Source organism: Leifsonia sp. HAY1-4F (assembly GCF_056755275.1).
The window spans coordinates 1-56193 of record NZ_JBNDHX010000008.1; the positions used below are offsets into that span (position 1 = coordinate 1).

54 protein-coding genes and 1 tRNA gene (1 of these 55 only partly in view) are annotated in these 56193 nt (G+C 69.7%); 13 read left to right on the plus strand and 42 right to left on the minus strand.

The genetic code is table 11. The features are described from left to right. Window positions 1-116: 116 nt before the first annotated feature. The 4 genes from rhaS to ACPYOG_RS03025 are packed head-to-tail and all read right to left on the minus strand — an operon-like array spanning window position 117 to window position 4819. Window positions 117-1157 carry a rhamnose ABC transporter substrate-binding protein gene (gene rhaS, locus ACPYOG_RS03010; protein WP_481292778.1) on the minus strand — a complete coding sequence of 347 codons (1041 nt, stop codon included), beginning with the start codon at window positions 1155-1157 and terminating at the stop codon, window positions 117-119. A gap of 58 nt (window positions 1158-1215) precedes the next feature. Next, window positions 1216-2256, minus strand: a complete 1041-nt coding sequence (locus ACPYOG_RS03015) for an ABC transporter permease (RefSeq protein WP_481292779.1) — start codon at window positions 2254-2256, stop codon at window positions 1216-1218. Further along, window positions 2253-3290 carry an ABC transporter permease gene (locus tag ACPYOG_RS03020; RefSeq protein WP_481292780.1) on the minus strand — a complete coding sequence of 346 codons (1038 nt, stop codon included), beginning with the start codon at window positions 3288-3290 and terminating at the stop codon, window positions 2253-2255. Before ACPYOG_RS03020 ends, ACPYOG_RS03015 begins: the two co-directional genes overlap by 4 nt. Continuing rightward, complete coding sequence (locus ACPYOG_RS03025; protein ID WP_481292781.1) at window positions 3287-4819, minus strand: sugar ABC transporter ATP-binding protein; 1533 nt, start codon at window positions 4817-4819, stop codon at window positions 3287-3289. The genes ACPYOG_RS03020 and ACPYOG_RS03025 overlap by 4 nt, the downstream gene beginning before the upstream one ends. Window positions 4820-4981: 162 nt before the next feature. Here ACPYOG_RS03025 and ACPYOG_RS03030 point away from each other — a divergent pair, with 162 nt between their 5' ends. The 3 genes from ACPYOG_RS03030 (at window position 4982) to ACPYOG_RS03040 (ending at window position 6705) form a co-directional block, all read left to right on the plus strand. Further along, window positions 4982-6016, plus strand: coding sequence for a LacI family DNA-binding transcriptional regulator (locus ACPYOG_RS03030; RefSeq protein WP_481292782.1), 1035 nt, complete (start codon window positions 4982-4984; stop codon window positions 6014-6016). A 208-nt stretch (window positions 6017-6224) separates the two neighbouring features. Then, a complete protein-coding gene (locus ACPYOG_RS03035; protein ID WP_481292783.1) occupies window positions 6225-6542 on the plus strand; it encodes a hypothetical protein in 318 nt (105 codons plus the stop codon). A 16-nt stretch (window positions 6543-6558) separates the two neighbouring features. Continuing rightward, window positions 6559-6705 carry a hypothetical protein gene (locus ACPYOG_RS03040; RefSeq protein WP_481292784.1) on the plus strand — a complete coding sequence of 49 codons (147 nt, stop codon included), beginning with the start codon at window positions 6559-6561 and terminating at the stop codon, window positions 6703-6705. 25 nt (window positions 6706-6730) lie between these two features. Here ACPYOG_RS03040 and trxA read toward each other — a convergent pair whose 3' ends face one another. The 3 genes from trxA to ACPYOG_RS03055 all read right to left on the minus strand — a co-directional run bounded on the left by trxA (window position 6731) and on the right by ACPYOG_RS03055 (window position 9526). After that, on the minus strand, window positions 6731-7108 hold the full coding sequence (trxA, locus tag ACPYOG_RS03045; protein WP_481292785.1) for a thioredoxin: 378 nt from the start codon (window positions 7106-7108) through the stop codon (window positions 6731-6733). A 38-nt stretch (window positions 7109-7146) separates the two neighbouring features. Further along, entirely contained in the window at window positions 7147-8859 is a 1713-nt protein-coding gene (locus ACPYOG_RS03050; RefSeq protein ID WP_481292832.1) for an ABC1 kinase family protein, read from the minus strand. Window positions 8860-8965: 106 nt separating this feature from the next. Beyond that, window positions 8966-9526, minus strand: coding sequence for a PadR family transcriptional regulator (locus ACPYOG_RS03055; RefSeq protein ID WP_481292786.1), 561 nt, complete (start codon window positions 9524-9526; stop codon window positions 8966-8968). 455 nt (window positions 9527-9981) lie between these two features. Here ACPYOG_RS03055 and ACPYOG_RS03060 point away from each other — a divergent pair, with 455 nt between their 5' ends. The 4 genes from ACPYOG_RS03060 (at window position 9982) to ACPYOG_RS03075 (ending at window position 13400) form a co-directional block, all read left to right on the plus strand. After that, on the plus strand, window positions 9982-10236 hold the full coding sequence (locus ACPYOG_RS03060) for a DUF4242 domain-containing protein (protein ID WP_481292787.1): 255 nt from the start codon (window positions 9982-9984) through the stop codon (window positions 10234-10236). Next, window positions 10236-10997, plus strand: coding sequence for a hypothetical protein (locus tag ACPYOG_RS03065; RefSeq protein ID WP_481292788.1), 762 nt, complete (start codon window positions 10236-10238; stop codon window positions 10995-10997). Before ACPYOG_RS03060 ends, ACPYOG_RS03065 begins: the two co-directional genes overlap by 1 nt. 27 nt (window positions 10998-11024) lie before the next feature. Next, entirely contained in the window at window positions 11025-12620 is a 1596-nt protein-coding gene (locus ACPYOG_RS03070) for an HD domain-containing phosphohydrolase (RefSeq protein ID WP_481292789.1), read from the plus strand. A gap of 270 nt (window positions 12621-12890) precedes the next feature. Continuing rightward, complete coding sequence (locus ACPYOG_RS03075; protein WP_481292790.1) at window positions 12891-13400, plus strand: hypothetical protein; 510 nt, start codon at window positions 12891-12893, stop codon at window positions 13398-13400. An 896-nt stretch (window positions 13401-14296) separates the two neighbouring features. On the opposite strand, the gene ACPYOG_RS03080 is transcribed toward ACPYOG_RS03075, so the two are convergent. Further along, window positions 14297-15076 carry a hypothetical protein gene (locus ACPYOG_RS03080; protein WP_481292791.1) on the minus strand — a complete coding sequence of 260 codons (780 nt, stop codon included), beginning with the start codon at window positions 15074-15076 and terminating at the stop codon, window positions 14297-14299. 295 nt (window positions 15077-15371) lie between these two features. On the opposite strand from ACPYOG_RS03080, the gene ACPYOG_RS03085 reads away from it, so the two are divergent. Both ACPYOG_RS03085 and ACPYOG_RS03090 read left to right on the plus strand, forming a co-directional pair. Further along, a complete protein-coding gene (locus tag ACPYOG_RS03085; RefSeq protein WP_481292792.1) occupies window positions 15372-16334 on the plus strand; it encodes a hypothetical protein in 963 nt (320 codons plus the stop codon). Window positions 16335-16340: 6 nt separating this feature from the next. Next, on the plus strand, window positions 16341-16631 hold the full coding sequence (locus tag ACPYOG_RS03090) for a hypothetical protein (protein ID WP_481292793.1): 291 nt from the start codon (window positions 16341-16343) through the stop codon (window positions 16629-16631). A gap of 218 nt (window positions 16632-16849) precedes the next feature. Here ACPYOG_RS03090 and ACPYOG_RS03095 read toward each other — a convergent pair. The 10 genes from ACPYOG_RS03095 to ACPYOG_RS03140 all read right to left on the minus strand — a co-directional run bounded on the left by ACPYOG_RS03095 (window position 16850) and on the right by ACPYOG_RS03140 (window position 28026). Beyond that, window positions 16850-16923 (minus strand) — tRNA-Pro (locus tag ACPYOG_RS03095). A 280-nt stretch (window positions 16924-17203) separates the two neighbouring features. Then, complete coding sequence (locus ACPYOG_RS03100; protein ID WP_481292794.1) at window positions 17204-18811, minus strand: chitinase; 1608 nt, start codon at window positions 18809-18811, stop codon at window positions 17204-17206. Further along, window positions 18811-21168, minus strand: coding sequence for a glycosyltransferase family 2 protein (locus ACPYOG_RS03105; RefSeq protein ID WP_481292795.1), 2358 nt, complete (start codon window positions 21166-21168; stop codon window positions 18811-18813). Before ACPYOG_RS03105 ends, ACPYOG_RS03100 begins: the two co-directional genes overlap by 1 nt. Before the next feature lie 214 nt (window positions 21169-21382). Beyond that, complete coding sequence (gene der, locus ACPYOG_RS03110) at window positions 21383-22888, minus strand: ribosome biogenesis GTPase Der (RefSeq protein ID WP_481292796.1); 1506 nt, start codon at window positions 22886-22888, stop codon at window positions 21383-21385. Beyond that, window positions 22881-23552, minus strand: coding sequence for a (d)CMP kinase (gene cmk / locus ACPYOG_RS03115; RefSeq protein ID WP_481292797.1), 672 nt, complete (start codon window positions 23550-23552; stop codon window positions 22881-22883). Before cmk ends, der begins: the two co-directional genes overlap by 8 nt. Further along, the gene (locus ACPYOG_RS03120) at window positions 23549-24637 is read right to left on the minus strand and encodes a prephenate dehydrogenase (RefSeq protein WP_481292798.1); all 1089 of its coding nucleotides are present in this window, start codon (window positions 24635-24637) and stop codon (window positions 23549-23551) included. The genes cmk and ACPYOG_RS03120 overlap by 4 nt, the downstream gene beginning before the upstream one ends. A 269-nt stretch (window positions 24638-24906) precedes the next feature. Continuing rightward, a complete protein-coding gene (locus ACPYOG_RS03125) occupies window positions 24907-25662 on the minus strand; it encodes a pseudouridine synthase (protein ID WP_481292799.1) in 756 nt (251 codons plus the stop codon). Further along, a complete protein-coding gene (scpB, locus tag ACPYOG_RS03130; RefSeq protein WP_481292800.1) occupies window positions 25652-26329 on the minus strand; it encodes an SMC-Scp complex subunit ScpB in 678 nt (225 codons plus the stop codon). Before scpB ends, ACPYOG_RS03125 begins: the two co-directional genes overlap by 11 nt. Further along, window positions 26319-27182: a segregation and condensation protein A gene (locus tag ACPYOG_RS03135; protein ID WP_481292801.1), complete on the minus strand. Its 864-nt coding sequence runs from the start codon at window positions 27180-27182 to the stop codon at window positions 26319-26321. The genes scpB and ACPYOG_RS03135 overlap by 11 nt, the downstream gene beginning before the upstream one ends. Continuing rightward, window positions 27166-28026: a ParA family protein gene (locus ACPYOG_RS03140; RefSeq protein ID WP_192629522.1), complete on the minus strand. Its 861-nt coding sequence runs from the start codon at window positions 28024-28026 to the stop codon at window positions 27166-27168. The genes ACPYOG_RS03135 and ACPYOG_RS03140 overlap by 17 nt, the downstream gene beginning before the upstream one ends. A gap of 153 nt (window positions 28027-28179) precedes the next feature. On the opposite strand from ACPYOG_RS03140, the gene ACPYOG_RS03145 reads away from it, so the two are divergent. Beyond that, a complete protein-coding gene (locus ACPYOG_RS03145; RefSeq protein WP_481292833.1) occupies window positions 28180-28752 on the plus strand; it encodes a GNAT family N-acetyltransferase in 573 nt (190 codons plus the stop codon). A gap of 55 nt (window positions 28753-28807) precedes the next feature. On the opposite strand, the gene xerD is transcribed toward ACPYOG_RS03145, so the two are convergent. The 8 genes from xerD to tyrS form a co-directional block, all read right to left on the minus strand. Continuing rightward, window positions 28808-29725, minus strand: coding sequence for a site-specific tyrosine recombinase XerD (xerD, locus tag ACPYOG_RS03150; RefSeq protein ID WP_481292802.1), 918 nt, complete (start codon window positions 29723-29725; stop codon window positions 28808-28810). After that, entirely contained in the window at window positions 29722-30360 is a 639-nt protein-coding gene (locus ACPYOG_RS03155) for an NUDIX domain-containing protein (protein ID WP_481292803.1), read from the minus strand. Before ACPYOG_RS03155 ends, xerD begins: the two co-directional genes overlap by 4 nt. Beyond that, window positions 30360-32087 carry a CTP synthase gene (locus ACPYOG_RS03160; RefSeq protein WP_481292804.1) on the minus strand — a complete coding sequence of 576 codons (1728 nt, stop codon included), beginning with the start codon at window positions 32085-32087 and terminating at the stop codon, window positions 30360-30362. Before ACPYOG_RS03160 ends, ACPYOG_RS03155 begins: the two co-directional genes overlap by 1 nt. A gap of 37 nt (window positions 32088-32124) precedes the next feature. Further along, window positions 32125-33867: a DNA repair protein RecN gene (gene recN / locus ACPYOG_RS03165; protein WP_481292805.1), complete on the minus strand. Its 1743-nt coding sequence runs from the start codon at window positions 33865-33867 to the stop codon at window positions 32125-32127. After that, on the minus strand, window positions 33860-34777 hold the full coding sequence (locus ACPYOG_RS03170) for an NAD kinase (protein WP_481292834.1): 918 nt from the start codon (window positions 34775-34777) through the stop codon (window positions 33860-33862). Before ACPYOG_RS03170 ends, recN begins: the two co-directional genes overlap by 8 nt. Window positions 34778-34874: 97 nt before the next feature. Further along, on the minus strand, window positions 34875-35675 hold the full coding sequence (locus tag ACPYOG_RS03175) for a TlyA family RNA methyltransferase (RefSeq protein ID WP_481292806.1): 801 nt from the start codon (window positions 35673-35675) through the stop codon (window positions 34875-34877). After that, complete coding sequence (locus tag ACPYOG_RS03180; protein ID WP_481292807.1) at window positions 35662-35886, minus strand: hypothetical protein; 225 nt, start codon at window positions 35884-35886, stop codon at window positions 35662-35664. The genes ACPYOG_RS03175 and ACPYOG_RS03180 overlap by 14 nt, the downstream gene beginning before the upstream one ends. A gap of 74 nt (window positions 35887-35960) precedes the next feature. Beyond that, window positions 35961-37310 carry a tyrosine--tRNA ligase gene (gene tyrS, locus ACPYOG_RS03185; protein WP_481292835.1) on the minus strand — a complete coding sequence of 450 codons (1350 nt, stop codon included), beginning with the start codon at window positions 37308-37310 and terminating at the stop codon, window positions 35961-35963. A gap of 206 nt (window positions 37311-37516) precedes the next feature. On the opposite strand from tyrS, the gene ACPYOG_RS03190 reads away from it, so the two are divergent. Then, window positions 37517-38140: a DNA-binding protein gene (locus ACPYOG_RS03190; protein WP_481292808.1), complete on the plus strand. Its 624-nt coding sequence runs from the start codon at window positions 37517-37519 to the stop codon at window positions 38138-38140. Window positions 38141-38156: 16 nt separating this feature from the next. Then, window positions 38157-38759: a hypothetical protein gene (locus tag ACPYOG_RS03195; protein WP_481292809.1), complete on the plus strand. Its 603-nt coding sequence runs from the start codon at window positions 38157-38159 to the stop codon at window positions 38757-38759. 79 nt (window positions 38760-38838) lie between these two features. Here the strand turns inward: ACPYOG_RS03195 and ACPYOG_RS03200 are convergent, their stop codons facing one another. From ACPYOG_RS03200 to infC, 14 genes are all read right to left on the minus strand, one after another. Then, a complete protein-coding gene (locus ACPYOG_RS03200) occupies window positions 38839-39468 on the minus strand; it encodes a DNA-3-methyladenine glycosylase (protein ID WP_481292810.1) in 630 nt (209 codons plus the stop codon). 1 nt (window position 39469) lies between these two features. Beyond that, window positions 39470-39592 (minus strand): hypothetical protein, encoded by a 123-nt coding sequence (locus ACPYOG_RS03205; protein WP_481292811.1) that lies wholly within the window; start codon window positions 39590-39592, stop codon window positions 39470-39472. Further along, complete coding sequence (argH, locus tag ACPYOG_RS03210; RefSeq protein WP_481292812.1) at window positions 39592-41043, minus strand: argininosuccinate lyase; 1452 nt, start codon at window positions 41041-41043, stop codon at window positions 39592-39594. The genes ACPYOG_RS03205 and argH overlap by 1 nt, the downstream gene beginning before the upstream one ends. Next, complete coding sequence (gene argF, locus ACPYOG_RS03215) at window positions 41040-41978, minus strand: ornithine carbamoyltransferase (RefSeq protein WP_481292813.1); 939 nt, start codon at window positions 41976-41978, stop codon at window positions 41040-41042. The genes argH and argF overlap by 4 nt, the downstream gene beginning before the upstream one ends. An 88-nt stretch (window positions 41979-42066) precedes the next feature. Then, entirely contained in the window at window positions 42067-43212 is a 1146-nt protein-coding gene (locus ACPYOG_RS03220; RefSeq protein ID WP_481292836.1) for an acetylornithine transaminase, read from the minus strand. 98 nt (window positions 43213-43310) lie between these two features. Beyond that, on the minus strand, window positions 43311-44243 hold the full coding sequence (gene argB, locus ACPYOG_RS03225) for an acetylglutamate kinase (protein ID WP_481292837.1): 933 nt from the start codon (window positions 44241-44243) through the stop codon (window positions 43311-43313). Between the two features lie 32 nt (window positions 44244-44275). After that, window positions 44276-45430: a bifunctional glutamate N-acetyltransferase/amino-acid acetyltransferase ArgJ gene (gene argJ / locus ACPYOG_RS03230; RefSeq protein WP_481292814.1), complete on the minus strand. Its 1155-nt coding sequence runs from the start codon at window positions 45428-45430 to the stop codon at window positions 44276-44278. 46 nt (window positions 45431-45476) lie between these two features. After that, window positions 45477-46604, minus strand: coding sequence for an N-acetyl-gamma-glutamyl-phosphate reductase (locus ACPYOG_RS03235; RefSeq protein ID WP_481292815.1), 1128 nt, complete (start codon window positions 46602-46604; stop codon window positions 45477-45479). Window positions 46605-47162: 558 nt separating this feature from the next. Continuing rightward, window positions 47163-49706 carry a phenylalanine--tRNA ligase subunit beta gene (gene pheT / locus ACPYOG_RS03240; RefSeq protein ID WP_481292816.1) on the minus strand — a complete coding sequence of 848 codons (2544 nt, stop codon included), beginning with the start codon at window positions 49704-49706 and terminating at the stop codon, window positions 47163-47165. Then, window positions 49706-50746 carry a phenylalanine--tRNA ligase subunit alpha gene (gene pheS / locus ACPYOG_RS03245; protein ID WP_481292817.1) on the minus strand — a complete coding sequence of 347 codons (1041 nt, stop codon included), beginning with the start codon at window positions 50744-50746 and terminating at the stop codon, window positions 49706-49708. The genes pheT and pheS overlap by 1 nt, the downstream gene beginning before the upstream one ends. Before the next feature lie 85 nt (window positions 50747-50831). Beyond that, a complete protein-coding gene (locus tag ACPYOG_RS03250; RefSeq protein ID WP_481292818.1) occupies window positions 50832-51632 on the minus strand; it encodes a TrmH family RNA methyltransferase in 801 nt (266 codons plus the stop codon). Between the two features lie 153 nt (window positions 51633-51785). Then, window positions 51786-52178 carry a 50S ribosomal protein L20 gene (rplT, locus tag ACPYOG_RS03255; RefSeq protein WP_285113798.1) on the minus strand — a complete coding sequence of 131 codons (393 nt, stop codon included), beginning with the start codon at window positions 52176-52178 and terminating at the stop codon, window positions 51786-51788. 48 nt (window positions 52179-52226) lie between these two features. Next, the gene (gene rpmI / locus ACPYOG_RS03260) at window positions 52227-52421 is read right to left on the minus strand and encodes a 50S ribosomal protein L35 (RefSeq protein ID WP_481292819.1); all 195 of its coding nucleotides are present in this window, start codon (window positions 52419-52421) and stop codon (window positions 52227-52229) included. Further along, window positions 52421-53077 (minus strand): translation initiation factor IF-3, encoded by a 657-nt coding sequence (gene infC, locus ACPYOG_RS03265; protein WP_481292838.1) that lies wholly within the window; start codon window positions 53075-53077, stop codon window positions 52421-52423. Before infC ends, rpmI begins: the two co-directional genes overlap by 1 nt. Before the next feature lie 285 nt (window positions 53078-53362). Here infC and ACPYOG_RS03270 point away from each other — a divergent pair, with 285 nt between their 5' ends. Continuing rightward, a complete protein-coding gene (locus ACPYOG_RS03270; protein ID WP_481292820.1) occupies window positions 53363-53737 on the plus strand; it encodes a DUF1844 domain-containing protein in 375 nt (124 codons plus the stop codon). A 28-nt stretch (window positions 53738-53765) separates the two neighbouring features. Here the strand turns inward: ACPYOG_RS03270 and ACPYOG_RS03275 are convergent, their stop codons facing one another. Next, the gene (locus tag ACPYOG_RS03275) at window positions 53766-55193 is read right to left on the minus strand and encodes an amidase (RefSeq protein WP_481292821.1); all 1428 of its coding nucleotides are present in this window, start codon (window positions 55191-55193) and stop codon (window positions 53766-53768) included. Between the two features lie 9 nt (window positions 55194-55202). Continuing rightward, window positions 55203-56193, minus strand: partial view of an alpha/beta hydrolase family protein gene (locus tag ACPYOG_RS03280; protein WP_481292822.1) — the 3' portion only. Its footprint extends 185 nt past the window's final position; 991 of the gene's 1176 nt are visible here — the last part of the coding sequence; its start codon lies off the right edge, out of view; the stop codon is at window positions 55203-55205.

Genomic DNA, 56193 nt, shown 5'->3' on the forward strand with positions numbered 1-56193 from the left:
CCCCCCCCCCTCCCAAAAAGAACACCCCCCACCAGATTAGCGAGTGTCTCGTGGGCTCGGAGATGTGTATAAGAGACAGGGCCTGAGCCGGCCGGGCGACGAGGGTCAGGACGGGATCAGAAGTGGAACTTGTCGATGTTGTCCTTGTTGAACACGAACGGGTCACCGAGGAGGACGGTCCCCTTGTCGCCGACCGTGAACGAGCCGAGCTTGCCCGCCTTGAAGGTGTCGCCCTTCTTGCCGGTGATGTCACCGTCGATCAAGGCCTTCGCGGCGAAGGCCGCGAGGTAGCCGAGGTCTTCCGGGTTCCACAGCGCGAACTCGTCGACGGTGCCGTCCTTGACGTAGGCGCGCATCTGGTTCGGAGTGCCGAGGCCGGTGAGCTTGACCTTGCCCTTGGCGTCCGATGTCGAAAGGTAGCGTGCCGCAGCCGCGATGCCGACCGTGGTGGGCGAGATGATGCCCTTCAGGTTCGGGTGGGTCTGGAGCAGGGCCGCAGTCTTGTCGAACGACGTCTGGTCGTCGTCGTTGCCGTAGACGGTGTCGACGAGTTTGACATTCGGGTGGTCCTTCGCGAGGTCCTTCTTCATCAGGTCGATCCAGGCGTTCTGGTTCGTCGCGTTGGCGGCGGCCGAGAGGATGGCGACCTCGCCGCTGTCACCGATCTCCTTCGAGATCGTGTCGACCTGAACCTTGGCGATGCCCTCCGCCGTCGCCTGGTTCACGAAGACGTCACGGTACTTCGCGTCCGTGTCGGAGTCGAAGGTGACGATCTTCACGCCGGCCGACTTGGCCTGGGTGAGGGCGCTGCCGAGGGCCGTCGGGTCGTTGGCCGAGAGCACGATCGCACCGACCTGCTGCTGCGTCAGGGTGTTGATGTAGCTGACCTGCGCGTCCGCGGTGGCGGTCGAAGGTCCGACCTGGTTGTAGGTGCCCTTGAACGACTTGATAGCCGTCTCGCCGCCCTTGTCGGAGGTGTCGAAGTACGGGTTGCCGAGGTTCTTGGGCAGGAAGGTGATCTTGTAGTTCTTGGAGCCGGATCCGGATCCGGAGCCGTTGGAGCCGCTCGAGCAGCCGGTGACGGCGAGGGCGACGGCGACGACGCCGGCGCCGAGGGCGAACAGGCGCTTGGTGCGGCGCGAGGTGGAGGGCAACATCGTTGTTCCTTTCGGGGTGGGTGAAGCAGGTGGTGCAGGTGGTGCGGGTGGAACGTGCCTACGGCTGACTTCGCCGTCGGCGGGCTCGGGAGCCGCGCGCCCAAGCGAGGATGCGCGGCGAGAGGACCGAGACGATGAGGAGGACACCGGTGATGATGTTGATGGCGTCGGAGCTGACATTCGCCAGCCGGAGCGCGCTCTGCAGCACTCCGATCAGCAGCACGCCGGCGATGACGCCGTGCATCGCACCTTTGCCGCCGAAGATGGAGACGCCGCCGAGGAGCACCGCAGCGATCACCGAAAGCTCCAGCCCGACGGCGTTGTCGCCGCGGGCGCTCCCGTAGCGGAGCGTCCAGTAGATCCCGGCGAGGGCCGAGATCAGACCGGTGAGCAGGAACGCGATGAACTTGGTGCGTGCGACGTTCACCCCGGAGAAGGCGGCCGTGTCGGAGCTGAGCCCGAGCGCGAACAGCCCGCGGCCGTACGGGGTGGCGTGAAGCAGCACCGCGAAGACGATGACGAGCACCACCACCAGCACCATGATGACCGGGATGCCCGAGGTTCCGAAGCGCTGCTGCGCGAGATTCTGCCAGAAGAACGGGAAGTCGGTGATCGCCGTCGTGCCGAGCAGGCCGACCGCGATGCCGCGGAACAGCGCGAGCGTTCCGATCGTGACCGCGAGCGATGGGAGTCCGACCACGGTGACGAGGAACCCGTTCACCGCGCCGCAGACCAGCCCGACCACCAGGCAGACGACCATCGCGAACTCGAACGGCATCCCGGCTTTCGTCAGCACACCGAGCAGGACGCTGCTGAGTCCGAGGGTGCTCGCCACCGAGAGGTCGATCTCGCCGGTGACGATGACGAAGGTCATCGGCAGCGCGATCATCAGGATGGGGGTCACATCCAGCAGCAGGAAGCCGAGCGTGACCGGGGTGCCGAAGTTCTGCACGGTCCCGGAGGCCACGATGGCGACGACGATCAGCGCGCCGATCACGGCGAACTCGCGGGTCAGCAGCCAGCGCTGCCAGAGCGGGCGGCTGTAGTCGGGGTACCTCCGCGCGGGCGCGGAGGTGGTGGGCACCTGGGTGTCGGTCACGCGGCGACCTCCCTTTCGGCGACGAGGCGGCGGGACAGCCGCAGAGAGAGGACACGGTCGAGGACGATGGCGCCGATGATGAGCACGCCGACCACCGCTTGCTGCCAGAAGTCCTGGATTCCGAGGATGGGCAGCGCCCGGTTGATGGTGAGCAGCAGCACCGCGCCGAGGACCGCGCCGTACACCGAACCGCTGCCGCCGAAGATGGCGACGCCGCCGATGACGGCCGCTCCCACGGCCTGCAGCTCGAGGCCCGTTCCGGTCTGCGAGCTGACCGTGCCGTAGCGGGCGACGAACAGCACTCCGGCGAGGCCCGCGGTCGCGCCGGAGAGGACGAACGCGGTGAGGATGCGGCGCGTGACCTTGAGCCCGTACAGCTCGGCGGCCGCGGGGTCGGAGCCGATCGCGTACAGCTCGCGGCCGCCGCGGCGGTTCCGGAGGAACCAGCCCGCGATCAGCATGACGAGCACCGCCAGGATGGTGAGGTACGGGATGGAGAGGAAGGACCCCGTCCCGAGCCCGAGGAAGGCGTCGGGCATGTCGCTCGCGTTGATGCGGTTGCTGCCCGCCCACAGAACGTCGATGCCGCGATAGGCGTACAGCGTGCCGAGGGTGATGACCAGCGCCGGCACTTTGCCGAACGCAACGAGCGCGCCGTTCACCAGACCGAGCACTGCGCCGGCGAGGGCGCCGATCACGAAGACGGCGATGATCGGGATGCCCGGGATGTCGGCGAAGAGACGCCCGGTCAGGTACGCGGTCAGTCCCACCACCGAGCCGACCGACAGGTCGACGTTGCGGGTGATGATGACGATGGCCTGGCCGATGGCGACGAGAGCGAGGATGGAGGGCGTCAGAAGCAGGTCGCGCCAGCCGTCGCCGCTGAACAGGAACGTCGGGTTGATGGCCGTGGTCACGGCGATCACGACGAGGATCGCGAGCAGGATGCCGGTCTCGCGAGCCCGGACGAAGGTGCGGGCGATCCGGACGCCCGCGTTGGGCACCTTCGCGGGCGTGAGGGTGGGTGTCGTCATCGCGCGGACTCCTCGAGGGCGTGGGTGGCCGCGAACATGACGTTCTCGGCGTCGGCGACGGAGCGGTCGAGGTCGGCCGTGATCCGGCCCTCGCGGACGACGAGCACGCGGTCGGCCATCCCGAGCACCTCCGGCAGTTCGGACGAGATCATCAGGATCGCCATGCCGCGCCCGGCGAGCTCCGACAGCAGCCGGTGGACCTCCGCTTTGGTGCCCACATCGATGCCGCGGGTGGGCTCGTCGATGATGAGCACGCGCGGTTCGGTGGCCAGCCACTTGCCCAGCACGACCTTCTGCTGGTTGCCGCCGGAGAGCGTCCCGACGAGTGTGTCGAGGGCGTTGGTCTTGAGCTGGAGGCGGCTAGCCCACACGCGGGCGGCGGAGTTCTCGGAGGCGCTGCGGATGAAGCCCGCCTTGGTCAGCTTGTTGCGGATGGCCAGGGTGCTGTTGCGCGCGACGGTCTCCTCCAGCACCAGCCCCTGCTTGCGACGGTCTTCGGGGACGAGCGCGAGGCCCGCCGCCATGGCCGCGGTCGGCCGGCGCTTGGGCACCGGCCGCCCCTCCACCCGGACGCTGCCCGTCTCGTAGCCGTCGACGCCGAACACCGCTCGCGCGATCTCACTGCGGCCGGCGCCCACGAGGCCGGCCAGCGCCACGATCTCGCCGGAGCGCACCGTGAAGCTGACGTCGTGGAAGACCCCGGTGGAGGTCAGGTGCTCGACGACGAGCCGCGGCTCGCCGATCGTCGCCGCCTGCTTGGGGAACAGCTCTGTCACATCCCGGCCCACCATGCGGCGCACGATCTCGTCCTCGGTCACGTCGACCGTGCTGTCGGTGGAGACGTAGGCACCGTCGCGCATGACCGTGATCGTGTCGCAGAGCGAGAACACCTCGTCGAAGCGGTGCGAGATGAAGACGATGCCGCGACCCTCGTCGCGGAGGCTGCGGGCCACGACGAACAACCGCTCGACCTCGACGCCGGAGAGGGCGGCGGTCGGCTCGTCCATGATCAGGAGGCGCGCATCCAGTGAGATGGCCTTGGCGATCTCGATCAGCTGCTGATCGGCGATGGAAAGGCCCTCGGCGAGGCGGTCCGGGTCGATGTGGACGCCGAGCCGCCGGAAGATCTCACGGACCTCGGTGCGCATGGCCTTGCGGTCGACACGCCCGAGGCGGTCGGTGGGCTGGCGGCCCATGAAGACGTTCTCGGTGACGGACAGGTCGGGGAAGAGAGTGGGCTCCTGGTAGATGACCGCGATGCCCGCGTTCTTCGCCTCCGCCGTGGTGCTGAAGTCGACCGCTTCACCGCGGAATCGCATCTCGCCGGCGTCCCGCTGGTAGAGCCCCGCGACGATCTTCACGAGAGTGGACTTGCCCGCACCGTTCTCACCGACGAGGGCGTGGATGGACGCCTGCTCGACCCGGAGGTCGGCGCGGCTGAGGGCGATGACCTGGCCGAACGCCTTGGCCACGCCCCGGAGTTCGAGGACCGGTGGCCCGCCGGGAGCGGGAGTTGCTGATGACGTCATTGTCGTGAATGATCTCCACGTCGGGTGTGAACCGTTTCATTTTGAAACGTTGAAATGACCTTGCCAGACCGCACCGCGCCACGTCAAGTCCCTGTCGGAATCTGTGCAGAACCGTAATGAAACGTGGATAATATGCAGCACTGCCTCGAATGAAGGAGCGCCATGCCGTCCGCCAGTGTCAAGGATGTCGCCGCCCTCGCCGGCGTCTCGGTCGGGACGGTCTCCAACGTCCTGAACCGTCCCGAGCGGGTCTCCGACGCCGTGGTGCAGCGCGTGCAGACCGCGATCGCCGAACTGGGCTTCGTGCGCAACAACGCCGCCCGCCAGCTCCGGATGGGTCAGGGCAGCGGGATCGGCATGGTGGTCCTCGACGTGGGCAACCCGTTCTTCGCCTCGCTCATCCGAGGGGCAGAAGACCGGGCGGCGCGCGACGGGCTCTCGGTACTGGTCGGCAACTCGGACGAGAACGAGCAGCGCGAGGCCGGCTACCTGACCATGTTCGAGCAGGAGCGCATCCGCGGCGTGCTGATCTCGCCCGTCGGCGATGCGACCCCGAGCCTGCACCGCCTGCGGGACCGCGGCATCCCCTCCGTGCTGGTCGACCGCACCAGCCTCGACCGTTCGTTCAGCTCGGTCGCCGTGGACGACGTCGCCGGTGGACGCCTCGCCGCGGCCCACCTGATCGAGCAGGGGTGCCGCCGTATCGCCTTCGCCGGCGGACCCTTCGCCATCGAGCAGGTCGCCCACCGCTACCGCGGGGCGACAGAGGAGGTCGCGTCCTCTCTCCCCGGCAGCACGGTCGAGAAGCTGGAGACGGAGAACCTCACGCTCGAGGGAGGTCAGCGCGTCGGTGCGCCCCTCGCCGCACGCCCGGCCGGCGATCGCCCGGACGCCGTCTTCGCCGCCAACGACCTGGTCGCCATCGGGTTGCTGCAGAGCCTCTTGCAGGCGGGCATCCGGGTGCCGGAGGATGTCGCCCTCATCGGCTACGACGACATCGCGTTCGCGTCGGCGGCCGTGGTACCCCTCTCCTCGATCCGCCAGCCCAGCCTCGAGATCGGCTCGACCGCGATGGACCTGCTGCTGCAGCTCACGGCGAAGCCGGACGCGCAGCCGGTCCACGTCGAGTTCCAGCCGGCACTCGTCGCGCGAGCGAGCAGCGCGGCACTGTCCTCGGCGCACACCGCCCGCCGCTGACGCCTCCCTCTCGCCCGCCTCCGCCGCGTCTGCCGCCTCTGCCGCCTCCCCGTCCCGGAGGGGCCTCGGATCGAAGGAGACTCGAACAGCTCCCGGCCGAATCTCCTTCAGTACTGCCATTCGAAGGAGATTCGAGCCCCGATCTCCTTCGGTACCCGGCACCGCGCATCCGTTAGCATCGGGGTGAACGCGACGAAGGGGGACGTCTGTGAACGAGTCGAAGCTGCGACCGAAGGTCGTGCTGTGGTGGGGAATCGGGCTGACACTGGCGGGGATGCTGCTGACTACGTCCATGCCGTTCCTCGGCCACGCGATGACAGGTTCGTACAACACGGCGAGCGGCGTCGACCAGGGCCTGCTGACCGGGTTGTCGTATATCGGTCAACTGATCGCCCAGACCGTCCCGCCGCTCGGCGTCGCTCTGATCGGGGCGTCGGTCGTCATGGCGTACCTCGGCAGGCTGCTCACGCCGGCGCGCGAGCGCGTCGCCGTCGCGGACGCGGTCGGCGTTGCGGACGAGGACTGAGGACTGAGGACTGACCGTGGACAGCTTGACCAGCCTCGCCCTCACCGTCACCATCGCTGCGGTCGCGCTGTACGCCCTGTACTGGGTGGTCCGACGCGCCGTGGCTGCGGGCATCCGCGACGCCCGCAGCGGGAACGAGAAAGGCGCGGCACCCGTCGATTGACGGTGCCGCGCCCTCGACGCGCGAATCAGGCCTGCTGCTGCGCGGCCGCCTTCAGCTCGTCGTACTGCTTCCGCACCTCGGTCATGTCGAGCTCGCGGATCTGCTCGATGAGGTTCTCGACCGCCTCGCCCGGCAGCGCGCCGGCCTGCGAGAACAGCGGGATGCCGTCGCGGTACGCGATGAGGGTCGGGATGGACTGGATGCCGTAGGACGCGGCCAGCTCCTGCTGCGCCTCGGTGTCGATCTTGCCGAACGTGATGTCGGAGTGCTGCTCGGACGCCTTCTCGAACACGGGCGCGAACATGTGACAGGGACCGCACCAGTCGGCCCAGAAGTCGAGCAGCACGATGCCGTCGGCGACGGTCTGGTCGTGGTTGGTCGACGTGATCTCAGTGGTTGCCATGGTGGGTGAAACGCCCATCCATCAGGCGGTATTCCGCCTCAGCCGCCCCGCCGGCCTGTGAAGACGGTGAACGCCAACGGAACCACGGACCCGATCATGAGCACCGATCCGAGCACCGGGTCGCCGCCGTGCACGATGGCCCCGGCGACGATCGTGCCGCCGAAGACGATCGCCGCGACCAGGCGCCGCACCGTCCGTTCGAGGCGCGCGACCCGCTGCTCCAGCCGGGGCGTGCTGACCGCGATCGAGCCGTCCTCCACCCGGGTGACCAGCGCATCCAGACGCTTGGGCAGCCTCCAGGCGACGCCGGCGATCTCGAGCGCCTGCTGCGCGAGGTCCTGCACCACGTTGCCGCGCTCCTCCCGAAGCAGCTGCGCCGCGTACGGCTCGACCGAGTCCCAGAGGTTGAAGTCGGGGTCGAGCGCACTGCAGACGCCGGAGGTGAGCGCCATCGCCCGGACGATGAGCAGGAAGTTCTCGGGAAGCTGGAACGGGAGCGAGCGCACCACATCGCCGAACTCGTCCGCGAACTCGAGGAACTCCCGCGGATCCACCTCCCGCAGCTGAGCGAACCCCATCCCGCCGAAGCGAGCGAACAGGTGCACCATCGCGCGTTCGAGCTCGGCGGTGTCGGCGGTCGGCAGCAGTACGCCCACCTCGCGGATCGCATCCACGAGCGCTTTGCCGTCGCGGGATGCTGCCGCGATCAGCAGCCGGCGCAGCCCGCTCCGGATGCCGGGAGGGACCTCGCCCATCATCCCGAAGTCCACGAAGGTGAGGCGCCAGGGCCGGCCGCCTGCAGCATTCGGTGTCGGTGTCGGTGTCACGAAGATGTTGCCCGGATGCGGGTCCGCGTGGAAGAACCCGTTCGTGAACAGCTGGTCGAACATCACCTCGGCGAAGGCCGGCGCGACCTCCGCAGGGTCGATGCCCGCCGCGCGGAGCGAAGCGGTGTCGGTGATCTTGATCGCCGTCACGTCCTCCAGGGTGAGGACGCGGCGCGTGGTCCGCTCCCAGACGACCGCCGGGACGCCCACGCGGGCATCCCCGTCGAACTCCTCGGCGAACCGTTCCGAGTTGGCGCCCTCGTGCAGGTAGTCGATCTCCTGCAGGCTGGTGCGCGCGAACTCCTCCACCAGGGCCGGCGGATCCGCCCGGTCGGCGACGAGCCGGATGCGGCTGAGCCAGCGCGCGACCCGGCGAAGGGCGGCGAGGTCCACATCCACGATCGCGTCGATGCCCGGACGCTGCACCTTGATGACCACCCCGTCCAGTCCCGTCTCGGACCGGGTCGCCGGCGTGAGCCGCGCCCGGTGCGCCTGCCCGAGGGATGCCGCGGCGACCGGGATCTCGTCGATGGATGCGAACGCCAGCTCCAGCGGGACACCCAGCTCGGCCTCGGCGAGAGCACGGATCGCCGGGAAGGGAACGGCGGGCACCTCGTCCTGCAGTCCCTCCAGCTCGCTCGTGATCTCCGGCGGGAGCACATCCAGCCGGGAGGACATGAACTGGCCGACCTTGATCATCAGGCCGCCGAGCTCGACCGCGAGCACGTGGAACCGCTGGGCGAACTTCCGCATGCGCCGCGGGCGGGTCCGCTCGGCGAGGCGGCGGAGGCCGATACGCGGAAGCACCAGCTCGTACCACCAGGTCACCGTGAGGTTCCACCCCGCGAACCGCAGGATACGGCGGTAGCGGGCGCGCGTCGCTGGCGTCGCCGCGCGAGGGCCGGGCGCGCGTGGCGGAGCCAGAGGCGTGACCGGCGAGGCGGAGTCGGCCGCGCGCGTCACCGGCTCTGCGGCGGTCGTACCGGGAGTGTCGGACGCCGGGGCCGGCGCCTGCTCGGTCGTCACCCGTTCAGCCCTGGGCGAGGATCGCGTACAGCCGCCGGCGTGCCTCTTCGAGGATGGCAGCCGCCTCCGCGATCTGTTCCGGAGTCCCCGTGCGGTGCACCTGCGCGGCAGCCTGCGCGAGCTCGATGCCTGCCTTGGGCAACGCGCCGTGGCCCGCGCCTGCGCCCGGCGCACGCCGCTCGCCGGTCTCGTCGCCCAGCCACGGCACGGCGCCCTCGGCCGCGGCGACCTCGCGTCCAGCCTCGGTCAGCGCGTACGTCTTGCGCCCGTTGGACTCCTCCGCCGTGATGAGCCCCTCGTCGGAGAGCAGCTGCAGGGTCGGGTACACCGATCCGGCGCTGGGCTTCCAGCTGCCGCCGCTGCGCTCCTCGATCTCGCGGATGATCTGGTAGCCGTGCATCGGCTTCTCGGCGAGCAGGGCGAGCACGGCGGCGCGAACGTCGCCGCGTCCCATCCGCGTCCCCACCTTCTTCTCGAACGTGGACCGCAACTGCTCGAACGCCTGCCACATGGCCTCCGGGTCCATGCGGCCACCGAACCCGCCGGCGGAGAATGACGATGACATTGGGTGCCTCCTTGTGTGGTCAGCGATAGCTAACGATATATCGCTGAGGTGTGGTTGGCAAGCACGTGGCCGAGCGGCTCGCGCCGCAATTCGCCAGGCGCGCGCGTGCTCGTGCCGCAGTTCGTAACGTGTGCACCTGCTCGTGCGGCAGTACGTAACGTGTGCGCCTGCTCGCGCCGCAGCACACGTTCCCAAACGGCGCACACACGCGTTCGCGCCGCTCAAGGTCACGTCGGCGGACGCTCCCGCCGACGCCGCGTTCCGACGTCGGCAGCTAGCCGGTGAATCACGTGTCCAACCGCTCCTGACACCCTGCAGCTCGCCCGCCGACCTCGCGTTGCGCTCCCCTCGGCGCCTGCGTCGTCGGCATTCATCCTGAACTTGAGGCAGATGCCCCATGACCCCTTCTCGCGCCAGCGTCAGTCTGGAGGCAGGAATTCGATCTTGGAGGAATCATGACGCTCTACATGGATGTGCACGAAAGCCTTCCCGAGGGCACGACGGCAGCCGACGTGGCCGGCGCGCACGCACAGGATCTGCTGGTCCAGACGAAATACGGCGTCGACTACCGCGCCTACTGGGTGGACGAGACGAACGGCAAGGCGTGGTGCCTGGTGGAGGCGCCGGACCCCGAGTCCGCGGCCGCCGTTCACCGGGAGGCCCACGGACTCGTCGCCGACCGGCTGTTCCCGGTCGTCCAGGGACGATGATGTCCACCGGAGAGACGCCCCGCGCCGTTGCCGAGCTCTCCGAAGCGAGACCATGGCTCCCGACGGGTGACGACGAGCGGATCAGCGGCTACGGGGTGATGGGCCTCTCCTTCGCCTCCGGCGACTACCTCGCGCTTCGCGCGAACACGGCCGCGAGCTTCGGCGCGGGCTATCGCGCGGTGTGGCACCGCGGCCCGGAGGGCGACTGGAGGGTGTACTCGACATCCGATCCAGCGCACAGTTGCGAGCGATTTATCGGCGCGGCGTGCAGCCATCCCTCGATCCGCTCCGACATCGCGCTGGAGTGGCTCGACGACCAGACGCTGCACGTTCGAGTCGGCGACATCCTGGACTGGACGGTGGCCGTCGGGCAGACCGTGGTCAGCCGGATGATGACCGCGATGGGACGCGCGATGCCGCTCCGGATGTGGGCTGCGCCGGTCGTCCTGGCGCTCATGGGACGGATGGCTGGCCCGATGCTCGGCGTGGGCACGGTACGGCTCGCCGGCCAGATGCCCAACCGACAGCGCTTCCGCGCGGCACCGCTGCGCATCTGGACGATCGAGGACAGCCGGGCCACGCTCGCCGGCCGGGATCTCGGAGCCCCGCAGCCCTTGCCGTCGCAGGCACGCATCGGCGGCTTCTGGCTGCCGCAGCTCGGCATCTTCGTGTACGGGTTCTCCCGCTACGACGCCTTCGATCCCTCGCGGCACATCTCAGCGGCCGAGCGCCAGCGCGAATTGCTCGAAGCGGAAGCATGAGTGCCCGTCCGGGTGCAGAATGAGTTTGTGTCACCTCCCGCGGGCGCGACGCACCGCACCGAGCTGCTCGCCGCGCTGTCGATCGCGCTCGACCTCGGGCTCGGCCAGCCGGCGGAGCACGTTCTGCGCTCGGCGATCATCGCGACCCGCCTCGCCGACCGCATCGGACTGACCCGCGAGCAACGCGACACCACCTTCCACACCACGCTCGTGATGTGGATCGGGTGCCACGCCGACTCGACCGAGTACACCCGCTGGTTCGGCGATGACATCGCCGTCAAGCGGGAGGCGTACCTCGTGGACTGGGCGGGCCTGCCATACATGCGGTTCCTGATGGGCAATGTCGCGTACGGTGCTCCCCTGCCGCAGCGGATCAGGCTGATCGGTCGGCTCATGCGCAGCCCGACTGCGCAGCTGGGTGCACTCGTGCACTCGCACTGCGCCTCGGCTTCATTGCTGGCCGCCGAGATCGGCCTGTCGAACCACGTCCAGACCGTACTGGGCGCCACGTTCGAGCGCTTCGACGGCACCGGCGGCCCGCAGGGCCTGGCGGGCGACCAATTGCCGATCGAGATGCGGGTCGCGCAACTGGCCGACCTCGTGGAGGTGCACGACCGCACCTACGGTCCCGGCGGCGCGGAGCATCTGGTGCGATCGCGACGCGGAGGGCAGTTCGACCCGTTGGTCGCCGACGCGTTTCTCTCGGATCCTGCATCACTGTTGGCCCCACCCGACCACGGCAGCTACTGGGACGCCGCCCTCGCGGAGGCCCCCGACCGGGATCACCCGCTCACCCCCGCGGAGCTCGACCGCATGCTCATCGCGCTCGGCGATTTCGCGGACCTCAAGTTCCCGTACACACTCGGCCATTCACGCGCAGTCGCCGAGCTCGCGGCGCACGCCGCATCGCACCTCGGACTCGACAGCGCCGACGTCGCCGCGGTCCGCCGCGCGGGCCATGTGCACGACATCGGGCGAATCGGGATCTCGAATCGGGTCTGGGAGTCCACCTCCCAGCTTTCGGCGGAGCAGTGGGAACGCGTCCGCCTGCACCCGTACCTCACTGCGCGCATCCTCGAACGAGTCAGCGGCCTGGGCGACGTCGCGCGGATCGCGGCGAACCATCACGAACGGCCCGACGGAGAAGGTTATCCGCGCGCGCTCGGACTATCGGCGCTGCCCGTACTCGACCGAGTCCTGGCCGCTGCCGTGGCGTACGAATCGGCGCTGGAGCCACGCCCTTACCGGGCTGCCCAGACACCCGACCAGGCCGCCCAGCGGTTGAGGAGGCGGGCCGCCGCCGGTGGGCTGGACGACGCCGCAGTCGCTGCCGTGCTCACAGCAGCGGGACATGCCACCCCCAGGCGCGCCGCTCGCGAGGACCGACTCACGTCACGGGAGGTCGAGGTGCTCGTCCTGGTCGCACAGGGCCAATCGAACCGGCAGATCGCCGGGCTGTTCACGCTCTCGGAGAAGACGGTGCGCAACCACGTGGAGCGCATCTACGGCAAGCTCGGCGTGAGCAACCGGATCGGCGCCAGCCTGTACGCGCTGGAACACGGGATCGTGCCGGCACACTCCCCGCATGCCGCACCGCCGAGCGCGACGGCCTCCGTCGAGTAGTGCGGCTCCACCGATGGCTCAGACGACCGCGAGGGCGGTGGGCTCGGTAGGCGCCGGGTCGCTTTCGTAAGGCGTGCGCCTGCTCGCGCGGCAGTTCGTAACGTGTGCACCTGCTCGCGCCGCAGCACACGTTCCAAAACGGCGCACACGCGGTTCGCGCCGGGCGAAGCTGCGACAGCGGGCGGATGAGTCTGCCTCCAATCGGTCCCCCCTTCCCCGTCGGCGACTTCTCGTCCAGGATCGATCCTGACGTCGGGCGAAGGGGGCCGCATGAAACTGACGACCGCCGACCACCGCAAAGGCCGCGTCGTCCGGCGACGACTGGCCTTTCCCGCGGTCGCCACCGTTCTCCTTCTCGCCGGCTGTGCTCCCGTAGTATGCGCGGGCGCGGCTATCGCGCTCCCCTATGTCAGGATCGACGGTCAGGGGTGGCTGGCGACACATCCCGGCGGAAGCATCGAGGCGTGCTACGCCGCACAGTGCGCCCACGGAGGAGCGGCCGGATCGTTCGATATCTCCCTAATGGGCCGGCGCCCCGACACCAGCGCGCACACGCTCATCGTCACCCTGACCACACCGGGCTCGACCGCGACCAGCACAGCGCGCTTCGGCCTGGAACACACCTCAGGCCAGAATGGCAGCCCCTGCCCGATGCCCGACCGATGGAGCCGTAAGGTGCTCGTCCGGGCGGATGGCGAACTCCAGGTGGGCGGACCCGACGACGGCCACCTCATCATGCCGACGCTCCCGCCGACGCCGAGTTCCGACGTCGGACGCTGAATTCGCGATTGGGACTCCCTACACGCGGCGCGGCGCTGGTTGCTGGATGGCTGTGCGCATGTGAACACAATTCGTGCAACGCCGCGTCACGTTCGCGTGACATTTGAGTCTGAGTAAGTGAAGGGCTTTCTACCCTTCCGATGTGTGGACTGCGACAGTTCCGGCTTGCCGGGTGACTGACATTGTGTCCACTTCGTTCGGTGATGAACGAAAGGGAGGCCTCAGTGAAGAAGTCTCGTGTTTTGATGTCAGCTGCAATGCTGGCAGGGGCCTGCATTATCGGTGCGAGCCTGACCGGTTTCGCCGCATCCGCATCCGCCTATGGGATCGGGGGAGCTGTGGTGCTGACCGCAAAGGGTGCCGTTGCATGGTTGGGCCTTGGGACGTCGGTTTACGGCCTGAAGTCCTGCACGGGGTAAGGCATGGGACCAACGCAAGGATTTGCCAAAGCGAGAAGTCTGCGAGTTGCGGAGACTGTTGTGGCTGTGGCCATGGGTACTCTCCTGGTGCTCCGTATCATCCTGTCGGTGACAGGCACTCTCCCCGGGTTCCTCAATAGCCCATTGGATGCGGCCGTTTACGCACTGTTTTCCCTCTTGTGCATTCTGATGGGCGTGGATCAGGCAAAACGGCGTCAACCAAAGCATGCGACAGCATGCTTTGTCGGTGCCGCAGCCTGGTTAGCGTTTGCCGCCCTGATCCTGAGGTGACGCAGCACCCAGGTGCCGCGCGTCACAGCCCACTGAACTCGGGCTTCGCTGCGGCAGCGGTCTTCGTGGTGGTGGTGTTCGTCACGGGTGCCCCTACAGGAGTCCGCCGCGGGGGCGCTTCATTTGGGGTTCGAGCGACCTTTCAGTCGAATCTGAAGCGGTGCTGTCGATGTCCGTTTCGGCAAGTCACGGCATGTTGCGCTCCACGGCTTGCAACACGGCCTCAACCTCTGACTGGATGTCGACGAACAGCTCGGGCAGCGGCCGATGCCGAGCCAGGGGGCCGCCGATCACCGCGAGCTTCACTTCGCCCTCGAACTCAACCTCCACATCGACTTCTGAAGCGAAGATGACTGACCCGTTAGGGATCAGCGAATCAGGCGTAAGGCTTGGGTATTGAATTGGCACCCGACGATCAGGGTCGCCGGCTACCACGAACCCCCGGGGGTTGAGGATGTGGTAGGTCACCACTCCGAGGCTTGCGTGCTTGTCCCGGTTCTGCAACTCGTGAAGGATGGTGAGCGCAGCTTCGGCTGGGTCCGTTCCGTCGATCTGGCAGACGATGAACGGCTGCGCGAGCTCGACCACCTTGAAGACGGCACGGGGTAACTGCTTCTTGAGATTCGCCCAACGCTGAGCGTGCGATTTGAGCCTCTTGGTGAGGTGCGCGGGTGCGGTGAAGTCCTCGTAGTAAACCGGGAAGAGGTTCGAGTTGTCCGGGTGCTCGACGTTCGCCGCAATGATGTGGTCAAGGGCGGACCGCAAGTTGAACAGGAAGTCACCGATGATCGCAGGAAGCTGGTTATCGGTTGGTACGTCGTGGTGAACCCTGAAGCTCCAGCGGCTATCGTCGAAGCTCTTCTCGATGCGGATGGCCGGATGGCTTAGCATCCCCGCGATGAGTGCTTCGGCTTCTGCGCGATGATGTTGCGCTCGCTCGAACTTGATCCACCAGGATTCAGTCATGGCTGATTGTTTCAGGAGCGACCGACAGAAGCGCGGCTTGCACGCATCGGGGGGCCTGAGTTTTGCGGGGGTACCGGCTCACTGCCGGGCAGGGTGATCTGCGGTGGCTGACCTTGCGACCTTGATTCCCAACCCACCTGAGTTCCCTCTACAAACCCGCGTCATGTCCTGGCAGGTGCTGCGTCTCTATCGGTAAGAGGGCAACCGCCCTCGAGTAGTGGACTGCGATCGTTCCGGCGTGCCGGGTGACGGACATCTGTCCATTTCGTTCGATGCTGAACGAAAGGAGACCTCGATGAAGAAGTCTCGTGTTTTCATGTCGACCGCAGCAATGACGGGAGTCTGCCTCGTCGGTGCCAGCCTGACCGGATTTGCCGCGCTGGACGCGGCGGAGGTCAACGCAGTAGATGCGGTTGCCGCAATCCAAGGCGTAGTACCGGGCTCGCTTTCCGGCCTGGCGATAGTGAGTAGCGACAGTGACACCGCCGCGGCGGCGACCCTTCCGGGCGGCACCGTAGATGTCCCTGTTGACCCAGCTGACGGTCTGCGGCTCGGGGGTTCTCTGCGGATCGGCTTGCCGTTCGCTGAGCAGGCGTCCGACGCCGCGGATTCGCAGCTTCCGGGCGTTGTGGCGTTCGATAACAACAACGGCTCGACCACGGTCCCACTCATCAAGGCCGATGGCACCCTCCAGCTCAACACAGTGATCGAGAACGCGCAGGCGCCCAAGCGCTATGACTACCCGATTGATGTTCCGGACGGCGCATCTCTCGTGCAGACTCCGGACGGCACTGTGGCAATCGTGACAGCGGACGGGTCTCCGCTACGCGTATTCGGAGACGCCTGGGCGAAGGATGCGAACGGTATCCCTGTTCCCACGCGGTATGAGGTCCACGGGAACACGCTCACACAGGTGGTCGAATTCAACGAGCACACCGCGTTCCCGGTTGTCGCTGACCCGTCCACGAGCGCCTATTCCTACAACTGCGTGCTCACCAATGGGAGCAGCTACTTCCTGAAGCCGGGCACCTTCCTTCGGACCTGCCGGGGTTCCCGCCTCCAGATGTACTACAACGGGCGAGTGGCCTACACGTACTATCTGACACTCAACGGCCAGCCGGGTAACCCTGCACGAGCTAGCCTAGATTGCATCGTTGCGATTGCAGGCACGGGTGCCGGACTTGTCACCACCAGCTCAGGTCTTGGTGTCTGGGCAACCGCCGCCTCCATCTACGGCCTGAAGTCCTGCATCGCTTAGGAAGCTATGACTACTGACACGCGACCTCGCAAGAGGTCCGCCCTGTACATCGCAATGACAGTTCTCATCGGAGTTGTCATTGCGAGCATCGCGGTCCAGATCGTTCTCGGGCTCACCGATCACAGTGACCTGGCACGCGTGGTGAACCCCGTCACGTTCGCCGTGTTGTCTGGGTTCTTCGTGGTCTTCGGTGTGTATTCCGGGAGGAAGCGCAAGCCGACCCAGAGCATGGGGAGCTACATCGCCGCTGCATGCTGGGCCCTCTACACGGTTCTTCTGATAGCTGGCGTCATGTAGGGATCTTGCGAGTCCTCAACCGACAAGTGGGTCGCTTCTCCACGCCCGTCGCCAGGCTGCGCCCCACCCGCTCCCCGAAACACCGGCCCTCGCTGCGCTCGGGTCGGCGCCGGGGCCCCGCGCGGGCGGGGACCCCAATAGACAGCAGCGAGCCGTGAAAAAGCCGGAGGGCACGGGGTCGCTTTGCGACCTTCGTGCCCTCCGGCTTTTTCACGGCGTCGGGCTGACAGGATTTGAACCTGCGACCCCTTGACCCCCAGTCAAGTGCGCTACCAAACTGCGCCACAGCCCGCTGTCGCTTCGTCGGGCCGCAGGGCACCGGGCGAGGCAACTCGTCCATCTTAGCGTGTCGGGGCGGGGGGCCGCGCACGCGGACGGAGGCGGGAGCTTGCGTGTCGGCGGGGCGGAGCGTGCACCGCCCGACGGCGCATGGCGCCCCGCCGACACTGCGCCGCGCACGCCGCAGAGCGGCGCGCACGCGCGCCCGGACGCACCGCCCCGCAGCGGGAGTCCAGGTGTGGTCGGCGACGGGATGCGATGGGGGGAGTCAACATCCCGCCGCCGAGCTGTGATCAGCGGGCGGTGCCGCCGATGATCTGGTCGATCTCGTCCTGGGTCAACGGGGTCCAGGGGGACGAGTCGGGGTTCGCGCTGGCCGCCTCCGGGCTGTCGCCCTGCGTCCACCACTTCGCTTCAAAGGGTACGCCGTCGAAGAGCACCCGCTGACCCTTGTCGTAGTCCGCAGTGCCCGCCCAGTTGGGGTAGGTTCCTGCGGGCAGGGTCGGCTGCGGGATGGGCGTCTCGCCCGGGAGCACCGGGCCGACGAGCTCCCACGGGGTCTCCCACGAGTTCAGGACGGGGTTGTCGGGCACGTCGCCCTTCGTCCACCACTTGGCGACGTAGACGTTGTGGTGCCAGACGACCTTCGTGCCCTTGAGGTAGGAGTTCTTCGTCGCCCACACCGGGTACGGGGAGTGGGCGGGGTCGTCGGCGGCCGCGGTGGTGGTCGGCTCGGCCGTCGTGACGGCGCCCTCCCCCAGACCGATGTGACCGTCGAAGCCCTTGGACAGGATGCCGGCGAACGTCTTCTTGCCCTGTGCGACGCCGCTGCAGGCGACCGAGACGACCGACACATCCACGTAGTTCGTGCCGCAGGTGGTGTCGCGGTTGGCGGACCACATGGACATGCGGCCGAGCCCGTTCGAGACGGCCCAGGCGTTGAACGCGGTGGCGTCCGCGATCGTGAAGACCTCGTCCCCCACGTCGTTCTGCCCGATCATCGGAGTCGCACCCAGCTTGGCCCACAGGTTCGGGTCGCTCTGGTGCAGCTTGGCCCGGTCGTACAGGACGCCGAGCTGGCGCTGCGCGGCGGAGACGGCCGTCTCCGAGTTCTTCGCCAGGGACGCCTTCGCATCCTTGGAGTTGCCGAAGTCCATCGTCATGACGTTGACGCCGGCCACATCCACCTTGGCCGCGAGCATGGCGGCGATGGCGTCCGTCGCGTCCGAGGTCATGCCCGTCGGCGCGACCGGGAGGGTCAGCCAGACGGCGAGGGCCTTGCCCTCGGACCTGCGCTCCTGCTGCAGGGCGGCGATGGCGGTGGCCCGGCGCACGGTGGCGTCGTGGTCGGCGAGACCGCTGCCCTCCAGGTCGAGGTCGATGGTGCCGATCTTGTAGCGGTCGACGACCGAGGCGTACGCCTTCTTCAGGGCCGAGGGATCGGTGCAGTCGACCGCGAGCTCATCGTTCCGCTGGCCGCCGAACGAGACCGCGACGGTCCCGCCCTGCTGCTGCAGGCGCGCGATCCGGCGGTCGAGGTCGAGGGATCCGCGCGCCTGGTCGAGCGTGTACGCCGCGCCCCAGCTCGGTGTGCACGACTTCTCCGGCGAGGACACGATGAACGACAGCACCGCATCCTTCGTGGAGGTGGTCCCCATGTTCTCGAACGCGAACCGGGGGGTGGCCGTGACATCCACATAGGACGCGAACCACGGCTTCGCGTCGACGGCCGCGCGGGCGGACCACCACTGCAGGCCGACGGCGCCCACCGAGACGACGACGATGCCGACCAGTGCTGCGGCGATCACCCGCCACGGGGAGAGCCGGCGCCCGCCGGTCGATTCGGGTGCCTGGGCGCGGTCGAGGTCGGGAACGGCCTGCTTCTTGGATGCGCGGGACATCAGGCGACCTGCCTCTCGGCGCTGAGGGACTCGGAGTCCTCGCCGACCGGCTCGGCGCCGACGGACTCGGCGACGGCCGGTTCTCCCGTCAGAGCGCCGACGCCCGCCAGGTGGGGCACCTCGCCGCCGGAGTGCCCGTAGTACAGCACGGAGCGCCAGTCGAGCGCGGCCGTCTGCGGCTGCGCCTGCTCGGCCGCCCGCTTACGGGACTTGTCCACGTAGAGCGGCTTGGTCACGCCGAGCCAGATGTCGACGATCGTGTTGCCGATGCCGATGTAGGAGACGATCGCCCACACGGCGAGCGTCGCGTTGAACGCGGCGAACGCGGCGTTGCCCCAGTTGTGTGCGTTCCAGTCGCGCCAGAGCGTGAACAGCGAGAACGCGACGATCGCGAGCGGCGCCACGACGTAGAGCAGCGGCGAAGCCGTGCGGTTCCTCACCTTGGGCGTGCGGGCGAACGGGATCTTCTTGCCGGTGAGCGACTGCTGGATGGACTTCAGGACTCCGGCCAGGTTCACCGGGAGCAGGATGAGGTTGAAGCCGTAGATCCGCAGGATGTCGGTGGCCTTGTACCCGGTGTAGCGGAGGTCCGCGGCCTGGCTGATGAAGTACGGCAGCGCGGCGAGGAGGACCATCGGGCTGAGCAGCCGGCCGTCGTACGGGTACGCCAGCAGGAAGATCAGGCCGAAGCTCGCCCAGCTGATCGACGCCATGTAGTTGATGCGCAGCAGCAGCTCGATGCGGGACACGGTCTCACCTCGGCGCTTCCGCTCCTTCACCTGACGCCAGAGCTTCGGCAGGATGAGCAGTCCGCCGTTCGCCCAGCGGCGCCGCTGCACGATGAGCGAGCCGAAGTCCGGCGGGGTGGCCGAGTAGCTGAGGCGCTCCGGGTAGTTGGCGAGCGTCCAGCCGTGGGTGCCGAGATCGATGCTCGACTCGGTGTCCTCGATGACGGTGCGGTCCTGGATGTACCGGCGCACCTCGAAGCCGCCGACGAACTCGGTCTCGACGATGTCCTCGAGCGCGCGCTTGCGGATCACCGCGTTCGCGCCCACCCAGAACGTCGCGCCGTAGTAGCTCTTGCCCTGGTGCAGGATGTGCTGGATGTCGGTCGTCGCGCCGGCGAGGCGCTCGATGCGGGTGCCGGCGCCGCGGAAGGACGAGTACGGCGTCTGGGTGACCGCGACGCGCGCGTTGTCCGGCTGCTGCAGGAAGTAGGTGAGCCGGAGGCAGTACTCGCGCAGCAGGATGGAGTCGGCATCCAAGGTCAGCAGGAAGTCGCTGTCCGGGATCACGATGTCGCCTGCGCGGCGCTGGCCGCCGGGGACCGGGTTCAGGACCGGGCCGTCCGGCGTCTCCTCGACGCGGAACGTTCCGCCCATGAGGCCGATGTAGGCGTTCAGGTTCATCGCCTTGTTGGCCTCGTGCGAGAGGGATGCCCACTTCTTGCGCTCGAAGACGGTGAGCTCGGCGTCGAAGGTCCAGGCGAGCCGGCGGTACAGCTGGGCCACACGCTTCGTGGTCAGGGAGGCGCCGGAGGCGTAGGCGGCGGCGACGGCCTCGCCGGTCAGCGCCAGGTCGTCGCCGAGGGCGCGCAGCACCTGGTCGGCGAAGAAGACGTCGACGTGGTCCTCGACGGCGTGCGCCTCGGCCTGGCCGTAGAGCCACTCGGCGGCCCAGCGGTACTGGTTGGCGAGCTCGATCGCGGACTCGTCCGTGGCGTACACGCCGGAGTCGCCGAGCTCGTAGCGCATGAGCGCGTCCGAGAACCGGAACCGCGGCTCGGCCAGCATGGCGCTGACGTCGTCGGCGAGGTTCCGCGTGGCCTCGAGCCGTTCGATGACGGCCGGATCGGTCGGATTCGGGCTGTCGTCGAGCAGCAGCACCACGCGCTTGGAGGGAAACTCCTGGAGGGCCGCGGAGAGCAGCGTCATCCGCACGACCTCCGGCTCCTCGGCGTACGAGGGCACGAGCACGGTGATGGAGGGCTGGTTCTCGGCGAAGTGCCGGTCGAGCTCGGCGCGCGGCACGCGGACGTGCTTCTGGAAGCGCTGGAGCGCTCCCTGCCGGGCCACCAGGTACATCAGGGCCGAGAACGTGAGGAAGGTGACGACGACCGTGTAGCCGATTGCCTCCATCGTGAAGCGGAAGTTCTGGCTTCCGCTGTCGATGAACTGGCGGATGATCGTGGTGACCACGTAGATCGCCCAGAAGAGCACGGTCAGCACGATGGCGACGCGGCTCCAGGTGATCTTGCGATCCGACGGCCTCGGGTGGACCGTCGGGAGCGGTTCAGTGCGCTTCTCGGAGCCGAGCTGGCGCTTTCGGGCAGGGGTGTATGCAGCTGTAGAACTCATGATCGGGTACGGTCCTCGGGTGACGGGAGCCCGTGCCCTCGGGCGGACACGGTCGGGTAGCTCCCAGTTGTCCACCATAGTGAGGACAGACAGGGGTACAAATACCCCCGTTATGGTCGCCCCCTCTTTGGGGGCTCCGGTGACGTGAACATCGCGCGAACCGCCCGCGTGTCGCTCTTGACACGGACGGTGCGGACGGTTCACGCAGCGACGGCTAGCGCTTGCGCTTCTCGCGCACGCGCATGTTCAGCACGATCGGCGACCCGTCGAAGCCGTAGACCTCGCGGAGGCGGCGGATGATGTACCGCCGGTAGCCGGGATCGAGGAAGCCTGTTGTGAATACCACGAATGTCGGCGGCCGGCTCGTCGCCTGCGTGCCGAACAGGATGCGCGGCTGCTTCCCGCCGCGGACCGGGTGCGGGTGGGCCGCGGTCAGCTCGGCGAGGAAGGCGTTGAACTTGCCGGTCGGGATGCGGGTGTCCCACGACTCGAGAGCCAGCTCCAGTGCCGGGACCAGCTTCTCCAGGTGCCGGCCCGTGCGAGCCGAGATGTTGACGCGCGGCGCCCACGACACGTGCGCGAGGTCCTGCTCGATCTCGCGCTCCAGGTAGCGACGGCGCTCGTCGTCGAGGAGGTCCCACTTGTTGAACGCGAGCACGAGCGCACGGCCCGACTCGAGGACGAGGTCGATGATGCGGACGTCCTGCTCGCTGATCGGCTCGCTCACGTCGAGGACGACGACCGCGACCTCCGCCTTCTCCAGCGCCGTGGAGGTGCGGAGCGAGGCGTAGAAATCAGCGCCCTGTTGCAGGTGCACCCGGCGGCGGATGCCCGCGGTGTCGACGAACCGCCACACCTTGCCGCCGAGCTCGACCTGCTCGTCGACGGGGTCGCGGGTGGTGCCGGCGAGGTCGTTGACGACCACGCGCTCCTCCCCCGCCGTCTTGTTGAGCAGCGAGGACTTGCCGACGTTCGGCCGGCCGATGATGGCCACGCGACGCGGGCCGCCGACCCCGCGCTTGGCGAAGGCGGACTCCTCCGGCAGGACCTTCAGGATCTCGTCCAGCAGGTCCGCCACTCCACGGCCGTGCAGGGCGGAGACGGGATGCGGCTCGCCCAGCCCGAGGGACCACAGTTCGGCGGCGTACGGCTCCTGGCGCGTGTCGTCGACCTTGTTGGCGGCCAGGAAGACGGGCTTGTCGGACTTCCGCAGCAGCGGGACGACACGCTCGTCGGTCGAAGTCGGGCCGACCGTCGCATCCACGACGAAGAGGACGGCGTCGGCCAGGTCGATCGCGACCTCGGCCTGCGCCGCGACGGACGCGTCGATGCCGCGGGCATCGGGCTCCCATCCGCCGGTGTCGACCAGGGTGAACTTTCGGCCGTTCCACTCCGCCTGGTACGAGACGCGATCGCGCGTCACGCCAGGGGTGTCCTCCACGACGGCCTCACGGCGACCGAGGATACGGTTCACGAGCGCCGACTTGCCGACGTTCGGGCGGCCCACGATGGCGAGCACCGGCAGCGCGGGCAGGTAGGTGATGCCTTCGACATCCTCGCCGGCGATCTCGAGGAGATCGAGGTCGCTCTCCTCGAGCTCGTACTCCTCGAGGCCGCTGCGGAGCGCGTTCGCCCGCTGGACCGCGAGGTCCTCGTCGAGCTCGGAGAGCCGGACGACGAGGTCGTCCTCGCCGGAGGGCTCGTTTTCGATGTCAGACATGGGCTGCTTTCTGTACGACCTGGATGACCGCGTCGACGGTCTGGTCGAAATCGAGGTCGGTGGAATCGACGGTGGTCACACCGTCTGCGGCATTCATGAAGTCGACGACTCGGGAGTCTGCCGCGTCGCGCCTCCGCAGGGCCTCGCCGACGTGGGCGGCGGAGTGATCTGCCAGCTCCGCGGAACGTCTGGCCATTCTAACGGCTTCGTCGGCGGTCAGCAGGATGCGCACCGGCGCATCGGGGCAGACCACCGTGGTGATGTCGCGGCCCTCCACCACGATGCCGTCCCGATCGGAGTGCCGGATGATGTCGCGGAACAGCCCGGTAAGGAAGGCGCGCACCTCCGGCACGCGCGCGATCGCACTGACGGCCGTGGTCACTTCGGGCGTGCGGATCGTCTCGGTCACATCGGCGTCGCCGACGAAGACGTGGTAGGTGTCCGGGTCGGTGCCGATGCGATAGTCGAAGTCCGGCAGCGAGTCGATCACCGCTCCGGCGTCGGTGGGATCGACCCGGCGGGCGATCACGTACCAGCTGAGGGCGCGGTAGGCGGCGCCGGTGTCGAGGTACGCCCAGCCGAGGCGGCGGGCGGTCGCCTTGCTGACGCTCGACTTGCCGCTTCCGGCCGGTCCGTCGACGGCGACCACGGTCGTCCCGGTCATCCGGTGATCCTCCATCCACGTTCGGTCAGGTCGTCCACGGTCCGGTGCAGCACTTCGGGCAGGACCGCGATGTCGGCGAGGCCGAACGCCGCGCCCGGCGAGTGCTCCAGGCGCAGGTCCTCCAGGTTCACGCCGAGCTCTCCGAGCTCGTCCAGCAGCCGGGCGAGTTCGCCCGGACGGTCTTCGACCATCACCACGAAGCGCGAATATTTCCGGTCCTGGCCGTGCTTGCCCGGGAGCCGGGACACACCGGCGTTCCCGCCGGCGAGCTCCTCGGCGACCGTCCGCCGGGCGCCTGCGGCATCGATATCGCCGAGCGCGACGAGCACCCGGTCGAGGTCGTCGCGGTAGGCATGCAGGATCTCGACGATGGCGGGCGCGTTGGCGCCCAGGATCTGGACCCAGAGTTCCGGCTCGCTCGCGGCGATCCGCGTGACATCGCGGACGCCCTGGCCGGCCAGCGCGAGGGCGGTGTCGGGCGAGTCGGTCAGCCGCTTGGCCATGAGGGACGACACGATCTGCGGGGCGTGCGAGACGAGAGCCACCGCCGCGTCGTGCTGGGCCGCATCCATCTCGACCGGGACGGCGCCGAGGTCGAGGATGAGCGACTCGACCAGGCTGACCGCCGAACGCGGGTTCTCCGGCCGGGCCGTCACCACCCACGGACGCCCGATGAAGAGGTCGGCTCGCGCCGAGGACGGGCCGCCGCGCTCGCGGCCGGCGAGCGGATGCCCGCCGACGTACCGGGCGAGGTCCACGCCGGACTCCTCGAGCTCCGAGAGGGGCGCGACCTTCACGCTCGCGACATCCGTCACCACCGCACCGGGATGCGCGGCGAGCTCTTCGGCCACCACCCGGCCCGTCAGGTCGGGCGGAACGGCGACGACGATCAGCGCGGGCTCCGCTCCCCCGTCGTCCAGCCGCCCGGCGCCGTAGTCCGCCGCCAGCCGCAGGTGGGCGGGCGAGGCGTCGGCGAGCAGCACGTCGACGCCTCGGGCGCGCAGCCCGAGTCCGACGGAGGCGCCGAGCAGCCCCGCGCCGACGACGCGGACAGGGCCGGAGAGGCGGGCGGGAATGTCGTTCACCCGTCCACTTTAGTCAGCGCCACCGACGGCTTCCGCACGGGCGCAGGGAACGGAGGATGCTTCGGCCCGAACCGGCGCAGACATCCTCCGTTTCCGGCCAGGGGTCGGTGCCGCGGCAGCCGTCTCCTCCGTTTCCGACTCCGACGTCGATCCTGCGGAAAGGGAGGAGATCCCGTGCCACCCCGCACCGGATGCGGGAAACGGAGGCGAGCAGGGCGGAGGGGCGACGAAACGCCTCCGTTTCCGACCGAGCGCGGAGGAGAGGAGGATCAGCGGTCCTCGCGCGAGATGGTCAGCAGCTGCCCGAGCTCGGCCTTCGTCAGGTCGCGCATATGCCCGGACTTCAGCGTCCCGAGGTGCAGCGGCCCGAACTGCCGGCGCACCAGCTCGATGACGGGATGCCCGACCTCGGCGAGCATCCGCCGGACGATCCGGTTGCGCCCGGAGTGCAGCGTGATCTCGACGAGCGAGTCGTCGCCGCGCGGATTCGACTGCAGCAGCTTGGCCTTGTCCGCGGCGATCGGGCCGTCATCCAGCTCGACGCCCTTGGTCAGGCGCCCGATCGTCTGCGGCGTGACGACTCCGCGCACGCGCGCGATGTAGGTCTTCGTCACGCCGAACGAGGGATGCGCGAGCACGTGCGCGAGCTCCCCGTCGTTGGTGAGGATCAGCAGCCCGGACGTCTCCGCATCCAGCCGGCCGACGTTGAACAGCCGCTCGGGATAGTCCGCGGTGAAGCGCGACAGGTCCGGCCGTCCCTGCTCGTCGCGCATCGAGCTCACCACTCCGACGGGCTTGTTCAGCATCACGTAGCGGCGCGACGTGTCCAGCTGGACGGCTGTTCCGTCGACGGCGACCTTGTCGGTCAACGGGTCGACCCGGGTCCCGAGCTCGCGGACGACCGCCCCGTTGACCGTGACGCGGCCCGCGACGATGAGGTCCTCCGACACCCGCCGCGATGCCACACCGGCAGCCGCCATGACCTTCTGGAGGCGCTCGCCCTCCGAACCCGACTCAGCGGACATCGCCCTCGAACCCTTCTGCGCCGTCCGCCAGCAGCGGCGAGATCTTCGGCAGCTCGTCCACGGAGTTGATGCCCAGCTGACTGAGCAGCAGTTCCGTCGTGCCGTAGTTGATGGCCCCGGTCTCGCTGTCGGTGAACAGCTCGGTGATGAGTCCGCGGCCGAGCAGCGTGCGCACCACCGAATCCACGTTGACCGCGCGGATGGAGGCGATCGCGCCGCGGCTGATCGGCTGCTTGTACGCGATCACAGCGAGCGTCTCGAGCGCCGCCTGCGACAGCTTCGTCGGATTCTGCTGCAGCACGTAGCCGGAGACGACCGGGTCGAACTCCTCGCGGACATAGATCCGCCATCCGCCGCCGACCTCCCGCAGCTCGAAGCCGCGGCGAACGCCGCCGTCCTCGCCGTCGAAGTCGGCCACGAGCGTGGCGACCGCCGCGCGCACGCGCTTCACGGGCGCGCCGACCGCCGTCGCCAGGGTGATCAGGCTCATCGGCTCGTCGGCCACCATGAGGATCGCCTCGAGCGCACGCTCGATCTGCGCGTCCTCGACGGGGGCCGGCACCTCGGTGGTGTCGGTCGCCTCGGCGCCTTCGACGAAGTCGCGCGCGTCGGGCGCGTCCTCCACTTCGGCCACGTCGGGCGCTTCGGCCGTGTTCTCAACCGTCATAGTCGGCTCCCAGATTCGACAGATTCTCTTCGGACCAGTGCTCCGCCGTCCACCGCAACGTCAACTCGCCGAGCGGCTCCAGCTGCTCGAACGCCAGCGCGGCACGGCGATACAGCTCGAGCACCGCGAGGAACCGCGCCACCACGACGCCCTTCTGCTCGGCGCCGGCCACCAGCTGGCGGAAGCTCATCGGCTCACCGTGCCGCAGCATCCCCACGACGACGGCCGCTTGCTCCCGGATGCTCACCAGCGGGGCGTGCAGGTGGTCGAGACCGACGACGGGAACCTCCCGCGGCGTCATCGCCAGCGTGGCGAGAGCGGCGAAGTCGTCGAGGCTGAGCGTCCAGACGAGTTCCGGAGTGCGCTGGCGGTACTTGTCCTCCAGCCGCACCAGGCGGGCATGCCGGCGGCCCTCCGCCTCCAGCCGGTCGGCGAACCAGCCGGACGCCTCCTTGAAGGCCCGGTACTGCAGCAGCCGGGCGAACAGCAGATCGCGGGCCTCGAGCAGGGCCACGTCCTCCGCATCCACCAGCTCGCCCTGGGGCAGGAGGCCGGCGACTTTGAGGTCGAGCAGCGTCGCCGCGACGAGGAGGAACTCGCTCGCCTCGTCGAGGCTCTCGTCCGTGTCGAGGCGCCGGAGGTAGGCGATGAACTCGTCGGTGACGCGGCTCAGCGAGATCTCGGTGATGTCGAGCTCGTGCTTGGCGATCAGCGACAGGAGGAGGTCGAACGGGCCCTCGAAGTCGCCCAGCGAGACACGGAAGCCCGGCGCCTGGTCGGCCTCGACGGCCTCGACGGGCTCGACCGACTCGGTACTGCGCTCCGGCTCCGTGAGGTCAGGCGACGGCGCCACGGAACACCAGTTCCCGCGCCAGCTGGCGGTACGCCTCCGCGGCCTGGTGCTCCGGCGCGAACTGCGTGATGGGAGCGGCGGCGACGGAGGCGTCCGGGAATTTCACCGTCCGCGAGATCACCGTCTCGAGCACGCGGTCGCCGAACGCGTCGACGACCCGCTCCAGCACCTCGCGGGAGTGCAGGGTACGCGAGTCGTACATGGTGGCGAGGATGCCATCCAGTTCGATCGCCGGGTTCAGCCGTTCGCGCACCTTGTCGATCGTCTCGATCAGCAGGGCGACCCCGCGCAGCGCGAAGTACTCGCACTCCAGCGGGATGAGGACGCCGTGGCTGGCGGTCAGCGCGTTGACGGTCAGAATGCCGAGCGACGGCTGGCAGTCGATCAGGATCACGTCGTAGTCCGCGGCCACCTTGCGGAGCACGCCGGCCAGGATCTGCTCGCGCGCGACCTCGTTCACGAGGTGCACCTCGGCCGCGGACAGGTCGATGTTGGCGGGGATGATGTCCAGACCCGGGACGGACGTCGTCTGGATGGCGCCCGCCACATCCGCGTTGCGGTTGAGGAGCAGGTCGTAGATGGTCGTCGCGTCGTGCGTGTGCGCCCCGAGGCCCGCGGACAGCGCGCCCTGCGGGTCGAAGTCGACGGCCAGCACGCGGCGGCCGTAGTCGGCGAGAGTCGCCCCGAGGTTGATGCTCGTCGTCGTCTTGCCGACGCCGCCCTTCTGGTTGCAGAGGGCGATGATCTTCGCGGGGCCGTGCTGCTTCAGCGGGGCCGGCGCGGGGAACGCGCGCAGCGGACGACCGGTGGGCCCGAGCTTGACGGCGATGGATGCGTCATCCATGCCAGGCAGCTGGGTCTCGACCTCGTCGTTGCGCGTCACCTGGGTGTTCCTCGTCCCTCTCGTGGCCGGTCTTCCATGGGGAAGTCTAACCGGGCCGTGCCCCGCTTGCGGGGCGTGAGCACGGCGGTTCGGTACGCTGGCGACGTGCAGCCGATGCCGTCCACCCTCGAGACCCCGCGCCTGCGGCTGAGGCCGCGCGACGGACGCGACGCCGCGTGGAACCTCGCCCTGCTCGCCGAGCATCCCCCGGAGTCCGCGCCGCGGGCTCACGACGACGAGCCGGTGGAGCTCGACGACGAGCAGGTACGACTGGACGACGAGCAGCTGCGTCTCGACGAGCAGCGCAGACGCTTCGACGAGGTGGGCTTCGGCCTGTACACGATCGAGCTGGCCGAGACGGGCGAGGCGGCCGGCTACTGCGGCCTGATCGTCGGCCGGGCCAGCGCCGCCCAGCCCGAGCTGGCCTACGAACTGCTGCGGGCGCAGGTGGGCAACGGCTACGCCACCGAGGCGGCAGGAGTCGTGGCGGAAGCGGCCTTCGAGGCCGGCTTCCCGGTCGTCTGGGCGACGGTCGAGACCTGGAACGCGCCGTCGTTCGGCGTGCTGGCCAAACTCGGCTTCACGACGACGCGCCGCGTCTCCGGCGACGGGCGGAAGGTGTTGGTGTGGATGCGCCGTCGCGCACCGCGGCGCCGCCACCGCGAGGCTCCCGCCGCAGCGGGTTGACGCGACACACCCTCCGGCACACAGACGCGACAGCGTGTCCTCTCACGTGGATGCGTCAGCCCGCCCGCGGGTGCGCCGAGGTGTACACATCCCGCAGCGTGTCCGCCGTCACGAGCGTGTAGATCTGCGTCGTGGCCACCGAGGAGTGTCCCAGGAGCTCCTGCACGACCCGGACATCCGCTCCCCCGGCCAGCAGGTGCGTGGCGAAGGAGTGGCGCAGCGTATGCGGCGAGATCTCGATGCCGAGCTTCGCCCGTTCCGCTGCCGCACGGATGATCAGCCACACGTTCTGCCGGGACAGCCGCGCGCCGCGCATCCCGAGGAACAGCGCGGGAGTCGATCGCCCGCGCGACGACAGCACCGGCCGGGCGCGCACCAGGTACGCCGACACGGCCTCCCGCGCATAGCTGCCCAGCGGGACCAGCCGCTGCTTGCTGCCCTTGCCGGTGAGCCGGACCACCTCCACGTCGATCACGTCGTCGACGTTCAGTCCGACCGCCTCGCTGACCCGGGCTCCCGTCGCGTACATCAGCTCCAGCAGTGCCTTGTCTCGCAGCGCCGCCACCTCGTCGCCGTCGGTCGCGGCCAGCAGCGCGGCCACCTGGTCGATTGTGATGGCCTTCGGGAGGCGGCTGGGCAGCTTGGGCGGGCGCAGGTCGCGTGCGGCATCCACCTCCACGCGGCCCTCCTCGAGCAGGAAGCGGTGGAACCCGCGCACGGTGGACAGCATGCGGGCGAGGGAGGCTGCGGTCAGCGGCGACTGCTCACGCGTCCCGAGATGCACCGCGAAAGCCGAGAGGGTGACCGGCGTCACCGAGCGGAGGTCGCCGATCCCCTGCTCCGCCAGCCAGGCACTGTAGACGATCAGATCGCGCCGGTACGCGGCCACCGTGTTCGCCGAGAGGCCGCGCTCGATGGCCACATGCCGGAGGAACGCATCCACCTCGGCGGCCACACCGGCGGCACCGGTCATCGGGACAGCTTGGGGTGGCTCGGCCAGGGCTCGTCCGCCGCTCCGAGCGTGCTCCAGCCCTGGTCGCGCGCTGACCGGGCCGCCAGCAGCGCGATGATCAGCGGCGCGTTGTGGACGCGGCGCTGCAGCACAGCATCCACTGCCTCGTCGAGAGGGACCCACCGCACCTCGATGTCCGCCTCCTCGGCCTCGCGGGCGAAGGCGGACCCGGTGGAGCGGATGCCGCGCGCCAGGTAGATGCGGATGGCCTCGTCGTTTCCGCCGGGGCTCGTGAAGACGTCGGCGAGGACGTTCCACTCCTCCGCCTCGAGGTCCGCTTCCTCGCCGAGTTCGCGCTGGGCCGCGAGGAGCGGCCGCTCCCCGTCCTGGTCCAGAAGCCCGGCCGGGATCTCCCAGTCGCGGTGACGGACGGGATGGCGGTACTGCCGGATGAGCAGCACCCGGCCGTCGTCGTCCATCGCAAGGACGGCCACAGCGCCGGTGTGATCGACGTACTCGCGGGTGATCTCGTCGCCGTTGTAACGGAAGACGTCGCGGCGAACGTTCCAGATCTTGCCCTCGAACGCCGTCTCCGACGAGACGATCTCCGGCCGGAAGGGCTGGTCGTTCAGGGTCGTCGTCTGCTCGTCCGTCATCAGGCTTCCGTGGCCATCTCGGCGTCCGCCTCGGCCACCTCGAAGAGCAGGCTGGCCTTCTGACGCTCGAGCGCGGCCCCGACGAGGCCGGCGAACAGGGGATGCGCGCGGTTCGGACGCGACCGGAGCTCGGGATGCGCCTGCGTGCCGACATAGAACGGGTGCACGTCGCGCGGCAGCTCGACATACTCCACCAGGTGGCCGTCGGGCGAGGTGCCGGAGAACCACAGGCCCGCGTCGGCGATCTGCTCGCGGAAGTTGTTGTTGACCTCGTAGCGGTGCCGGTGCCGCTCGGACGCCTCGGCGGCGCCGTACAGCTCGGAGACGAGGGAGCCGTCGGCGAGCGTCGCCGGGTAGAGGCCGAGGCGCATGGTGCCGCCCAGGTCGCCGCCGGCGATGATGTCAACCTGCTCGGCCATCGTGGCGATCACCGGGAACTCGGTCTCCGGGTCGAACTCGGACGAGGACGCTCCGGCCAGACCGGCCTCGTTGCGGGCGTACTCGATGACCATGCACTGCAGCCCCAGGCACAGGCCGAGGACCGGGATGCCGTTCTCGCGAGCGAAGCGCAGCGCACCGACCTTGCCCTCGATGCCGCGGACACCGAAGCCGCCGGGCACGCAGATGCCGTCGACCTCGCTCAGCTGCGACGCGGCGCCCTCGGGCGTCTGGCAGGCGTCGGAGGGGATCCACTTCAGCGTCACCTTCGTGCGGTGCGCGAATCCACCGGCTCGAAGCGCCTCCGTGACCGAGAGGTAGGCGTCCGGCAGGTCGATGTACTTGCCGACCAGGCCGATGGTGACCTCGTGCTTCGGGTCGTGCACGGCCTCCAGCAGCCGGGCCCAGCCGTCCCACTCGACGTCGCCGGCCTCATCCAGTCCCAGCTGGTCGATGATGTAGGCGTCGAGACCCTGGTCGTGCAGCATGGTCGGGATGTCGTAGATGCTCGGCACGTCGATCGCGTTCACGACGGCCTGCTCGTCCACATCGCACATCAGCGCGATCTTGCGCTTGTTGCTGTCCGAGACGGGGCGGTCGCTGCGCAGGACGAGCGCATCCGGCTGGATGCCGATGGAGCGGAGAGCCGCGACCGAGTGCTGGGTCGGCTTGGTCTTCTGCTCGCCGGAGGCGTTCATGAAGGGGACGAGCGACACGTGCACGAAGAAGCAGTTCTTGCGCCCCAGCTCGTGCCGCACCTGCCGGGCGGACTCGATGAACGGCTGCGACTCGATGTCGCCGACGGTGCCGCCGATCTCGGTGATGATGACGTCGGGAGCGGGCTCCCCGTCGGGACCCGGCTGCGCCTGCAGCCGCATCCGCCGCTTGATCTCGTCGGTGATGTGCGGAATGACCTGGACGGTGTCGCCGAGGTACTCGCCGCGGCGCTCCTTGGCGATGACGTTCGAGTAGATCTGACCGGTGGTGACGTTGGCCGACTGGCCGAGGTTGATGTCGAGGAAGCGCTCGTAGTGCCCGATGTCGAGGTCGGTCTCGGCGCCGTCGTCGGTGACGAAGACCTCGCCGTGCTGGAAGGGGTTCATCGTCCCCGGGTCGACGTTGAGATACGGGTCGAGCTTCTGCATGACGACGCGGAGTCCGCGGGCCGTCAGAAGATTGCCGAGAGAGGCGGCCGTCAGGCCCTTCCCTAACGAAGAAACGACACCACCTGTCACGAAAATGTGCTTGGTAATGCCGTTCGATGAGCCCGCGTCTGAATTATCCACCACGGGCTTGCAGCTTATCACCTGTGCGGGGCCCGTCCGCTCAGCGGCGGGCGGCGGAGGCGAGCTCGACGAGCTCGCGCGCGTGGGCCAGGCCGCTCTCGGAGTCCGGGAGGCCAGAGAGCAGGCGCGCCATCTCGGCGATGCGCTCGTCTCCGTCGAGGCGGCGGACGCTGGAGGCGGTGACCGCGCCGTCGCTGCCCTTGACGACCGTCAGATGGTTGTTGGCGAAGGCGGCCACCTGCGCGAGGTGGGTGACGACAATGACCTGCGCCGACTCGGCGAGGCGCGCCAGCCGGCGACCGATCTCGGTGGCGGACGCTCCGCCCACGCCGGCGTCGACCTCGTCGAAGATGAAGGTGGGGACCGGATCGGTGCCCGCGATGACGACCTCGATCGCCAGCATGACCCGCGACAGCTCGCCGCCCGAGGCACCCTTGGCGAGCGGCCGGGGCTCGGTTCCGGGATGCGGCTGGAGCAGGATGGCGACCTGGTCGCGTCCGCTCGCGCCATACGCCGTCAGGTCGCCGCCGTCGCGCTGCGTCACCTCCACCACGATGCGCGCGTCGGGCATCGCGAGGGCGGCCAGCTCTGCGGTGACCGCCTCGGACAGCCTTTCGGCGGCGGCAGCACGCGCGGCGCTGAGCCCTGAGGCCAGTTCCACCACCAGCGCCGCGTCGGACTCGACCTCGCGCGCCAGCTCGCCGATGCGGTCGGCGTCGCCATCGAGTTCCAGGAGGCGCAGGCTGCCCGTCTCGAGCGTGCCGATGACATCCTCGAGGGTCGGGCCGTACTTGCGGGTGAGACCGGCCAGCTCCGCACGCCGCTCCTGCACGACCTCCAGCTCGCGCGCGCCCTCGGCATCCAGAGTGGCCAGGTAGGTCGACAGCTGCGCGGCGATGTCGGAGATCAGATAGTTGGCCTCGGCGACCGCATCCGCCATCGGTTGCAGGGCGGCATCGTGCGGTGAGACGCGTTCGAGCTGCCGGCGTGCGCTGTCGAGGAGTGCGAGCGCGTCCGCTCCTTCCGACTCCTCGGCGCTGAGCAGTTCGCGCGCAGCGGCAGCGGCGAGTCGCAGGTCTTCAAGATTGGTGAGCCGCTCGGCGCGGTCGGCGAGCTCGTCGTCCTCGCCGGGCTGCGGCGCGACAGCCTCGATCTCGGCCATCGCGACCCTCAGGTCATCCGCCTCCCGGGCGCGGCGGTCCTGGTCGGTGACCAGTTCGTCCAGCTCGGCCCGGTTGTCGCGCCACCGGTAGTAGACCTGCTCGTACGCGCGGAGCGCCTCGGCGAACTCGGGACCCGCGAACCGGTCGAGTGCGGCACGCTGGGCGAGCGCGGATCGCAGCCGGAGCTGGTCGGACTGTCCGTGCACCACGACGAGCTGCTCGCCGAGCTCCGTCAGCACGGCGACGGGTGCGCTGCGCCCGCCGACCACCGCCCGCGACCGGCCCTCCGCCGACACCGAGCGGCTGAGAACGAGCTCCGCCTCCTCCGCGTCGATCGCATCCACATCGCCGCCGGCGTCGCGCACGCGCTCCACCACCTCGCCGGCGGACGGCACGCGCCAGCGGCCCTCGACCCAGGCCTGTGCGCTGCCGAGCCGGACGGCTCCGGTATCGGCGCGCTCGCCGAGCAGCAGGCCGAGCGCCGACACCACCATGGTCTTGCCCGCGCCGGTCTCGCCGGTGATCGCCGTGAACCCCGGACCCAGTGGGAGGGATGCGTCGGCAATGACGCCCAGGTCTTTGATCGAGATCTCCTCGATGCCTCCACGTACGTCAGTCACGGCCGGCCGGCCCCCTCCACCCCGTGACGGGGAGGTCGAACTTGTGCACGAGCCGGTCGGTGAACGGACCGGGATGCAGGCGTGCCAGCCGCACGGGGATGGGCGAGCGCCGGACGACGACGCGTGCGCCCGGCGGGAGGTCGAACGGACGGCGGCCGTCGCACCACAGGACGCCGGCTCCGCCGGTCCGGTCGAGCAGCTCGACCGCGAGCGACGAGTCGGCGTCGACGACGAGGGGACGCGCGAAGAGCGCGTGCGCGCTCAGCGGCACGAGAAGGAGGGCGGCGACACCCGGCCACACGACCGGTCCCCCGGCCGAGAACGAGTACGCCGTCGACCCGGTGGGCGTCGACATCACGACGCCGTCGCAGCCGAAGCTCGACATCGGCCGGCCGTCGACCTCGATGACCACCTCGAGCATCCGCTCCCGGCTCGCCTTCTCGACCGTGGCCTCGTTGAGCGCCCAGCTCTCGTACACGACCTCGCGCCCGACCTTGACCCGGGCGGACAGCGTCATCCGCTCCTCGACCTCGTAGTCCTTGGCCAGCCCCCGCGCGACGGCGGTCTCGAGGTCGTCCCGCTCGCTCTCGGCGAGGAAGCCCACATGGCCGAGGTTCACGCCGAGGAGCGGAGCCGAGCATCCACGCACCAGCTCGGCAGCGCGCAGGATGGTGCCGTCGCCGCCCAGCACGATCACCAGTTCGAGCTCGCTCGATGCCACATCGTCGCCGAGCACCGCCACCCTCTCGAGCGAGGGATCCGCCGCCAGCAGGTCTCTGCGCTCGTCGGCGCTCAGCACCGGGACGACGCCCGCGGCGAGCAGTTGCCGGGACACCCGGACGCCCGCCTCGAGGGAGTCCTGACGACCGGTGTGCGCGACGACGAGGATGTACCGCGTCGCTGCACCCATCAGTGTCACGTTCACTCCTGTCGTAAGCCGTCCTCCCATTCTGTCGGTTTTCCGGCGGGGGGCCACGCCACGCCACCGGTTTGTGGAGAACGTTCACCTAGCGCGAAACGCGAACGACCTCTTCGCTCAAGCCGGACGGGTCGGGCGCGCTGGCTCGCAGCCAGGCCAGGAATTCCCGGTTGCCGTGTCCCCCCGCGATGGGCGACGCGATCAGCCCGGCCGTACCCAAACCCGCGTCATGAGCCGCCCAGAGCACGTCGGAGATGGCATCGGCACGCAGCCCCGCATCCCGGACCACGCCCTCCCGGATGCCCTGCCTGCCCACCTCGAACTGCGGCTTGATCAGGAGGACGAAGTCCGCGCCGCTGGTCGCCGTCGCCACGAGAGCGGGCAGCACCTGGGTCAGCGAGATGAAGGACAGGTCGGCGACGACGAGGTCCGGGCGGAGGTCGCTCCCGGTGAGCTCGCCGAGCGCCTCCGCTGTGAGGGAGCGGACGTTCACGCCCTCGTACGACTCCAGCCGCTCCTCCCCCGCCAGCGCGGGAGACAGCTGGCCGTGCCCGACATCGACGGCGATGACGCGCGCGGCCCCGCGCTCCAGCAGCACCTGGCTGAAGCCACCCGTGGATGCCCCCGCATCCAGTGCGACCCGGCCCGCCGGATCGACGCCGAAGGCATCGAGCGCGGCGATCAGCTTGTGCGCGCCGCGGCTCACGTAGTGGTCGGCGCCCGCGATCCGCAGCTCCTGCCCGTCGTCGACCTTCGCGGACGCGCGCAGCGCCGGCCGGCCGTCGACGGTCACGAGGCCCTCGGCGATCAGCGCGGCCGCGTGCGACCGGGACCGGGCCAGGCCGCGCTCGGCGAGGGCCACATCCAGCCGGCGGTCAGCTCCGGCCATGCTCGTCGTCGCCCTCCAGCGTGCGTCGCAGCTGTTCGTGGAGGTGCGCGTACGCGTCCGCCCGCGCCTCCAGCGGCTGCTCCTCGATCACGTCGAGACGGGCGACGAGGCCGTCCTCTCCTGCCGGAGACCGGCCTGCGGCCGAGGGCGCTGCCGCGGATTGTTCCGTCGGCGCCGGGGCTGTCAGAGGGGGCTGCTGTTCATCGGACATGGGTCAACGGTACGACAGGGGTGCGACGGTCGGCCCGTGTGCGAGCGCCGTCCGCCCTCGTGCCGGTGCCTCCGTCACGGGGACGGCACGACGAAGACGCCCGCGAGCGTCTTCTTGCCGCGCCGCAGCACGACCATGTCGCCGGGAAGGATCGCCGAGCCGATGAGCTGGTCCGCGTCCTCCACCTTCGCGTTGTTGACGTAGACGCCGCCCTGCGCCACAGCACGCCGGGCCTCGCCGAGGCTCGCGGTCAGCCCGGTGTCGACGAGTGCCTGGGCGACCGTCGCAGAGGGTTCGGTGCTCGTGGTGTTCGGCAGCTCGCGAAGCGCGGCCTCGAGAGTAGTGGGGTCGAGGTCGGCCAGCTCCCCCTGGCCGAACAGGGCCTGGGAGGCGGCGATCGCCGCCTCGGTCGCCGCCACTCCGTGCACGAGCGACGTCACGTCGTACGCGAGGCGGCGCTGCGCCTCCCGCTTGAACGGCTCCTCGGCGACCTTGCGCTCCAGCTCCTCGATCTCTGCGCGGGAGAGGAACGTGAAGACCTTCAGCCGGCTGATCACATCGGCGTCGTCGGTGTTGAGCCAGAACTGGTACAGCGCGTACGGCGTGGTGAGCTCCGCGTCGAGCCAGATCGCGTTGCCCTCGCTCTTGCCGAACTTGGTGCCGTCGCTGTTGGTGATCAGCGGAGTCCCGATGGCATGGACGTGGACGCCCTCGACCTTGCGGATCAGTTCCGTCCCGCTGGTGAGGTTGCCCCACTGATCGCTGCCGCCGGACTGCAGGACGCAGCCGTACTGGCGGTAGAGCTCGAGGAAGTCCATCCCCTGCAGGATCTGGTAGCTGAACTCGGTGTACGAGATGCCCTCGTCGGAGTTGAGGCGCGCGGCGACCGCATCCTTCTTGAGCATGGTGCCGATGCGGAAGTGCTTGCCGATCTCGCGGAGGAAGTCGATCGCCGAGAGGGGGGCGGTCCAGTCGAGGTTGTTGACCAGTCGCACGGCGTTCTCGCCCTCATCGCTGAGGAAGCGGGTGACCTGTACCTGAAGCGCCTGGACCCACTCGGCGACGGTCTCCTTGGTGTTGAGGGTGCGCTCGGCGGTCGGCCGCGGGTCGCCGATGAGACCGGTGGACCCACCCACCAGTCCCAGGGGCTTGTGGCCGGCCAGCTGGAGGCGGCGCATGGTGAGCAGCTGGACGAGGTTGCCGAGGTGGAGGCTCGATGCCGTCGGGTCGAAGCCGCAGTAGTACGTGATCGGATCGCCGGCCAGGAGCTCCTTGAGGGCGGCCTCGTCCGTGGACACATGGATGAGGCCGCGCCACTTCAGCTCGTCCCAGACGTCGTCGAAGGACGCGTCGTTGGTCTGCGCCGCGAGGCGGCCTCCGGCGGTGGTCTCCACGGAGGGGCGCTGGTCGCGGAAAGGGGCGATTTCGGACACCTGCTCAGGCTATCAGCGGGGCGTCGGCACCCAGGTCCGCGCTGCCGTCGGGAGGTCGGCGGGAGGAGCGCAGCGGTATCAGGCCTGTAGTCCTGATCTCCTTGAGATCAGGACTACAGGCCTGATATGATGTTGATCAGGCCCATAGACCTGATGATTCCTGAATCAGGGACTGAGCCCTGATGAAAGGAGGCAGTGTGTTCGTCGTAACGGCCGACCAGGTGGACAGCACGCAACGCGCCGACATCGTGGGGCGCACCCTGGACAGCATCGGAGAGCGGTTCGGCGATCGCCTCGCCCTGCCACCGGACCGGAACGCGGGCGACGAGATCCAGGCACTCACGCCGGACGCCGCAACGACGCTCGACCTCGTCCTCAGCCTCACCCGCGAGCGCGCGTGGAGCGTCGGCCTCGGGATGGGCGGTGTCCGGACGCCGCTGCCGCGCAACACCCGGGAGGCGACGGGCGACGCGTTCATCGCGGCGCGCACGGCGGTCACCCGAGCCAAACGCACGCCGGCCCGGTTCGCCGTGGACGGTGTCGCAGATCCGGAGTCCGCCGCCGACCTGGAAGCCGTCCTGACCCTCCTGCTCACCCTCCGCGAGAGTCGCACTCCGGCCGGCTGGGAGCTGTACGACCTGGTGACCTCCGGCCTCACCCAGGCGGATGCGGCCGCGCGCCTCGGGATCTCGCCGCAGTCCGCCAGCGATCGCGCCCGGGCGGCCGGCCTCCGTGTCGAGCTCGCTGCGCTGCCCGCCCTGACTAGGCTGTTGGCACGCGCCGACGCCGCACAGGCCGAGGCCGACACCCCAACCGGATGACCGTCGAGGAGGACGCATGACCAGCTGGCCGCCCACACCGGTGCTGGTGACGCAGATCGTCCCGCATGCACTCTGGGCGCTCGCCCTGCTCCTGCTCCTGGCATCCCTCGGCTGCATCGTCGCGACCATGCGCACGCCGCGCCGGCCGCTGGTGTACTGCGCTGCGGGGCTGCTGGCCGCGGCGTTCATCGTCCTCCTCCTTCCGGGCCAGCATGCGCCGCTCGCGTTCCGGCTGCTCATCGGGATCGTCGCGCTCGCCCTGGCCGTGCTCGGCGGCGGACCGGCGGCTCAGCTCGTCCTGGCGCTGGCGACGCGGAGCACCACCGAGTTGAGCCCGCACGGCGGCATCCTGGTGCACGAGATGACGGCGCAGGGCGTGACGACACGGGAGGTCCTGCGCGGAGGCATGACGATCGGCCTGCTGGAGCGGTTCGCCGCCGCCGGCACGATCATGGCGGGCTTCCCCGAAGGCCTCGCGGTGCTCATCGCCATCAAGGGTGTCGGACGCTTCACCGAGCTGGAGGAGGCCGAGGCGCGCGAGCGCTTCATCATCGGCAGCCTGACGAGCATCATCTGGGCGTGCGCGTGCGCCGGCCTCTTCCGGATGGCCGCGGGCTGAAGCAGAGCGCGACATTCGTCACGAATGTTGCCCTCACCGCTGTCCAGCGCGACATTCGTCACGAAACTCTGCTTGGACATCACGCGTGGGCGCGGGGATGCCGCTTGTAGGGCGACACCGTCGGGTCCCCCGGCAGCCAGTAGCGCCACGGAAAGGCGACACCTCCGCCCGCGCCCGACACGCCCGTGCGTGCACCCGTCGTGTACTCCAGCTGCTCACTCGGCAGCAACAGCTCGAACGGAGGACGGAACAGGTCCGCTCCGTCGTCCGCCAGGCTCATCCCGGCCGCCACGACGAGCCGGGCGGGACCCCGCGCGAGGTCGCGGTGCGGGATGCTGCGGCCGCTCGCTCCGACCCGCCGCCGCTCGGCGAGCTCCTCCCCCTCGATCACCTCGGCCGCCCGCAGGAGCACCGCCGACGCCTCCCCCTCGGGCGAGCAGACGATGTTCGCGCAGACGTGCATCCCGTACGTGAAGTAGGTGTAGACGTGCCCGGGCGGACCGTACATGACCGCGTTCCGCTTGGTCTTGCCGCGGAACGCGTGCGACCCCGGGTCGATGCCGTCGCCGACGTACGCCTCCACTTCCGTGATGCGCAGCGCCACCGTCCCCTCCAGCGTCTCATGGCGCAGCACGGCGCCGAGGAGCCGCGGGGCGACCTCCAGCGACGACGCCAGGAAAGCGTCGCGCCCGGGACGGTGCAGCGTCACGTCAGAAGATCCGCCCGCCCACCGCCAGGGTGACGATCAGCCCGACGATGACGACCGCCACGGCGACCACCACGATGGCCGGGATGATCCACGGACGCTTCCCTTCCGGTTCGAACCGCGCCATCAGACCAGATCCCTTCGGGAGGAGCGCAGGGCCAGCGCGGCCTTGCGCACGTTGTCGGTGAGTGCCGCGAGCTGCTCGGCCACGCGGACCGGGGCCGTGCCGCCGATCCCATCCCGGCTGGCCACCGAGCCCTCGACCGAGAGCACCGAGCGCACCTCCGGAGTCAGCAGCGGGGAGATCGCGGCCAGCTGCTCGTCGTCGACCTCGTGCAGCTCCAGGCCGTTCTCCTCCGCGAAGCGGACGAGACTGCCGCTCAGCTCGTGCGCGGTCCGGAACGGCACATGCCGCTTGACGAGCCACTCCGCCACATCCGTCGCGAGCGAGAAGCCCTGCGGCGCCAGCTCCGCCATCCGATCGGTGTGGAACCGGAGCGTCGCGACCATCCCGGTGAACGCGGGGAGCACGGTCTCGAGCGTCCGCACCGAGTCGAAGACCGGCTCCTTGTCCTCCTGCAGGTCGCGGTTGTACGCGAGCGGAAGGCCTTTCAGAGTGGTCAGCAGGCCCGTGACGTTGCCGATCAGGCGCCCCGCCTTGCCGCGGGCCAACTCCGCGATGTCGGGGTTCTTCTTCTGCGGCATGATCGACGACCCCGTGGAGTAGCCGTCGTCGAGGGTGACGAAGCCGAACTCCCGTGTGTTCCAGAGGATGATCTCCTCGGCGAACCGGGAGAGGTCGATGCCGATCTGCGCCGCGACGAACGCGAACTCGGCCACCACATCCCGGGCGGCGGTGCCGTCGATCGAGTTCTCCGAGCTGCGCGAGAAGCCGAGCTCGCGGGCCACGCGCAGCGGATCCAGCCCCAGCGTGGAGCCGGCGAGCGCACCGGACCCGTACGGCGACACATCGGCGCGGGCATCCCAGTCGCGCAGGCGTTCCAGGTCGCGCACCAGCGGCCAGCAGTGCGCGAGCAGGTGGTGCGCCAGCAGCACGGGCTGCGCGTGCTGGAGGTGCGTGCGGCCCGGGAGGACGGCGACGGGATGCGCGTCCGCCTGGGACGCGATCGCATCCACGAGGGCGATCACCTGCTCGGCGATGACACCCGCGTGATCGCGGAGGTACAGGCGGACGAGCGTGGCGATCTGGTCGTTGCGGCTGCGACCTGCCCGGAGCTTGCCGCCGATCTCCGGCCCCGCCCGGTCGATGAGCCCGCGCTCGAGCGCGCCGTGCACATCCTCATCCGATTCCGCTGCGACGAAGGCGCCGGAGGCGACATCGCGGTCGAGCTCGTCGAGGGCGGCGAGCATCCCATCGAGTTCCTCGGGGGTGAGATACCCGGCCGCGGCGAGCGCCCGGGCGTGGGCACGCGAGCCCGCGATGTCGTAGGCGGCCAGCTCCCAGTCGAAGTGCGTCGACTTGCTGAGCGCGGCGAGCTCCGGCGATGGGCCGCCCGCGAACCGTCCGCCCCAGAGCGACCCTTCGCCGGTCTTGCCGCCGTCGTTCGCGTCGCTCATGCCACCGTCTCCTCGTTCTTCTCCAGCAGCCAGGCGAGCAGCGCCTTCTGCGCGTGCAGCCGGTTCTCCGCCTCGTCCCAGACCACCGACTGCGGCCCCTCCAGCACCTCGGCGCTGACCTCGTAGCCGCGGTACGCGGGGAGGCAGTGCAGGAAGATCGCGTCCGGGTCGGCGAGGCCCATCAGGCGGGAGTCGACGGTGTAGTCGCCGAAGACGGCGACACGCTGCGCCTTCTCGTCCTCCTTGCCCATCGAGACCCACGTGTCGGTGACCATGACGTCGGCCCCCGCCGCGGCCTCCGCCGGATCGGTCAGGACGGCGACCGACCCTCCGGTGCGCGCCGCGATCGCCTGAGCGTCGGCGACGACGGCGGCAGCCGGCGCGTAGTCGGCGGGTGCCGCGATCCGCACGTGCATCCCGGCGGTGACGCCACCCAGCAGGTAGGAGTGCGCCATGTTGTTCGCGCCGTCGCCGAAGTAGCTGAGGGTCAGGCCCTCGGTGCGGCCCTTGTGCTCCCGGACGGTCAGCAGGTCCGCCAGGATCTGGCACGGATGGAAGTCGTCGGACAGCGCGTTGACGACGGGAACACGCGTCCCTGCCGCCATCTCCTCCAGCCCGGACTGGGCGAACGTGCGCCAGACGATGGCCGCGACCATCCGCTCCAGCACCCGGGCCGTGTCGGCGAGGGACTCCTTGCCGCCCAGCTGGCTCTCCCCGCTCTGGATGATGAGCGGGCTGCCGCCGAGGTCTGCGATCCCGACAGCGAAGGAGACGCGCGTCCGCGTGGAGGTCTTGTCGAAGATGACGGCGACCGTCTGCGGGCCGGCCAGGGGCGTCGCCGAGAAGCGGTCGCGCTTCAGGTCGGCCGCGAGGGACAGGACTTCGGCCTGCTCGGCAGGCGAGAGGTCGTCGTCGCGGAGGAAGTGCCGGGTCATTCTGCCCGCCCTTTCGTGATGTCGGTCGTGGTCGGCGTGGTCGGCGTTGAGGCCGCTGTCGGCATGGAGGCTGTGGTCGGCATGGAGGTCACAGCGCGGCCAGAGCCCGCCCGAAGCGGTCGCGGAACTCCTCGAGCTCCGCGTCCCCGACGATGAGCGGCGGCGCCAGCCGGATGCTGGACTCGTTCGGCGCGTTGATGATGAGGCCCTGGGCGAGGGCCGCATCCGAGAGCCGGTGAGCCTCGCCGTCCGTCAGGCCGATGCCGATCAGCAGGCCGTGCCCGCGCACATCCCCGATCAGCGGCGAGTCGAACGAGCGGATGATCGCCTTCAGCTGCTCACCGCGACGCGCGGCGTTTCCGACCAGGTCCGAGCGCTCTATCTCGGAGAGGACCGCGTTTCCGGCGGCCGTCGCGAGCGGGTTCCCGCCGAAGGTGGAGCCGTGCTGGCCCTGCGTGTACAGGTCGGACGCCCAGCCGAACGTGACGAGCGCTCCGATCGGAACGCCTCCCGCCATCCCCTTGGCCACGGTGACGGCGTCCGGGAGGATGCCGTCGTGCTGGTACGCGAACCATTCGCCGGTCCGCCCGATGCCGGTCTGGATCTCATCCAGGATCAGCAGGGCGCCGTGCTGCTCGGTGAGCTCCCTGGCGCGCTGCAGGAAGCCGGCCGGCAGGTCGAGCACGCCGGCCTCGCCCTTGATCGGCTCGACGAAGAGCGCTGCCACGCGGTCGTCGATGGCCGACTCGAGCGCAGCGATGGTGGAGTCGATGTGCTCGACCCCCCCGGGGAGCGGCTCGAACGCCTCCCGCATCGGGGGCTTTCCGGTCAGGGCGAGCGACCCCATGGTGCGGCCGTGGAAAGCGTTGTGCAGGGCGAGGACGCGCGTCCGGCGCCCGTGCGGGCCCTTGTTCAGCCGCGCCAGCTTGAACGCGGCCTCGTTCGCCTCGGCCCCCGAGTTGCCGAACAGCACGCGGCCGCGCTCCCCCGCGCCCGTGATGGTGCGCAGCCGCTCGGCCAGTTCGAGCTGCGGGGCCGTCGAGAAGTAGTTGGAGACGTGGGCGAGCGTCGCCACCTGGGCGCTCACCGCCTCCACGAGGGCGGGATGGGCGTGGCCGAGCGAGTTCACGGCGATGCCGGCCAGGAAGTCCAGGTACTCGTTGCCGTCCACATCCCAGACCCGGCAGCCCTCGCCGCGCGCCAGCATGAGCTTCGGTGTCGACAGCGTGCGCATGATCGCGTCCGTGAACGGCGCCCTCCAGGCCCCGTCGCGCCATTCGGTCCCCGGCGGGCGTCCCTCGGCGGTGGTCCTCTCCCGATTCTGGTCCTCGCTCACGCGGGCACCACCTCCGTCCCGATGCCGGACTGCGTGAAGATTTCGAGCAGGATGGAGTGCGCTATCCGCCCGTCGATGATCGCGGCCTTCGCGACGCCGCCGTCGACCGCATCCAGACACGCCGCCATCTTGGGGATCATTCCCGCCTCGAGCGACGGCAGCAGCTCGCGCAACTCATCCGCGCCGATCTTCGAGAGCAGGGATTCCCGGTTCGGCCAGTCGCTGTAGAGTCCGGCGACATCGGTGAGGATCACCAGCTTCGCCGCCCCCAGCGCGACCGCGAGCGCCGCCGCCGCCGCATCGGCGTTGACGTTGAGCGCCTGCCCCGCGTCGTCGATGTCCGGCGCGATCGAGGAGACGACCGGGATGCGGCCCACCGCGAGCTGCGTCAGCACCGCCTCCGGATCGACGGCGACCACATCGCCGACGAGGCCGAGGTCGACCTCTTCGCCGTCGATGACGGCCGCGCGCCGGCGGCCCTGGAACAGCCCGGCGTCCTCGCCGGAAAGGCCGGCGGCGAGGGGGCCGTGCTTGTTGATGTTGCCGACGATGTCCCGGTTGATCTGGCCGGTGAGCACCATCCGGACCACGTCCATCGCCTCCGGAGTCGTCACGCGGTAGCCGCCGCGGAACTCGGAGTCGATCCCGAGTCGTCCGAGCATCGCGGAGATCTGCGGTCCGCCGCCGTGCACGACGACGGGACGGAGGCCCGCGTAGCGCAGGTAGACCATGTCCTCGGCGAAGGTACGCTGCAACTCCTCGCTCACCATCGCGTTGCCGCCGAACTTCACCACGATGATCTGGTCGTGGAAGCTCTTCAGCCAGGGCAGGGACTCGATCAGCGTGGCCGCCTTGGCGGCTGCCGACTCGTGGTCCGCGGCCGCCTCGTCGGCGGTGCTGCGGCTCTCGGTCGGCTCTGTGGACGGCATCGCGGTGGGAGGCATCTCGGTTTCGCTCGTCATCAGCTCGCGTACGCGCTGTTCTCGTGCACGTAGTCGTGGGTGAGGTCGTTGGTGAGGATGGTCGCCGTCGCGTCTCCTGCGTGCAGATCGATCAGCACGTGGACATTCCGGGGATGCAGATCGACCAGGTCGCGGGGCTGATCCGGCTCGCCGGCGGTGCACACCTGAACGCCGTTGATCGAGACGTCGATCCCGTACGGGTCGAATTCCGCGTCGGTCGTCCCCACTGCAGCGAGGACCCGGCCCCAGTTCGGGTCGTTCCCGAAGATCGCCGCCTTGAACAGGTTGCTGCGCGAGACCGCGCGCCCGACGATCACGGCGTCGTCCTCGCTCGCCGCATGGACGACCTCGATAGCGATGTCGTGCGCGGCGCCCTCGGCGTCCGCCTGCAGCTGCTCGGCGAGATCGCGGCAGACCTCCGTCAGCGCACGGGCGAAGTCCGTCTCGTCCGGCTCGACGCGGCTCGCGCCGGAGGCCAGCAGGGCGACGGTGTCGTTGGTGGACATGCAGCCGTCGGAGTCGAGTCGATCGAAGGTCACCCGCGTCGCCGAACGCAGCGCCCCATCCAGTTGCTTCGAGGTGAGGACGGCGTCCGTCGTGATCACGACGAGCATGGTCGCGAGGCCCGGGGCCAGCATCCCGGCGCCCTTCGCCATCCCGCCGACGGTCCAGCCGTCCGGAGACCGGAACGCCGCCTCCTTGGGCCGCGTGTCGGTGGTCATGATCGCCTCGGCTGCGCCGAGCCCGGCGTCGGTCGCGAGCGCACCCGCCGCCGTGCCGACGCCCTCGATCAGCTTGTCGAGCGGCAGCTGGTCGCCGATGAGGCCCGTGGAGCAGACCAGCACGTCGCCCGCGGAGATCCCGAGTCTCTCGGCCACTGCCTCGGCCGTGGCGTGCGTGGTCTGGAACCCCTGGGCGCCCGTGTAGCAGTTGGCGCCGCCGGAGTTGAGCACGATCGCGGAGACGACGCCGTCCTGGATGACCTGCTCGCTCCACAGCACCGGGTTGGCCTTGCAGCGGTTGGTGGTGAAGACGGCGGCCGCGGCGTTCAGCGGGCCGAGGTTGTGGACGAGGGCCAGATCCCGGTTGCCGCTCGCCTTGAGTCCGGCGACCACACCGGCCGCGGCGAATCCGGAGGCTGCTGTCACGCTCATGAATCGGTCGCCTTTCTGGTGACGGGCCGGTCTGCAGCCTCGACGATCACGGTGCGACTCCGTTCACGGTCAGGCCCGCGGTCTCGTCGAGACCCAGGGCGATGTTGACGGATTGGATGGCGGCTCCCGCCGTCCCCTTGTACAGATTGTCCATCGCGAGCACCGTGACGACGCGGCCGGCCGCCGCATCCAGCGCCACACCGATGAGCACGGTGTTGGCGCCGAGGACGTCGGCGGTCCGCGGAACGGTCCCCGCCGGCAGCACCTGCACGAACGGCTCACCCGCGTAGGCATCCTCCCAGGCCGCCTGCACCTGCTCCGCTGTGACGCCCGGCTTCACCCGCGCCGTCGACGTCGCGAGGATGCCGCGCGACATCGGCACCAGGACCGGCGTGAACGACAGCGTCGGCGAGACGGCGCCGGCCTTGCGCAGGTTCTGCTGGATCTCGGGGATGTGGCGGTGCGTTCCGCCGACCGCGTACGGATTGGCGGAACCGAGGATCTCGCTGGCGAGGTACATGGTCTTCAGCGACTTGCCCGCCCCGGAGGGGCCGACCGCGAGCACGGCGACGATGTCCTCGTCATCGATGAGACCGGCCCGGATGCCCGGGGCGAGCGCGAGGGAGACGCTGCTGGAGTTGCAGCCGGGTGCCGCGATGCGCCGGGCGCCCCGGAGCCGGTCGCGCTGCTTGCCTGTGCCGGCGGATCCGGCGTCGGGTCCGGCGTCGGGTCCGGCGTCGGGTCCTGCCTCCGATGCGGTGTTGGGCCCGGCCTCCGCGTCGGCGAGGGGCAGCTCGGGCACTCCGTAGGCCCAGGCGCCGTGGTACTCGCCGCCGTAGAACGCAGCCCAGTCGGCCGGGTCCTCCAACCGGTGGTCGGCGCCGCAGTCGACGACCACGGTGTCCTCCGGCAGCTCCGCGGCGATCGCGCCGGAGGTGCCGTGCGGAAGGGCGAGGAAGACCACGTCGTGCCCGGCCAGGGTCTGGGGCGTCGTCTCCTGGAGGGTCAGATGCGCGAGCGAGCGGAGGTGCGGCTGGTGGGCGATCAGCGGATGACCGGCGTTCTGGTGCGCGGTGACCGTGCGGACCTCGAAGTCCGGGTGCCCGGCGAGGATGCGCAACAGCTCACCGCCCGCGTAACCGGAGGCGCCTGCGACGGCGACCGAGAGAGTCATGCTTGTTCCTTATTCGAGTGGACGACAGAAGTCTCGGCGACGGCGGCGCCCACGTCGATCCACAGCACAGGACCGCCCGGAACGCCGCCTAGCTTCGGCGGTCGCGCAGGCGTCGGCGCATGACACGGGCGGCGGAAGCCGCACCCGTCGAAGCGGTGCACCGGACGGAAAGCATGGGACAACCCTAGCGCCCCCTCCCCGGCCCCCGCCAATTCCGGTCTCTCACCCATGGTCCGGGACCGCCGCATCCCGCCGCTGCCGGCCTGCGCACGTCCCGCCGCGCCAGAGGAGGAGATTGGAGCGGATGAGGTTCGAATCTCCTCCCCTACCGCCAATCCAAGGAGATTCGGTACCCGATCTCCTCCGTTAGCCCCAGCCCAGCCAACCGAAGGAGATTCGCATCCGATCTGGTGCGGCCGACCGAAGGAGATTCGAACGGACACCGTTCGAATCTCCTTCAGTACTGCCAATCGAAGGAGATTCGGCACCCGATCTCCTTCAGTGCGCGTCTCCTTCGGTGCGCCCGCGCAGCCTCGTCTCGGTACGGGCGCGGCGGGACTACTCGCGGATGGCCGCGCCGAAGCGGTCCGCGGCGCGGGCGGCGCCGGCGAGCTTGGCCTCGGTGGCCTCCGCCGCCGTGAGGGTGCGGTCGGCGGCACGGAAGCGCAGCGCGAAGGTGAGGCTCTTGTGTCCTTCGGGCAGGCCCGGACCGCGGTAGTCGTCGACGAGTCGGATGTCCTCGAGCAGCGCACCCGCACCCTCCCGCACAGCTCGCAGCACCTCGCCGGCGGGCGCGTCCGTGGGCACGACGAGGGACAGGTCCTGGGTCGCGGCGGGGAAGCCCGCGATGACGCCCGCGACGATGTCGGCCGGGGCGACGCCGATCAGGGCGTCGAGGTCGAGCTCGAAGACGGCGACCACGCGAGGCAGGTCCAGGTCGTGCGCGAGCGCCGGCAGCAGTTCGCCCGCAAAGCCGACGGAGACCACGGTTCCGTCCGCGGCGCGGGCGAGCAGCTCGGCCGTGCGGCCCGGGTGCAGCGCCTGGTGCGACGCTTGGGCGACGTCCACGGCGAGTCCCACCGCGGCGGCCGTCTGCCGCACCATGTCGAGAGCGTCGGGCAGGCCCGCGGGCACCGCGGCGACGCCGGGCTGCTTCTCGAGGACATTGCCCACGACGAGTCCGGCCAGATGCCGGGGCTGCGCCGGGATGCCGGCGTTCAGCCCGGCGAGGATGTCGGGGCCGGGCAGGGCGGCGCCCGGCGGCAGCGTCTCGCTGCCGATCGAGCCCTCCGAGGGACGGAACACCGTACCGAGTTCGTACACGCGCAGATCGACGAGCCCGCGGGCGAGGTTGCGCTTGGCCGCCTCCAGGAGGCCGGGCAGCAGCGAGGTCCGCAAGTACGGCGCAGTGGCATCCAGCGCGTTCGCGAGGCGGACGGCGGGAACGCCGCCGGCCTCCGGCGCGCCGAACAGGTCGTTCTGCGCCTCGCTGACGAACGGGAACGACAGCACTTCGGTCGCGCCGTTGTCGGCCAGCGTCTGCACGACCGCACGGCGCAGCCGCTGCTCGCGCGTCAGCCCGCGACCCGGAGGCGCGACGGGCAGCACCGAGGGGATGCGGTCGTAGCCGACGATGCGGGCGACCTCTTCGGCCAGGTCCGACTTGTCGCGCAGGTCCGGTCGCCAGGTCGGCGCAGCGACGAGCAGGCCGTCCGCCCCTTCGCTGACGGTGCCGCCGATCTCGGCCAGGGCACCGCGCACCTCGTCGTCGCTGAAGTCGACGCCGATGAGCCCTGCGATGTATCCGGCGGGCAGGTGGATGGGCTCCGCGGACTCGGAAGCGTCCAGCAGCGAGCCGAGCTCGTCCGCCTGTCCGCCTGCGAGCTGCTCGAGCAGCTGCACGACGCGTGCCGCCGCCGCGACAGCGACCTGCGGGTCCACGCCGCGCTCGAAGCGCTTGGAGGCCTCACTCGGCAGCTTGTGGCGCCGTGCGGTCCGTGCGATGGAGACCGGGTCGAAGTTGGCCGCCTCGATGAGCACGTTGCGGGTTCCGGCGCCGATCTCGGTGGAGGCGCCTCCCATCACTCCCGCCAGGCCGATCGCGCCGGAATCGTCGGCGATGACGAGGTCTTCCGGGTCGAGCGTCCGGGTCTGGTCGTCGAGGGTGACGAGCGTCTCCCCCGGCGCCGCCCGGCGCACGACGATCCCGCCGGACAGCCGGTCGAGGTCGTAGCCGTGGATGGGCTGCCCGAGCTCGAGCATCACGTAGTTGGTGATGTCGACGATGAGCGAGATCGAGCGGATGCCCGCCAGCTTCAGCCGGGCGATCATCCACGCGGGCGTCGGGCGCGAGCCGTCGACGTCACGCACGACGCGCGTCACGAAGACGCTCGCGCCGACCCGGCCGCGCAGCGGCGCGGTGTCGTCGATCGTCACGCGGAAGCCCCGGGCGTGGTCCGCCGCCGAACGCACCGGCACGGCGTCGGCCGGATCGCGGAAGGCGGCGCGGGTCGCATGCGAGTACTCGCGGGCGATGCCGCGGATGGAGAACGCGTAGCCACGGTCGGGCGTGACGTTCACCTCGACGGCGGCGTCGTCGAGCCCGAGCAGCGCGACGGCGTCCGTGCCGACATCCGGATCGAGACCGAGGGTGCTCAGGCGCAGGATGCCGTCGTGTTCCTCGCCCAGCCCGAGCTCGCGTGCGGAGGCGATCATGCCGTCCGAGACGTGGCCGTACGTCTTGCGCGCGGCGATGGGGAACGGACCGGGCAGCACAGCGCCGGGCAGCGTCACCACGACCTTGTCCCCGGCGAAGAAGTTGCGGGCGCCGCAGACGATTCCGCGCACGTCTGCACCGCCGTCCGCCGCGCTCCCGCCCTCGGGCGCGACGCGCACCTGGCACCAGCGGATGGTCTTGCCGTTGCTCTGCGGCTCCTCCTCGAACTCCAGGACCTGGCCGACGACGACCGGTCCGGAGATCTCGAAGGTGTGGACGTCCTCCTCCTCCAATCCGACGGAGACGAGGGCGGCGTGCACCTCCTCCGGGGTCGTGCCGGGCTCCAGGTCGACGAACTCGCCGAGCCAACTCAGAGGGACGCGCATCAGACCACCATTCCGAACTGCTGGGAGAACCGGACATCGCCCTCGGCCATGTCGCGCATGTCCTGGACGTCGTTGCGGAACATCAGGGCCCGCTCCACGCCCATCCCGAACGCGAACCCGGAGTAGACGTCGGGATCGATGCCCGCGGAGCGCAAGACGTTCGGGTTGACCATGCCGCAGCCGCCCCACTCGATCCAGCGTGCACCGCCCTTGAAGGTGGGATGCCAGAGATCGAGCTCGGCGCTCGGCTCGGTGAAGGGGAAGTAGTTGGGACGCAGGCGCACGCGCGCCTCGTCGCCGAACAGCGTCTTGACGAAGTGGTCGAGCGTGCCGCGCAGGTGCGCCATGGTCAGGCCCTTGTCGACCGCGATGCCCTCGGTCTGATGGAACACCGGGAGGTGCGTCGCGTCGAACTCGTCCGTGCGGAAGACGCGGCCGGGCGCGATCCGGTACACCGGGAGGTCGTCGCCCAGCAGGGCGCGCAGCTGCACCGGCGAGGTGTGCGTCCGCAGGACGAGGTGCGCATCCGTGGGCTCCACGAAGAAGGTGTCCTGCATGGCCCGCGCCGGGTGGTCGGCGTCGAAGTTCAGCGCGTCGAAGTTGTACCACTCGCTCTCGAGCTCCGGCCCTTCGGCCAGCTCCCAGCCCATCCCCACGAAGACGTCGGCGATCCGCTCCTGGAGCAGGCTCAGCGGGTGCCGTGCGCCCGGCGTCCAGCGCGATGGCAGAGCCGTCACGTCGACGGTCTCGGCGGCGAGCTGGGCCGCCTCCTCCGCCGCGGCGATCTCGGCCTCCCTGGCCGTGAATGCCTGGGCCACGCGAGCCCGCGCGCCGCCGACCAGCTTGCCGGCAGCGGCCTTCTGGTCGCCGGGGAGCGAGCGGATGGCGGCGTTCAGCCGGGCGAGGGGCGAACCTTCTGCCGTGTGGTCGTGGCGCACCGTCTTCAGCGCGGCCGAATCGGCGGCGGCATCGATCGCGGCGAGAGCGGCCGTGACGGCCGCTTCGACCGCGGATTCGGTGATCTGCGTGGAATCTGACACGGTCACCCAGTCTAGTCGGGGAGCATCGCGCATCCCGGTCCCGGCCAGCGCCTGTGGACAACCGCCGGGCTGTGCGCAGGGCGGGTCAGGAACGCTGTGCGAAGGCCGACTCGTACAGGCAGACGGAGGCCGCGGTCGCGAGGTTCATGGACTCGGCCCGGCCATAGATCGGGACCGTCACCACCCGATCCACCAGCTCGAGCAGTTCGTCGGCGAGTCCGCGCGCCTCGTTGCCGAAGACCCAGGCGGTGGGGCGTGCCAGCTCGCCGTCACGACGCGCCGAGAGGAGATCCTCGCCCTTGACGTCAGCGGCGAGCACCTGCAGGCCGGCGGTGTGGGCGCGGCCGACGACATCGGCGAGGTCGGCACCGACCGCGACCGGCAGGTGGAAGAGGGACCCGGTGGTCGAGCGGACCACCTTCGGGTTGTAGAGGTCGACCGTGCGGCCGCTCAGCACGACGGCATCCGCGCCTGCGGAGTCGGCCGCGCGGATGATCGTGCCGGCGTTGCCGGGATCGCGCACCTCCTCCAGCACGGCGACGAGGCGCGGCGCGCCGGCGAAGATGTCGCGGATCGAGGTCGGGAACTGCCGCGCGACCGCGACGAAGCCTTGTGGAGTGACGGTGTCGGCCATCGCATCCAGCACGTGCTCCGAGACGAACTCGACCTCGAGCTCCGCCTCCGCTGCGGCACGGGCGATCTCCGGGTACCGCTCCAGAGCGGTCGGCGTGGCGAACAGGTCCACCATCAGCTCGGGTCGGAAGGACAGCGCCTCCGTGACGGCCTGCGGCCCCTCGAGGAGGAAGAGCCCGGTCTCCGCGCGTGCTGCGCGTTTGGCGAGCTTGGCGACGGCCCTGACGCGCGGCGAGCGCGGGTTGTCCAGCATGTCACCAGCTTAGGGGTCAGGATTCGTCACGAATGTCCCCTTCAGCACAGCCCAGCGCGACATTCGTCACGAATGTCCCCTCGGCAGCGCTCCCCCACGAAACAGCGAACGGCCCGGTCGAGGTGACTCGACCGGGCCGTTCTGACGATGGGGTTACGCCGCGGCGTCCGCCTTCGGGGCAGACGTGTCGGCCGGCAGCGCCTTCTTGGCCGTCTCGACGAGCGCCGCGAAGGTCGCGGGCTCGGTGATGGCCAGGTCGGCGAGGATGCGACGGTCGACCTCGACACCCGCGAGGCCGAGGCCCTGGATGAAGCGGTTGTACGTCAGGCCGTTCGCACGCGAGGCGGCGTTGATCCGCTGGATCCAGAGGCGGCGGAAGTCGCCCTTCTTCTGGCGGCGGTCACGGTACGCGTAGACGAGGGAGTGGGTGACCTGCTCCTTCGCCTTGCGGTAGAGGCGCGACCGCTGGCCGCGGTAGCCCTCTGCACGCTCGAGGATGACCCGACGCTTCTTGTGGGCGTTTACCGCCCTCTTCACTCTTGCCATTAGTCGATTTCCTTCTACTGATTCACAAAGTCTGCGAGTGTCGAGTCGTTACTTGCCGAGCATCCGGCGGATGACCTTGGCGTCCACCTCGGGGACGACCTGGTCCTGGTTCAGCCGGCGCGTACGGCGGCTGGACTTGAGCTCCAGGTGGTGGCGCATGCCGGCCTGCTGCTTCATGACCTTGCCGCTGCCGGTGATCTTGAATCGCTTCTTGGCGCCGGAGTGGCTCTTCTGCTTGGGCATTACTTCTCCTCGTTCGTCGCCTGGGCGGGCGAACTCTCATCGGACTGAGCAGCGTCGTCTGTCTCAGCAACCGCATCGTGGTCGCGCCCCTGGGCGCGCGCCTTGGTAGCGGCACGTTGTGCGTTGGCCTCGGCCTTGGCCTCGGACTTGTTCTTGAGCGGGCTGATGATCATCACCATGTTGCGCCCGTCGATCGTGGGGTTGGACTCCACGGTCCCGAGCTCGGCGACATCCTCCGCGAAGCGCTGCAGCAAGCGCACACCCTGCTCCGGACGCGACTGCTCGCGGCCCCGGAAGAGGATCATGGCCTTCACCTTGTCGCCGGCCTTCAGGAAGCCTTCGGCGCGCTTGCGCTTGGTCTCGTAGTCGTGCTTGTCGATCTTGAGGCGGAAACGGACCTCTTTGAGGATCGTGTTCGCCTGGTTGCGCCGGGCCTCCTTGGCCTTCTGCGCAGCCTCGTACTTGAACTTGCCGTAGTCCATGATCTTGGCGACCGGCGGCTTGGAGTTGGGCGCGACTTCGACCAGGTCGAGGTCGGCCTCCTGCGCGAGTCGCAGTGCGACCTCGATCTTGACCACGCCGACCTGCTCTCCGCTGGGGCCGACAAGTCGAACTTCGGGGACGCGGATACGGTCATTCGTACGGGGATCGCTGATGTCTGTCTCCTCTGATCGAGCGATGTTCTTCGCAGCCACGGGCCGTCTGTGACGGTCCGGCGAAAGAGGAGGTTCCACGCACCAGCAGAGCCTGCGATTCCCAGATCTCGGAAGATCCGGTTCGCAGGCCTGGTACAGCACCCTGACTACCCCCGCGTTCACACGCGATGGCGGAGTGCAATGACCCGGTAACCTGTAAAACGGTCAAGCGCGGGTGGGAGGAATCTCCACTTTCGTACCGGGACAGAAGTCCCGGAGCCCGGACGATTCTAACAGAGGAATGCAGTGAGCGACACATCCTTCACCTTCGACGACACCGGCGACGATCGCGACAGCGTCGCGGACGCCACGCGGGACATCGCGGAGGTCCCCGCGGTCGAGGTGATCACCACGACCGCCGTCCACCTGATGAGCGCAGCCGCCGTCAAGTGCGGGCTGGCCGACGACCCGGAGCATCAGACCGACTTGGATGAGGCGCGCAAGCTCATCGACGCCCTCGCCGGCCTCGTGACGGCGAGCGCCCAGCACATCGGCGACCAGCACGCGCGCAGCCTGCGCGACGGGCTGCGCTCCCTGCAGCTCGCGTTCCGCGAGGCGTCCGCGATCCCCGACGAGATCGGGAAGGGTCCGGGCGAGAAGTACACCGGGCCCGTCAGCTGACGCTCGAGGGATCGCGGATCGCGGACGGCTACCAGACGGGCGGGCGGCGGTCCTGCCAGTGGATGCGTCGCTCCAGCTGAGCGGCGAGTGACAGGAGCGTCCGCTCCCCTCCCGGCCGGCCGATCAGCTGCACGCCCATCGGGAGCCCGTCCTCCGTCTGCGACACCGGGAGCACGATGCCGGGCAGCCCGGTCACGTTGAGCATCGACGTGAAGGGCGTGTACTGGACCTGCTGCTCGAAGTTGCGCTCACCGTCCTCCTGGTCGTACCAGCCGAGGGGCCGCGGGGTGAGCGCCATCGCCGGCGTCAGCACGGCGTCGAACGACGACAGCTGCGCGAGGAACGATCGCTCGTATGCGGTGAGCGCCGACAGAGCCTCGCTCAGCTCGCGGGCGCTCAGCGCGCGTCCCCGTTCGACCAGCCAGGCGGTCAGCGGCTCGAGCAGGGAGAGCGTCTCGCCCTCTGCCGGGATGCGCGCAGCGCCCGCCTGCCAGATCGTCCGGAAGGCGGGCGCATACGTGTCATCGGGCGTGAGCGCCGTCTCCTCCACTCCGTGGCCCATGGCGGAGAACGCCTCCACCGCCGCGGAGAGGGCCCGACGCGCCTCGGGGGCGATGGCGATGTCGTAGGCGCCGTCCCAGGCGGACGTGGTCATCACGCCCAGCTGGAAGCGGCCCTCGCCGCGCACCGCTGCTCCGAGGAACGGACCGTCGTCGTCATAGGGGGCTCGCAGCGTGAAGTGATGGTCGATGCGCCCGTTGCGCTTCGCGATCATGCCGTCGAGCAGCAGGGCCGCATCCGCGGTGGTGCGGGCGATCGGGCCGGCCACGACGAGGCCGGCCAGCGACTCGATGCCGCTCCCGGCCGGTACCAGTCCCCTGGTCGGCTTGAGTCCGACGAGTCCGCAGGCTGCGGCCGGGATGCGGATGGACCCGCCGCCGTCGGATCCCGGCGCGAACGGCAGCATCCCGGCTGCCACGGCCACAGCCGCTCCGCCGCTCGATCCTCCCGCTCCGCGTCCGGGGTCCCACGGATTGCGGGCGGGTGGCGCAGCGAGCGACTCGGTGTAGGCCGGCAGCCCGAATTCGGGCGCGTTGGTCTTGCCGAGACTGACGCCGCCCGCCGCATCCATCGTCTCCACGAGCTCGTCGCTCGTGTCGGGCACGAATCCGGCCATCGCGCGAGAGCCGAATCCCGCCGGGACTCCGGCGCGCATCCACAGGTCTTTGTCGCCGAACGGGAGGCCCCACAGCGGAGCGGTCCTCGGTACGCCCTCCGCCACCTCGTCGGCGCGCGTCAGCGCCTGGTCCCGGGTGACGGTGACGAAGGCGCCGAGTTCCGGGTTCAGCCGTTCGATCCGGTCCAGGAAGTGGGAGGCGACCTCTCTCGGGGAGACCCGTCTGGACTGCAGTTCCTGCCAGAGCTCGAGCGCCGTCAGCTCGTGGAGATCGGCCATGCGACCAGGCTAGCCGAGCCGGCGCGATCCCTCTCGGCCCGAGCCGAGGAAGTCGATCACGGCGCTGTTGAAGGCCGCCGGATCGACGTTGTACTCCCAGCAATGCTCTGCAGGCGAGAGCTCGACCAGCCGCACCAGGGTCGGGTCCGCCATGGCGAACATCACGGAGCAGGACAGCGGCACCTCCCGATCGCCGTCGGAGTGGATCACGAGGGCGGGAACCGCGAGGCGACCGGGACGTGCCCAGCCCAGCTGCTCGAAGTCGATGGGCTCGACGAGTCCGATGCGCGCGCTCAGGGACCGGTCGCCGAGCGCGCGGACGGCGAGCCCGCCCACCCAGCTCGGCAGCCCGCGCACCAGGGCGCCGGTGAGCACCGCAGCCCGCCAGTCGGTGACGGGCCCGACGAGGACCAGGCGGTGGATGGATGCGCGGTGCGCGCTCAGCTCGCTGAGCTGCAGCGCGATCGCTCCGCCGAGCGACCATCCGACCAGGATCACCCGCTGCGCTCCGTGGTCGAGCGCGTAGCCGATCGCCGCATCCACGTCCTCCCACTCGCGCAGCCCCAGCGTGGACGCGCCACCGGGAGCCGCCGGCCCCTCACCGTCGCCGCGGTACGAGACGACCAAGGACACCATCCCCAGTGCGTCCGTGGCGTGCACCGACGCGAGCGCCGTGGTCCGGGTGCCGTTGCGGCCGTGGATGTGGATAGCCCACGTGGACGGGCCCGCGCTGGACGAGCCCGCCGCCTCCCGCGGCTCGATGAGCCACGCCGGGGCCACCCCGCCCGGGGCGGCGATCCGCACCTCGCGGTGGCGCCGCCGAAGGGATGCCGGACCGGGGTGCAGGTGCCCGGTCCACTGGCCGAAGCGCGCGGACAGGAGGTCTCCGTCGACGTCGAGCAGTTCGCGCGTCACCGTCCGGGCAGCCGGGTCGTGAGCGATCACGTGGCCGATGACCGCATGCCCGCCCTCGCCGAACCAGAGCCCGAACTGCCCGCGG

Excerpts from the sequence above, each read along its gene's own strand:
- argH (WP_481292812.1), bottom strand. The coding sequence starts at position 41,043 with ATGAGCGACGCGAACGACGGCGGCAAGACCGGCGAAGGGTCGCTCTGG.
- ACPYOG_RS03020 (WP_481292780.1), bottom strand. The coding sequence starts at position 3,290 with ATGACGACACCCACCCTCACGCCCGCGAAGGTGCCCAACGCGGGCGTC.
- ACPYOG_RS03235 (WP_481292815.1), bottom strand. The coding sequence starts at position 46,604 with ATGACTCTCTCGGTCGCCGTCGCAGGCGCCTCCGGTTACGCGGGCGGT.
- ACPYOG_RS03170 (WP_481292834.1), bottom strand. The coding sequence starts at position 34,777 with ATGGGTGCAGCGACGCGGTACATCCTCGTCGTCGCGCACACCGGTCGT.
- ACPYOG_RS03085 (WP_481292792.1), top strand. The coding sequence starts at position 15,372 with ATGAAGAAGTCTCGTGTTTTCATGTCGACCGCAGCAATGACGGGAGTC.
- ACPYOG_RS03055 (WP_481292786.1), bottom strand. The coding sequence starts at position 9,526 with ATGTCATCGTCATTCTCCGCCGGCGGGTTCGGTGGCCGCATGGACCCG.
- ACPYOG_RS03060 (WP_481292787.1), top strand. The coding sequence starts at position 9,982 with ATGACGCTCTACATGGATGTGCACGAAAGCCTTCCCGAGGGCACGACG.
- ACPYOG_RS03105 (WP_481292795.1), bottom strand. The coding sequence starts at position 21,168 with ATGAGTTCTACAGCTGCATACACCCCTGCCCGAAAGCGCCAGCTCGGC.
- ACPYOG_RS03145 (WP_481292833.1), top strand. The coding sequence starts at position 28,180 with ATGCCGTCCACCCTCGAGACCCCGCGCCTGCGGCTGAGGCCGCGCGAC.
- der (WP_481292796.1), bottom strand. The coding sequence starts at position 22,888 with ATGTCTGACATCGAAAACGAGCCCTCCGGCGAGGACGACCTCGTCGTC.
- ACPYOG_RS03195 (WP_481292809.1), top strand. The coding sequence starts at position 38,157 with ATGACCAGCTGGCCGCCCACACCGGTGCTGGTGACGCAGATCGTCCCG.
- pheT (WP_481292816.1), bottom strand. The coding sequence starts at position 49,706 with ATGCGCGTCCCTCTGAGTTGGCTCGGCGAGTTCGTCGACCTGGAGCCC.
- ACPYOG_RS03065 (WP_481292788.1), top strand. The coding sequence starts at position 10,236 with ATGTCCACCGGAGAGACGCCCCGCGCCGTTGCCGAGCTCTCCGAAGCG.
- ACPYOG_RS03140 (WP_192629522.1), bottom strand. The coding sequence starts at position 28,026 with ATGGATGACGCATCCATCGCCGTCAAGCTCGGGCCCACCGGTCGTCCG.
- argF (WP_481292813.1), bottom strand. The coding sequence starts at position 41,978 with ATGACCCGGCACTTCCTCCGCGACGACGACCTCTCGCCTGCCGAGCAG.
- ACPYOG_RS03205 (WP_481292811.1), bottom strand. The coding sequence starts at position 39,592 with ATGGCGCGGTTCGAACCGGAAGGGAAGCGTCCGTGGATCATCCCGGCC.
- ACPYOG_RS03155 (WP_481292803.1), bottom strand. The coding sequence starts at position 30,360 with ATGACGGACGAGCAGACGACGACCCTGAACGACCAGCCCTTCCGGCCG.
- xerD (WP_481292802.1), bottom strand. The coding sequence starts at position 29,725 with ATGACCGGTGCCGCCGGTGTGGCCGCCGAGGTGGATGCGTTCCTCCGG.
- ACPYOG_RS03030 (WP_481292782.1), top strand. The coding sequence starts at position 4,982 with ATGCCGTCCGCCAGTGTCAAGGATGTCGCCGCCCTCGCCGGCGTCTCG.
- ACPYOG_RS03175 (WP_481292806.1), bottom strand. The coding sequence starts at position 35,675 with ATGGCCGGAGCTGACCGCCGGCTGGATGTGGCCCTCGCCGAGCGCGGC.
- ACPYOG_RS03080 (WP_481292791.1), bottom strand. The coding sequence starts at position 15,076 with ATGACTGAATCCTGGTGGATCAAGTTCGAGCGAGCGCAACATCATCGC.
- ACPYOG_RS03275 (WP_481292821.1), bottom strand. The coding sequence starts at position 55,193 with ATGGCCGATCTCCACGAGCTGACGGCGCTCGAGCTCTGGCAGGAACTG.
- scpB (WP_481292800.1), bottom strand. The coding sequence starts at position 26,329 with ATGACGGTTGAGAACACGGCCGAAGCGCCCGACGTGGCCGAAGTGGAG.
- argJ (WP_481292814.1), bottom strand. The coding sequence starts at position 45,430 with ATGAGCGTGACAGCAGCCTCCGGATTCGCCGCGGCCGGTGTGGTCGCC.
- ACPYOG_RS03250 (WP_481292818.1), bottom strand. The coding sequence starts at position 51,632 with ATGCTGGACAACCCGCGCTCGCCGCGCGTCAGGGCCGTCGCCAAGCTC.
- rhaS (WP_481292778.1), bottom strand. The coding sequence starts at position 1,157 with ATGTTGCCCTCCACCTCGCGCCGCACCAAGCGCCTGTTCGCCCTCGGC.
- rpmI (WP_481292819.1), bottom strand. The coding sequence starts at position 52,421 with ATGCCCAAGCAGAAGAGCCACTCCGGCGCCAAGAAGCGATTCAAGATC.
- argB (WP_481292837.1), bottom strand. The coding sequence starts at position 44,243 with ATGCCGTCCACAGAGCCGACCGAGAGCCGCAGCACCGCCGACGAGGCG.
- ACPYOG_RS03100 (WP_481292794.1), bottom strand. The coding sequence starts at position 18,811 with ATGTCCCGCGCATCCAAGAAGCAGGCCGTTCCCGACCTCGACCGCGCC.
- ACPYOG_RS03125 (WP_481292799.1), bottom strand. The coding sequence starts at position 25,662 with ATGTCCGCTGAGTCGGGTTCGGAGGGCGAGCGCCTCCAGAAGGTCATG.
- ACPYOG_RS03090 (WP_481292793.1), top strand. The coding sequence starts at position 16,341 with ATGACTACTGACACGCGACCTCGCAAGAGGTCCGCCCTGTACATCGCA.
- rplT (WP_285113798.1), bottom strand. The coding sequence starts at position 52,178 with ATGGCAAGAGTGAAGAGGGCGGTAAACGCCCACAAGAAGCGTCGGGTC.
- trxA (WP_481292785.1), bottom strand. The coding sequence starts at position 7,108 with ATGGCAACCACTGAGATCACGTCGACCAACCACGACCAGACCGTCGCC.
- ACPYOG_RS03075 (WP_481292790.1), top strand. The coding sequence starts at position 12,891 with ATGAAACTGACGACCGCCGACCACCGCAAAGGCCGCGTCGTCCGGCGA.
- cmk (WP_481292797.1), bottom strand. The coding sequence starts at position 23,552 with ATGACCGGGACGACCGTGGTCGCCGTCGACGGACCGGCCGGAAGCGGC.
- ACPYOG_RS03180 (WP_481292807.1), bottom strand. The coding sequence starts at position 35,886 with ATGTCCGATGAACAGCAGCCCCCTCTGACAGCCCCGGCGCCGACGGAA.
- ACPYOG_RS03220 (WP_481292836.1), bottom strand. The coding sequence starts at position 43,212 with ATGCGCACGCTGTCGACACCGAAGCTCATGCTGGCGCGCGGCGAGGGC.
- ACPYOG_RS03025 (WP_481292781.1), bottom strand. The coding sequence starts at position 4,819 with ATGACGTCATCAGCAACTCCCGCTCCCGGCGGGCCACCGGTCCTCGAA.